Origin of the sequence: Ornithinimicrobium kibberense, assembly GCF_006519705.1 — a bacterium.
GTDB lineage: Bacteria > Actinomycetota > Actinomycetes > Actinomycetales > Dermatophilaceae > Ornithinicoccus > Ornithinicoccus kibberensis.
This window is the reverse complement of the sequence record NZ_VFXM01000004.1, coordinates 57,672-114,683: the sequence shown is the minus strand read 5'-3', so window position 1 is coordinate 114,683 and position 57,012 is coordinate 57,672. Positions and strand designations below refer to the sequence as shown.

Genomic DNA, 57,012 nt, shown 5'->3' with positions numbered 1-57,012 from the left:
CGACGTGGCCGTCTACCTGCGGCGCGGCCAGGACGTCCTGCCGCTGCTGGCCCCCGAGGCGCTGGCGCTGCCGGGCGGCCTGCGGGTCGCCGACGGGGCCGACCTCGACGTCCTGGGGCTGACGGTCGGCGACGAGGTGAGCGTGGGGCACGGCCAGGTGGTGGCGCGCGCCGGCGGGCTCGTCGTCCGCCGGACCTGGCGCCCGCAGCGGGTGCCGTCGGCCGACCTGTCCCCCGACGCCCGCGCCACCGCCCTGGCCGCGATCGCCGGCCGCACGCGCATCGAGGACGACCTCGGGCCCGTGCTGGCCGACCTGGCCACCGGGCTCGTCGCCGACCTCGGGCGCACGCCCGACGGGCAGCTCGTCGGTCACGGGACGCCGCGCCCCTCCCCCGTCCGCAGCCTCGTCGGGCTCGGCCCCGGCCTGACGCCCGCCGGCGACGACGTGCTCTGCGGGGTGCTGCTCGGCCTGCGCGCCACCGGCGACGAGCAGGCCCGTTCCGCCCTCGAGCGCGAGGTCACCCCCCTGCTGGGCCGCACCACCGCGCTGTCGGCCACCCTGCTGGGCCGCACCACCGCACTGTCGGCCACCCTGCTGCGCCACGCTGCAGCGGGGTATGCCGTCCCGCCCCTCGTCGCGCTCCTGCGCGCCTGGCACGCCGGGGCTGACGAGCACCGGCTGGCCGCCCTGGCCGTCGAGGTGGCCGCCGTCGGCCACACCTCCGGCGCCGCCCTCCTGCTGGGGCTGGCCACGGTGCTGGCCCCGCCGCATACCCCCCTGCCCATCCCAGACCCGGCCGCCGCACCGGCGGTCGGACCTCCGAGAGGAACGTCGTGACTGATTCGGTCGAGATCCGTCGTGGTGTCTACCACGACTCCGTGACCCTGATGCAGGTGTCCCAGCGGGTGCGCACGGCACCCGGCGTGCAGGACGCGCTCATCGGCATGGGCACCGAGCTCAACCTGGGGCTCATGCGCGACGTCGGCTTCGACGTCCCCGCCGAGGCCGGCCCGAACGACCTGGTCGTGGCCCTGCGCGGGGACGACGAGACCGCCGTCGCCGCAGGCCAGGACATGCTGACCGCCGTGCTGGCCGAGCTGCACGACCGCTCCCGCGCCCAGGGCTCGACCACCGAGGTCGCCCCGCGCACGGTCGGCTCGGCCGCCCGGCGCGGCTCGGCCGGGATCGCGCTGGTGAGCACGCCCGGGCAGTACGCCGCGCTGGACGCCCTCGACGCGGTGAACGCCGGCCTGTCCGTGATGCTCTTCAGCGACAACGTGCCCCTGGAGGAGGAGATCGCGCTCAAGGACGCCGCGGCCGCCCGCGACGTGCTCGTCATGGGCCCCGACTGCGGGACGGCCGTCGTCAACGGGGCCGCGCTCGGCTTCGCCAACGTCGTGCGACCCGGGCAGATCGGCATGGTCGCCGCCTCGGGCACCGGGGCCCAGCAGGTCATGTCGCTGCTCGACCTCGCCGGCGAGGGGATCAGCCACTGCCTCGGCCTCGGCGGACGCGACCTGTCGGCCGAGGTCGGCGGCCGGTCGGCCAAGCAGGCGCTGCGCGCGCTGGCCGCCGACGAGGCCACCGAGCACGTCGTCATCGTCTCCAAGCCGGCCGCCGAGGAGGTCGTCGGCGAGTTGGAGACGCTGGCCGACGAGCTGGGCGTGTCCGTCACCTGGGCCACGCTCGGGCGCGGCCGCCCGGACCTGACCGCGGCGACCGAGCAGACGCTGCGCGACGCGGGGGCGCAGGTGCCGGAGAGCTGGCCGTCGTGGGGGGCGGACGGGGAGGCCTCGGGCGCCTCGGGGTCGGCCGGCCACCTGCGCGGTCTCTTCTGCGGCGGGACCCTGGCCGACGAGGCGATGATCATTGCCGAGGACGTCCTCGGTCCGGTCGCCTCCAACATCCCGCTCGAGGGCGCCCCGCACGTGTCCGGGCACGACACCCTCACCGGCCACGCGGTCGTCGACTTCGGCGAGGACGAGATGACCCAGGGCCGGGCCCACCCGATGATCGACCCGTCGCTGCGGCTGGAGAGCATCCGGGCCCAGGGCGCCGACCCCACCTGCGGGGTCCTGCTCCTCGACCTCGTGCTCGGCCACGGCTCCCACCCCGACCCGGCGGGCGACCTGGCCGCCGCGGTCGGGCAGGCCCGCTCCGCGGCCGAGACCGACGGGCGGACGCTGCCGGTCGTCGTCTCCCTCGTCGGCACGGAGTCCGACCCGCAGGGGCTGCAGCGCTGCGCCGAGGCCCTCACCGCCGTCGGCGCCTCGATCTTCACGTCCAACGCCGCCGCCACCCGCGCGGCCCTGGCCCACCTCGGAGGTACCCGATGACCACCCCGCACGACACCCCGCTGCGCGGCCTGCTGCAGACCGAGCCCGCCGTCGTCACCGCCGGCGCCGAGCTGTTCGCCCAGGAGCTGCGCGACCAGGCCGTCCCCGTGAGAGAGGTCGAGTGGCGGCCCCCGATGGACGGCACCGCCGAGGCCCTCGCCACCGTCCTGGCCGACCCGCGGCTGGCCGAGGCCAACGCCCGGGCTCTGGAGCTGATCACCTCCGCCGAGGCCGAGCTGGTGCGGGTGGCCCCGGCCAGCGAGGTGCTGGACCTCAAGCCCGGCGAGTTCCTGCACAGCGGTCCGCCGCTGACCTGGGACCGCGCCTCCGGCCCGATGCGGGGCGCCCTCATCGGCGCGATGCTCTTCGAGGGGCTGGCCGCGACCCCCGAGGAGGCCGAGGAGAAGCTCGCCGGACCGGACATCACCCTCGCCCCGTGCCACAGCCGCGGCGCGGTCGGTCCGATGGCCGGGGTCATCTCCCCCTCCATGTGGCTCTTCGAGCTGCGGGACCCGGTGCACGGCAACGTCTCCCACTGCTCGCTCAACGAGGGCCTGGGCAAGGTGCTGCGCTACGGCGCCTACTCCGAGGAGGTCATCACCCGGCTGGAGTGGATGCGCGACGTGCTCGGGCCGGTGCTCGCCGAGGCCGTGGAGCGGCACGGGCCGGTCGACGTCAAGGCCTACCTGCCGCAGATGCTGCAGATGGGCGACGAGGGCCACAACCGCAACCGCAGCGCCACCCTGATGTTCCTGCGCGACCTGCTGCCGCACATCGTGGGCCAGGTCGGCGAGCGCAGCCAGGACGACGTCGCCGAGGTGTGCCGCTTCGTCGGCGCCAACGACCACTTCGCGCTCAACCTCGTCATGCCGGCCTGCAAGCTGGCGATGGCCGCGGCCAAGGACATCCCCGGCTCCTCGGTCGTGGTGACGATGGCCCGCAACGGCACCGACTTCGGCATCCAGCTGGCCGGCACCGGCGACGCCTGGTTCACCGCCCCGGCGGACACCCCCGAGGGGCTCTTCCTGGGGAGCTTCGGCCCGGAGGACGCCAACCCGGACATCGGCGACTCGGCGATCACCGAGACCGCCGGCATGGGCGGCTTCGTCATGGCCGCCGCCCCGGCGATCGTGCGACTGGTCGGCGGCGACGTCGACTTCGCCCTCACGACGACCCGCACGATGTACGAGATCACCCTCGGCGAGCACCCCTCGCTGCAGATCCCGATCCTGGAGTTCCGCGGCGCCCCCATCGGCATCGACGCCGTCGCGGTCGCCCGCACCGGTGTCCTGCCGCAGATCAACACCGGCATGGCCGGCAGGGTCGCCGGCACCGGCCAGGTCGGCGCCGGCCTGGTCAACCCCCCGGCCGACGTGTTCGTCCAGGCGCTCACCGCCCTGGCCGAGCAGGTCCCCGCCTCCGCCTGACCCGACCACGTCGCGCGCCGGGTCCTCTGTCCCGGCGCGCGACGGCATAAACCCACCCCCGTCGACGACGACGTCCCGAGAGGTCCTCCATGTCCACGACCAGCCCCGCCCCCGTCCGCTACGGGCTCGACGACCGGCCGCCGCTGAGACGGGCGATCCCGCTCGGCCTGCAGCACGTCATGGTGATGATGGCCAGCAACGTGACCATCCCGGTCATCCTGGCCACCGCCATCGGCGCCAGCCCCGAGGACACCGCCTTCCTCGTCCAGGTCGCGCTGCTCGTCGCCGGCATCTCCACGCTCGTGCAGACGCTGGGCATCGGCCCGGTCGGCGCGCGCCTGCCGATCGTGCAGGGCACCAGCTTCGGCTTCCTCGTCGTCTCGATCCCGCTGGCCCAGCAGTACGGTCTCGCGGCGGTCTTCGGCGGCGCGCTCTTCGCCGGCCTGGTCCAGGTGCTCTTCGGCGCGGTCTTCAGCCGGATCCGCCGGTTCTTCCCGCCGCTGGTGGCCGGCATCGTCGTGCTCGTCATCGGCATCGGCCTCATCCCCACCGGCATCCAGCTGTTCGCCGGCGGCGCCGGCTCGGAGGACCTGGGCTCGGTGCGCAACTTCGGGGTGGCCACGTTCGTGCTCGTCGCGATCCTCGTGCTCTACCGCTTCGGGCGCGGGTTCGTCGGCGCCGCGGCGGTGCTCATCGGCATCGTCGCGGGGTATGCCGTCGCCTCCGGCCTCGGGATGGTCGACTGGGGCCGGGTCGGCTCCGCGGCGTGGTTCTCGGTGCCGCAGCCGCTGCAGTTCGGGCTGGAGTTCCCCGCCGCCGCGCTCATCGCGATGGGGGCGATGGCCGTGGCCACCTCGATCGAGACCGTCGGCGACATCTCGGCCCTGACCAAGGCCGGCGACCAGCGGCAGCCGACGACGAAGGAGATGCGCGGCGGCCTCATGGGCGACGGTGTCGGCACGGCGATCGCGGCGCTGTTCAGCGCGCTGCCGAACACCTCGTTCTCGCAGAACGTCGGGCTCGTGGCGTTCACCGGCGTGATGAGCCGGTTCGTCGTGACGGTCGGGGCGATCTTCCTCGTGCTGTCCGGCTTCGTGCCCAAGCTGGCGATGGTCATCGCCGTCATCCCGGCCTCGGTCATCGGCGGCGCGGCGGTGGTGATGTTCGGGATGATCATCTCGGCCGGCATCAGCCTGCTGACCACGCGGCCGCTCACCCAGAACGACCTCATCATCATCGCCGTGTCGGTCGTCGTCGGGCAGGGCTTCGCCTGGCGGCCGGAGATCGCGGCCAACCTGCCGGAGAACGTCGCCGCGCTGATGACCTCCGGCATCGTGCCGGCCGCCGCGATCGCGATCGTGCTCTACTCGATGAAGCCCGCCGAGGAGCGGCTGCTCGACGTCGACATGCCGTTGGCCGGGCAGTTCGCCGAGGACCAGGAGGACGACCGATGAGCACCACCCCCCTGCACGAGCTCGGGCTCGTCGAGCTGCAACGGCGGCTGCACGCCCGCGAGGTGAGCGCCCGGGAGGTCGTCGAGGACCACCTGGCCCGGATCGAGGCCGTCAACCCGGTCGTCAACGCGGTCGTCACCCTCGAGGCCGAGCGGGCCCTGGCGGCGGCCGACGAGGCCGACCGCACGGCCGCCGGCGGGGGCGCGCTGGCGCCGCTGCACGGCATACCGATGACGCACAAGGACACCCTGGCCACCCGGGGGATCCGGACGACGATGGGCTCGCCGGTGCTGGCCGACCAGGTGCCCGAGCACACCGACCTCATCGTCCAGCGGCTGTGGGACGCCGGGGTGATCGCCACGGGCAAGAACAACGTGCCCGAGTTCGCCGCCGGGTCGCACACCTTCAACCCGATGTTCGGCGCGACCGGCAACCCCTACGACCCCGAGCGGTCGGTGGGCGGGTCCTCCGGCGGGGCCGCGGCGACGCTGGCGACCCGCATCCAGGCGCTGGCCGACGGGTCCGACATGGGCGGCTCCCTGCGCAACCCGGCCGCCTGGTGCAACGTGGTCGGGCTGCGGCCCAGCCCGGGGGTCGTGCCGATGGTGCCGGCGCCGAACCCGGACGCGACGCTGAGCCGCAACGGGCTGATGGCCCGCTCGGTCGACGACCTCGCGCTGGGGATGTCCGTCGTCGCCGGTCCGCACCCGGCGAGCTCGTTGCACAGCCCCGTGGCGCCGGAGGCGTTCGCGGCGCTGCTGGACGACGAGGGCCCGGCCGACCTGACCGGCGTGCGCGTCGGGGTGAGCGTCGACCTGGGCGTCGGCGTGCCCGTGGCCCCCGAGGTGCGGCGGGCCGTACTGGAGCAGGCCGAGGTGCTCGCCTCGCTGGGCGCCACCGTCGAGGAGTCGGCACCGCGGCTCGTCGACGCCGACGAGGTGTTCGACGTGACCCGGGCCTTCGACATGGCCACCGGGCTGCGGCGCATCGTGCTGGAGCACCTGGACGACGGCATGGTCAAGGACGACGTCATCTGGAACGTCCGGCGCGGTCTGGAGCTGAGCGCGGAGCAGCTGATGTCGGCCGCCGAGGCGCGGGGGCGGCTGGACGCCGCGGTGCGCGAGTGGTTCGACGGGTGGGACCTGCTGCTCACCCCGACGGTGCAGGTCATGCCGTTCCCGACCGAGAAGAGGTGGCCGCGGGAGATCGACGGGGTGGAGCTGGAGACCTACGTGGAGTGGATGCGCTCCTGCTCGGTCGTCTCGGCCACCCGGTGCCCGGCGGTGTCGGTGCCGGGCGGGTTCGTCGACGGGCTGCCGGTGGGGCTGCAGCTGGTCGGGGCGCCGTGGTCGGACGACCGGCTGCTGCGGCTGACGAGGGTCTACGAGCGGGCGACGAGGTTCGCCGAGCAGGCGCCCCGGCTGTGAGCTGAGCCGCCCGGACGCCGCCGGTCACAGGCACTGTCAGCCGGTTCTTGACCGGCGCGGCGACGTTTTCCCTGGTCGCGTCCCCGTCACCTGTCAAGAACCGGCCGAGAGTGGGGCGCGCCCGCGTCCGCCGGCTGTCGGCCCCGCGTCGAGCACCCTCCCGTGAGGTGTCATCCGGCCCACGCCCGGACCGGGACACGGCAGCGCCCCCGCACCGGACAGGTGCGGGGGCGCTGCTGGGCTCGAGCCCGTACTTAGCCGGGGGACCTCAGTCGGCCGGCGGCAGGTAGCCCGTCGGCTCCTCGCCCAGGTCGACGATCGCGGCCACGGGGCCACCACCCTCGGGCCCCTGGTGGGCGGCCGACACGGAGACGAACACGGCCGGATCGCCGGTCACGGCCGCGGTCACGCCGCCGACGGCCGCCTTGATCTGGCGGTGCCAGTGCACGTCGGAGTCGTCGAGCATGGCGTTGCGCCGGCCCAGGACCTTGCCGTCGCCGCTGGCCTCGCACTTGAGGAAGACGTTGACCAGCCGACCACCGATGTCGTCGCGGTGCGGGCGGTCGGGCAGCTCGAGCCCGGCGTCCTTGATCGCGTTCCAGATGCCGTCCTGGTCGAGCGCGTGCTCCATCACCGAGTGCCCGATGCGGTAGCGCCCGCCGACCCCCTTGGCGTTGCCGACGACGACCACCTGGGCCCGGTCCAGCTCGACGCCGGAGGAGCAGGACGCGACGGCGGAGTACTTGCTGCGGTCCTTCATGATGTCCGCGTCGGACAGGTCGGTGACCTCGCCCAGCGCCTTGGCGATGCCCAGGCCGGTCGTGCCGTTGGACACGTCCATCGAGGTCAGCGTGTCGTCGGTGAAGACGTCCTCGCCCCGGCTGTGCGCGTCGCGGATCGTGTCGATCGTCAGCAGCGGGGTCTTGGTCTGCACGTAGTGCACGTCCGCGGTGTCGGTGATCCCGGCCTTCTCCATGGCGACCTTCACCGCGTCGGCGACCTTGTCGACCATGCCCATGTGCCCGATCTCCTCGGGCAGGATCGGCTCGCTCATCGCCATGCCGACGGTCAGCCGCGGCTCGTCGGTGGCCTCGACGGAGGCCGGGTCGACGGTGGCGAAGATCGTCGCGTGGGGGCTGATGACGCCGTCGGTGCCGCCGGACCAGACGATCGGGATCTGCCTGACCTTCTCCTGGTCGACGCCGCGCGCCATGAGGGCCTCGCGGAACGCCCGGTCGGCGATGATGCGGGTGTAGTCGTTCACCCCGCCGTTGCCCTCGGTCTTGCCGATGATGGCCAGCACCCGGTCGGCCTGGAGCACGCCGTCGTCGAGCAGCCGGGTGAACTCGCTGGCGTCGCTGACGGAGTGGATCGGGACCTTGCGTACCTCGATGGGGTCGGGCATGCCGCACACCTTCCTCGTGAATGGTCGGAACGGGTGCCGCCGCGACCGCCGGGGACGCCTCGGGTGGACGACCTCGGGGTATGCAGCACCGCTGCACCCAGGCTAGGCGCGGGACGGCCGGACGCCTGTCGGCAAGAGTTGCCAGAAATCCGGGGGTAACCCGATGACACCTTGTGAGCGCGGTCACGTCGGCCGACCTGCTTGGGTGGGGACCAGACCCGGAACGAGCCGACGAAGGAAGCAGGGAGCGGCGATGACCGACCCGACCCAGGACCACCGCGACGCGCCCGAGGGGGCCGGCGCGACGGCATACCCCCAGGAGCGGCCGGGACCGCTGTCCGGCACGGTCGTCATCGACCTGACCCGCGCGCTGGCGGGGCCGCACGCGGGGATGATGATGGCCGACCTGGGGGCGCGGGTGATCAAGGTGGAGACGCCCGGGACCGGTGACGACACCCGTTCGTGGGGGCCGCCGTTCGTGCCGGGCTCAGACGGGGCGGACGTGGCGACGTACTTCCTGTCGTGCAACCGCAACAAGGAGTCGGTCGCCCTGGACCTGAAGTCCGACGACGGGCGGGCGGTGCTGACCGAGCTGGTGCGCCGGGCCGACGTGCTCATCGAGAACTTCCGTCCCGGCACGCTCGACCGGCTCGGGTTCGCCCCCGACCACCTGGCCGAGCTCAACCCGCGCCTGGTGGTGCTGTCGATCTCCGGGTTCGGCCACGACGGACCCGAGGGCGGGCGCGCCGGCTACGACCAGATCGCCCAGGGCGAGGCCGGGCTGATGTCGCTGACCGGCTCCGGCCCGGACGACCCGCAGCGGGTGGGCGTGCCGATCGGCGACCTGCTCTCGGGCATGTACGGCGCCTACGGGGTGCTGGCCGCCCTGCTGGAGCGGGAGCGGACCGGCCGCGGGCAGGTCGTGCGGACCTCGCTGCTGGCCTCGATCGTGGGGGTGCACGCCTTCCAGGGCACCCGGTGGACCGTGGCGCACGAGGTGCCGGCGGCGCAGGGCAACCACCACCCCTCGATCGCGCCGTACGGGCTGTTCCACTGCGCCGACGGGGCCGTGCAGGTCGCCTGCGGCAACGAGAGCCTGTGGCGGCGGCTGTGCACCGAGTTCGACCTCGATCCCGAGGCCGAGGGGATGCGGACCAACGGCGAACGGGTGGCCAACCGGCAGCGGGTGATCGAGGTGCTGGAGGAGGCCTTCGCGGACCTCCCCGGCGAGGAGCTGCTCGCGCGGCTGGCCGCGGCCGGCGTGCCCTCGGGCCGGGTGCGCACCCTGCAGGAGGTCTACGAGTGGGACCAGACCCGCTCCCAGGGGCTGCTCGTCGACGTCGACCACCCCACCCTCGGGCCGGTCCAGCTGCCCGGGCCGCCGCTGCGCTTCTTCGCCCCCGACGGCACCGAGACCACCCCCACCGAGCACGCCAGCCCGCCGCTGCTCGACGAGCACGGACCCGCCGTCCGCGCCTGGCTGCAGGAGGGCTGAGATGGCCCGGCTCAGCGCCCGCGACGTGCTCACCGCCGTCCTCGACGAGGGCAGCTTCGTCTCCTGGGACACCGAGCCGGAGCAACCGGACCTCGGGCCAGGGTATGCCGCCCAGCTGGCCCGGGCGCGCGAGCGCAGCGGGGTGGACGAGGCCGTGCTCACCGGCGAGGGCCGGCTGGACGGTCGCCGGGTGGCCGTGGCGGCCGGGGAGTTCTCCTTCCTGGCCGGGTCGATCGGGTCGGCCGCCAGCGAGCGCATCACCCGGGCGTTGGAGCGGGCCACGGCCGAGGGCCTGCCGATGCTCGCCTCGCCCTCCTCGGGGGGCACCCGGATGCAGGAGGGCACGCCCGCGTTCGTGCAGATGGTCAAGATCGGCCAGGCCGTCGCGGCGCACCGACGGGCCCGGCTGCCCTACCTGGTCTACCTGCGCGACCCCACGACCGGCGGCGTGCTCGCCTCGTGGGGCTCGCTGGGCCACCTGTCGATCGCCGAGCCGGGGGCGCTCATCGGCTTCCTCGGGCCGCGGGTGCGCGAGATCATCCACGGCGAGCCCTTCCCCGAGGGGGTCCAGGTCGCCGAGAACCTCGCCCGCCGCGGCGTCATCGACGGCGTCGTCCCGCTGGAGGGCCTGCGCCGGGTGGCCATCGACGCCCTGCGGGTGCTGGCCGGGGAGCAGGCGCCCACCGGCGAGCACGGCACCGAGCCCGACCTGGACGAGCTGTCCGCCCGGCCGGCCTGGACGTCGGTGCAGGCCACCCGGCGGGCCGACCGGCCCGGGCTGCGCGAGCTGCTGCACCACGGGGCCGAGGTCTTCATCCCGCTGCGGGGCACCGGCTCGGGCGAGTCGGACCTGACCGTCATCATGGGCCTGGCCCGGTTCCCCGGGTTCTCCTGCGTGCTCGTGGGCCAGGACCGCAAGGCCCAGCGGGAGGCCTACCTGGGCCCCGGGGCGCTCCGGGTGGCCCAGCGCGGCTTCCAGCTCGCCGAGGAGCTCGGCCTGCCGCTGCTCACCGTCATCGACACCCCCGGTGCCGACCTGTCCGTGGAGGCCGAGCACGGTGGGATGGCCGGGGAGATCGCCCGGTGCCTGGCCGCCCTGGCCACCGTCGAGGTCCCCGTCGTCTCCGTCGTCCTGGGCGAGGGCACCGGCGGCGGCGCGCTGGCGCTCATGCCGGCCGACCGGACCGTCTGCGCCGAGCACGGCTGGATCGCCCCGCTGCCGCCCGAGGGCGCCAGCGCCATCGTCCACCGCACCGGCGACCGCGCCCCCGAGATGGCCCAGCTGCACCGCATCCGCTCCGTGGACCTGCGCGCCACCGGCGTCGTCGACGAGATCGTCGCGGAGCACCCGGACGCGGCGCAGGAGCCGGCGGACTTCTGCCGCCGGATCGCCGGGGTGACCGGGGCCCACCTGCGGGAGCTGCTGGCGGTGCCGCAGGAGGAGCGGCTGCGGGCCCGGCACGAGCGCTACCGCTCGGTCTGAGCGGGGAGCTCAGCGCAGGTCGTCGAGCGTGTCCGCCTCGTCCGGACCCTTGTCGTCCCGGTAGCGCAGCACCCGCGCGAACCGCAGCGCGATCCCGCCGGGGTAGCGGCGCGAGGTCTGGACCGCGTCGTAGGCGATCTCGACCACCTGCTCGGGGCGCACGTGCACGACATACCCGTCGCGGTGGGTCTCCAGGGCAAGGAAGCGTTCGGTCTGCCACTCCAGCAGGGCGTCGGTCATGCCCTTGAAGGTCTTGCCGACCATGACCAGCTCGTCGGTGCCCGGGCGACGGGCGGCGAGGTGGATGTTGGAGAGCTTGCCGCTGCGGCGGCCGCTGCCCCACTCGACGCCGACGACGACGAGGTCGGCCGTCCGGCGGGGCTTGACCTTGACCCAGCCGGCGCCGCGACGCCCGGCCGCGTAGGGGGCGTCCGGGTCCTTGACGACGACCCCCTCGTGGCCGGCGGCGAGGACCTGCTCGAAGAAGGCGGTCGCCTCGTCCTCGGCGCTGGTGACGACCCGGGGCACGACGAGGTGGGGCGCGAGCTCGTCGAGGACCGACCAGCGGACGTGGGCCGGCTCGTCGACCAGGTCGCGGCCGTCGAGGTGGAGCACGTCGAAGAGGAAGGTCGTCACGGGTGTCCGTTGCGCGAGCGTCCCGGGGTCGGCGCTGCTGGCCGTCCGCGCGCTGGTGACCTGGAACGGGTGCGGCCGCCCGTCGGGGTCGAGGGCGATGACCTCGCCGTCGAGGACCGCCGTGTCCGCCGGCAGCCCCAGGATCGCGTCGACGACCTCGGGGAGCCGGTCGGTGATCTCGTCGAGGGAGCGGGTGAAGAGGCGCGCCGGCACCTCGGCGGCCCGGTCGAGGTGGACCTGCAGGCGGATGCCGTCGACCTTGGTGTCCACCGCGACAGGGGTGCCGGGGTCGCGCCGGTGGGTGAGCGCGGCGGGGACGTCGGGCTCGGAGCCGGCGAGCATCGGGCGCAGCGGCCGGCCGACCTCGAGGCGGATCTCGGCGAGAGCCTCCTCGCCGTGAAGGAGGGCAGCGGCGGCGACCGGGCCGGTGAAGCCCGCCAGCATGACGGCGCGGCGGACGAGGGTCTCGGGCACGTCGGCGGCCCGGGCCACCGCGGGCAGGAGGACCCCGTCGGAGGCTCCCTGGCGCAGCTCGCCGGTGATCAGCCCGACGAGCCAACGCTGCTCGTCGGCGGTGGCGCGGCCGAACAGCGCGGCGACCGCGGCCGAGCGGGCGGCCGCCGACCCGGGCCCGGCGAGGCCGGCCATCCGGGTGAGCAGCTCGTCGACCTCGAGGACCTTCAGGTCGGGCTCCTCGGCTGGGGCGGGCAGGTCGCGCAGCCCCCGGTAGCCGACGCCGACGGTGCGCTGCGGCAGGGTGCCGGCGAGGTAGTCGGCGGTGATGCGGACCAGGCGTTCGCGGTCGCCGGGCGGGAGGTCCTCGGACGCACGGTCGTCCTCGCGGTCGGTGACCCCCGCCGCCTCGCGCAGCGTCCGTGCGAGCTCGTCCACCTTGGCCAGCCGCGACCGGGTGGCGGCGACGGCGGCGGAGGTCTCGATCACCCGGGACAGCCGCATGGCAGCAGTGTGCCCCAGACCGGACGATCATGACCGAACGTTGACCAACTCCATACCCTGCCTTTGCCTGTTCCGCAGTAGCGTCGTGGCACGGCCTGACGCGGAGGCGGGTGGTGCACCACCCTTCATCCCCGCCCCTTCCCCGCGCATGGTCGGCACGGACGTCGCCGGGGCGTGGCACTCACCCAGGCTGCGGCCCCGTCGAGTCGGGGGACGGACGTCCGTGCGAGAGGGCGCGCCTCTTCGTCACGGGCGGGGCGCGCCCTCCTGGGGTGCCCTCGCTCGGGTCCGACGACGGCGTGACCGGCTCCGCACAAGGGAGCCCGTCCACGGCGCTGCGCTCAGTCCTTGCCGGCCGCCACCGAGTGCGTCTCGAGGAACTCCTCCAGGATCGTGGCCAGGCGCACGGGGGTCTCGTACATGGGGTAGTGGCCCGCGTTGCGCACGACGACCACGGTCGAGCTCGGGTGCAGCCGGGCCCAGGTCTGCCGCACGCCCTCCTCGGTCACGGCGGGGTCGTGCTCACCGACGACGGCGAGCGCCGGGACCCGGTCCACCGGCACGTCGGCCGCGTGGTCGGTGTCGGCCCACGCGGAGAGGTAGGCGGCGAAGGCCTCCTCGTCGCTGTGCCCGCGGCTGTGCCGCACGATGCGGTCGATCCACCAGGCGGAGAGCCGGTTGCCGGTGGTCAGGTCGACGATGGTCTCGCGGGCGGTGTCGTCGGCGGCGGCGCTCTCGAAGAGCTGGCGTCCATCCTCGTCGAACGGCGTCCCGGACGCAGGGACCGGGTTGATGCCGACGATCGCCTCCACCCGGTCGGGGGCCAGGGCCAGCACCCGCTGGATCGCGCTGCCGCCCATGGAGTGGCCGACGAGGGAGAACGTCTGCACGCCGAGGTCGTCGGCGAGCTCGAGGACGTCGGCCGCGATCTGGTCGATCGTGTAGGGGCCGCCGGACCCACGCCGTTCCCCGTAGCCGCGGTAGTCCATGAACTCGTAGCGGAAACGCTCGGTGTCCAGGGCGTCGAGGAAGCCCGGGCCCCAGCCCGTCGACGAGCCGAACCAGCCCGGCAGGCAGATGACGGTGCGCGGGCCGCGGCCCACTTCGTGTGCGGTGTCGACCGAGGTGTCTTCGTTGACGATCATGATCCGAAACTACGCTCCGTCGTCTCCGGGGGGACATCGGGGTGGGGTATGCCGTGCAGGCACCCGGGCACCCAGGCACCCAGGCACCCGGGCACCCGGGCACCACCCCCGTCATCTCGTGCGGTCAGGTGCTGGGCGGTGGCCCCCGTCGGCTCGCACGACGATCTCTGGCCCCTCACCGGGCCACAATCGGTCACGCCACCGGCGGCGACAGCGCCGCGTGCGCCGGGCAGTCCGGCCCGCAGGGTGTCAGCGTCCCCGTCCACCCCCGGGCGGCCAACGTCCGGGCCACGTCGACCGCCAGGTCGCATGGCGTCTGGTCCAGCTCCAGGTAGGTCATCCGCAGGGTCACCTCGCCCCGCGCCGCGGCCCGGCGGTCGCGCCGACGGTCGCCGTGGAACTGCTCCCCCGCGTGCCAGACCAGACCGTCGACCTCGAGGTTGACGCCGTACTGGCGGTTCTTGAGGTCCGTGCGCGTGCTGTCCTCCTCCCGCGCCTGTCGCTCGAAGGCCGGCAGCCCGTGGGGCTCCTGGACGCGGGTGACGTACCAGACCTCCGGGAGGCTCTCGGCCCCCTCGCCGATCTCGCCGAACGCCAGCCGCAGCTCTCGCCCCCATCGGTGCGCCCGACGCGCCGACAGCTCCTCGAGCAGGGCCGCCTGGGTCGCGGACCGGCGCTGGCAGGCCCGCGCGGCCAGGGCCACCGCGTCGTCGAGCGTGCCGTTCCGCCGGTCGGCCAGGTCGATGACCGTCTGGGCCAGCCGCGTCACGGGGAACCCGTCGACCGTTCTCGTCAGCAGTCGCCGCCGCCGGGTCACCTCCACCCCCTCGACGGGCGTGGGGTGCCGGCCCTCGGGCACGCCGACCGTGATGGTGGCCGGCTCGTGCGTGGTCAACCGCCAGACGTGGGCCGCTGCGTCCATCGCCAGGCAGGCTCCGTCGCCGCACCGCAGCAGGGCGGCCCATGCGCGCACCTGCCAGGTGATGGTGCCGGTGCTGGTCAGGTAGACACCCCGGTGCACCGGCTGCCAGTCCCCGCGGTGCAGCCGCCACCGGACCTGCTTAACGGTCATCCCCGCGGCCAGCGCCTGGGCCCGCGTGACGACCCCGTGCTGACGGCTGGCGACGGCTGGTCGGGGCAGCATGGCCCGATCCTGCCCAGAGTGCGGGTCTGGTGATCCCGGTCATCCACAGGGCGGGGCTCACCGGGGGGGTCGCTCGGCGGGCACCGAGCGGGGACCGGGCGGGGCTCACCGGGCGGGCTCAGCTCGGTCGACGACTCGTGGCCCCTCCCAGGGCCACAACCCGCCGCAGGAGCCCACCGGCCGGAGGACATCCCGCTCGCGCGACCACCTCTGGCCCCTCCCAGGGCCACAACCCGCCGTCCGACAGCACGGCCACACCGGCCGCCCCGACCACACCGGCCGCCCCGACCGCACGGGCCGACCCGTCAGGCCGGGGGCGCCGGACGCGTCAGGCCGGGGCGCCGCGCAGCCAGCGGGCCAGCTCCGTCAGGCCCTCCTCGCCCAGCACCTCGCCCGGCAGCAGCGGCACCTCGACCACCGGCAGGTCGGGCAGCTCGTCGGCCAGCTGGGCCAGGTAGCCCTCCTCCACGGCCCGCCGGGCGGCCAGCAGGTCGCCCGCGTCGGCGGGCGACCTCTTGTTGACCACGAGCGCGGCCACGTCCATGTGCGAACGGGTCAGCTGCTGGTGCAGCTCGACCGTCTCCAGCACCGGCAGCCGCTCGGCGGCGAGGACGATGACGAACGCGCTCCGGTCCGGGTCCTGCAGCAGCTCGCGCAGGGTCCGGAACCGCTCCTGCCGCCGGTCGAGCACCCGCCGGATCTCGGCGTCCCTCCTGGCCCGCCGGTCACCACCGCGGTCGCCCGGCTGCTCGCCGTAGCGCGGCACGAACCCCACCACGTCCGCGGCGGCCTGCTCGCCACGGTCGCCCTCCAGCCCCCGCAGCGCGGCGCCGAACCGGGCCGACCTCTCCTGGCGGCTCAGCAGCCCTTCGGTCCAGGCCTGCATGAGCTCCGGCAGGGCGATGAGCCGGGTCGTGTGCCCGCTGGGCGCGGTGTCGACGACGACCAGCTCGTCGCGGTCGCGCTGCTCCAGCACCTCCGCCAGCCGCTCGAGCACGGCCGCCTCGTGGGTCCCCGGCGCGTCGCGGGCCAGGTCGAGATGCTTGTCGACCTCCCCCTGCAGGTGCTCGGGCATGAGGCGGCGCATCGTCTGCCGCACGGCCGCCAGGTGCGCGTCGGTCGTCCTGCCCGGGTCGATCTCCAGGCCGCGCAGCAGCGGAGCCAGCTCGACCGGGTCGTCCCCGACCCGGCGTCCCCACAGGTGCCCCAGGTTGTGCGCGGGGTCGGTGGACACCACCAGGGTGGGCCGGCCCGACCGGGCGCTGTCCAGCGCGAGCGCCGACGCGACGGCCGTCTTGCCCACCCCTCCCTTGCCCCCGACGAAGAGGACGTCGCGGTGCGCGGTCAGGTCGGTCAGGGGCGAGGTCATGGGTCCTTCAGGGACGAGGGTCGTGGTCGGTCGGGGTCCTCGGCGGCGGGTCGGCCGGCGGGCTCAGCAGCAGGAGAAGTGGTCGAGCGGGGACCGGTCCATGCCCATCCGGCGGTGCCAGTCGTGGAACTGCTCGTAGACCACCGGCAGCAGCTCGACCGTGTAGTAGCTCGCCGGGTTGGGCACCCCGAGCGCCTCGGCCATGACGATGACCATGAACAGGTCGTCCTCGTCCTGGCGGGCCCGCGCGAAGGTCCGGCGGTACGGCCCGCTGTAGAAGTCGCGCAGCCCCGCGGCCACCTGCGCGAGGCGGCTGCGGGGCTGCGGCGACGTGGACGGCATACCCCCAGGGTATGCCGCGCGCGCTCAGTCGTGCGGCGGGTGGTCCCCGACGTGCTCGACCGGCTCGCGGCGGTTCAGCGCCGCCAGCTCGGCGTCGTCGTCGCCCTCGTAGTGACGGGCCTTCGTCATGGCCGTGACGGCCTCCACGATGACCCAGACGGCGGCCACGATGATGACGAGGTCCAGGATCAGCAGCAGCCAGTTCTGGGTGTCCCAGAAGGTGCCGAGCTGGATGACCGCGGCGTAGAGCGTGACCACCGCGACGAACCCCAGCGGGATCAGCGCCGGCAGCGCCGAGCGACCGCGACGCAGCAGCATGATCGCGATGATGGACAGGGTGAGCGCGGCCATCAGCTGGTTGGTCGTGCCGAACAGCGGCCAGATGAGCATGCCGCCCGAGCCGTCCGCACCCGCGCCGAAGGTCAGCGCGAGGGCCACGCCCACGGCGATGACCGTGGCGACGCCCTTGCCGAGCCGGGTGCCCATGATCTCGCCGATCTCCTGGACGACGAAGCGCTGGAGGCGCACGCCGGTGTCCATGGTCGTCGCGGCGAAGAGGATGGCGGTGGTCGCCAGGATGGTGGCGGACAGGGACTGGGGCAGCCCCAGGCCGCTCTCGACGATGGCGCCACCGCCGGAGACGAAGGCACCGACGCTGCCGGCGCCGAAGGCGTTGTAGACCTCTTCCCAGGCGGCCAGGGTGGCAAAGCCGGCGGTCGCGGCGATGATCGAGCCGAGCGCCAGCAGGCCCTCGCCGACCGCGCCGAAGTAGCCGACGAACCGGGCGTCGGTCTCCTTGTCCAACTGCTTGGAGCTGGTCCCCGAGGAGACCATGCCGTGGAAGCCGGAGATGGCGCCGCAGGCGATGGTGACGAACAGCAGCGGCACGATGCTCGGCGTGCCCTCGGGCACGTTGCCGTTGACGGCCGGGGCGACGACCTCGGGACGGGCGATGAGGACCGACCCGTAGAGGATGCCCAGGGCGATGAACAGCTGCAGCCCGTTGATGTAGTCACGCGGCTGGAGCAGCACCCACACCGGCAGCATCGAGGCGACACCGGCGTAGAGGAACAGCAGGATGATCCAGACCGAGTTGGACGGCAGGCCGAAGACCGTCTCCGGCAGGGCCAGCGGCACCTGGTCGCCGATCCAGATGAGGGTGTAGAGCGCGACGACACCGACGACCGAGACGACCGGCAGGCTCCACTTGAGCCGGTAGATGGCCTGGCCGACGAGGACCGCCACGATGAGCGCACCCCAGGTGGGGATGACGGCCGTCGGGGTGGCGACGAGCAGGTTGGCGATGACGACCGAGAAGGCCGCGTTGACCATGAGCAGCAGCAGGAAGATGACGACGAGGAAGAGGTTGCGAGCGCGGGCGCCGATGTAGCGCCCGGACAGCGCGCCGATCGACTGGCCCTTGTTGCGGATCGAGGCCCACAGGGCACCCAGGTCGTGCATGCCGGCGAAGAAGACGGTGCCGATGGTGACCCAGAGGAAGGCGGGCAGCCAGCCCCAGATGACGGCGATGGCCGGGCCGACGATGGGCGCGGCACCGGCGACGGAGGTGAAGTGGTGCCCCCACAGGACGTACTTGTTGGTGGGGACGTAGTCGACGCCGTCCTCCAACGTGTGGGCGGGCGTCGGGATCGAGTCGTCGAGGGCGTAGATCCTGGTCGCGAGGAACTTCGAGTAGAGGAAGTAGCCCGCCAGGATCATCGCCACACCGATGAGGGCGAGAACCAGGGAGTTCATGAGCGGCACCTTTGGGAGGCGGTACGGGACATCTCGCACGGTAGCCCTGCACTACCACCGTTCCGTCGTGCGGGTTCCCGGTCCGGCGGGAACGTTATCCACTTGTGACCCATGTGACAGATGGGGCAGCAGGGACGTCTAGCCCGACCCCACTGTCAGCGGCAGGGTGCACAATCGACCCCGTGCTGATCCGAGTCCTGCGCCGCCGGCTGCGGCCCTACCTCGGACTGGTCGTGGGGGTCCTGGTGCTGCAGCTGGTCGCCACCCTGGCCAGTCTGTGGCTGCCCGCGCTGAACGCCGACATCATCGACAACGGGGTGGCCCGGGGCGACACGGCATACATCTGGCGGGTCGGTGCGGTCATGCTCGCGGTCAGCGCCGTGCAGGTGGTCTCCCAGATCGGCGCGGTGTGGTGCGCCGCGCGGACCGCGATGGGGGTGGGGCGCGACCTGCGGGCGGGGGTCTTCGACACCGTGCTGTCGTTCTCCTCCCGGGAGCTGGGGCAGTTCGGCGCCCCGACGCTGATCACCCGCAGCACCAACGACGTGCAGCAGGTCCAGATGCTGACCTTCATGACGCTGGTCATGCTCGTGGCCGCCCCGATCACCGGGGTGGGCGGGGTGGTCATGGCCGTCCGGCAGGACGTCGGCCTGTCCTGGCTCATCGCCGTGGCCGTCCTGGTCCTGCTCGCGGGGATGGGCCTGGTCATCCGGCGGATGGTGCCGCTGTTCCGGGCCCAGCAGAAGCAGCTGGACGCCGTCAACCGGGTGATGCGCGAGCAGATCGGCGGCATCCGGGTGGTCCGGGCGTTCACCCGCGAGGAGGACGAGAAGGCACGCTTCCGGACGACCAACACCGAGCTGACCCGGATCGGGCTGCGGGTCGGGGACCTCATGGCGCTGATGTTCCCGTTCGTCATGCTCGTCATGAACCTCTCCAGCGTCGGCGTCGTGTGGTTCGGCGCCCAGCGGGTGGAGTCGGGGGCGATGCAGGTGGGCTCGCTGATCGCCTACATCAGCTATCTCATCCAGATCCTCATGTCGATCATGATGGCCACGATGGTCGCCACGATGATCCCGCGCGCCTCCGTGGCGGCCGAGCGGATCGGTGAGGTGCTGGACACCGCGACGAGCGTGGTCCGGCCCGACGACCCCGCGACGCCTCCGACCAGGCACGGGACGGTCGTCCTCGACGGCGTGTCCTTCACCTACCCCGGGGCCGAGGAGCCGGTGCTGCGGGACGTCACCTTCACCGCGCGCCCCGGCACGACCACCGCGATCGTCGGGGGCACGGGAGCGGGCAAGACGACGCTGCTGCGCCTCATCCCCCGCCTGGCCGACGTGACCGGCGGGGCCGTGCGGGTGGACGGCGTCGACGTGCGCGACCTGGCCCCCCACGACCTGTGGGCGCGGGTCGGCCTCGTGCCGCAGCGTCCCTACCTGTTCTCCGGCACGGTCGCCAGCAACCTGCGGTTCGGCGACCCGGACGCCACCGACGAGCAGGTCTGGGAGGCCCTGCGGGTGGCCCAGGCCGCCGACTTCGTGTCCACCTGGTCGGACGGTCTGGACCACCCGGTGGCCCAGGGCGGGACGAACGTCTCCGGCGGCCAGCGGCAGCGGCTGTGCATCGCCCGGGCGCTGGTCGCGCGGCCGGACATCTACCTCTTCGACGACAGCTTCTCGGCGCTCGACCTGTCCACCGACGCCCGTCTGCGGGCCGCCCTGCGTCCCATGACGCGGCAGGCCACCGTGGTCGTCGTCGCACAGCGCATCTCCACCGTCGTCGACGCCGACCAGATCGTCGTCCTGGACGCCGGCCGGGTCGTGGGCACCGGGACGCACGACGAGCTGCTCGCGACCTGCCCGACCTACGTGGAGATCGCCCGGTCCCAGGAACTGGCGGGGGCGGTGTCGTGAGCGAGGACCGGCGTCCCGAGGCCCGGCGGGGACCCCGCCCCGGAGGCCCGCACGGGATGGGCGCCCCCGTGGAGAAGCCGTCCGACTTCCGGGCCTCGGCGGCCCGGCTGGCCCGCCGCCTGGCCCCCTACCGGCTGCTCATCGGCCTGTCGGTCGTGCTCACCGTCGTCGGCGTCGTGCTCGGCACGCTGGGGCCACGGGTCCTGGGCCGGGCGACCGACCTGGTCTTCGGCGGCTGGCTCGGCTCCCGGCTGCCGCCCGGGGCCTCGGTCGAGGACGTCGCGGCCGGGCTGCGCGCCGACGGGCAGGAGACCTACGCCGACCTCGTGGAGGGCACGCCCCACCTCGTCCCCGGCCAGGGCATCGACTTCGACGCGCTCGCCCTCGTCATCGCCCAGGTGGTGGGCCTCTACCTGGCGGCCGCGCTGCTGACGTGGATCGCGGTCCGCCTGGTCAACCGGATCTCCATGTGGACCGTCCGCGACCTGCGGTCGGAGTCCGAGGACCAGCTGCACCGGCTGCCGCTGTCCTACTTCGACAGGCAGCCCCGCGGGGAGATCCTCTCCCGGGTCACCAACGACCTCGACAACCTGCAGCAGACGCTGCAGCAGACCTTCGGGCAGCTGCTGAGCGCCGCCGTCACGGTGGTCGCGATCCTGGGCATGATGCTGTGGATCTCCCCCGTGCTCACCCTCATCGCCCTGGGCACGATCCCGGTGTCCGTGGTCGTGACCATCCTCGTGGCGAAGCGCTCGCAGAAGCTGTTCAAGGCCCAGTGGAAGCACACCGGGACGCTCAACGGTCAGATCGAGGAGGCCTTCACCGGGCACGAGCTGGTCACCGTCTTCGGCCGGCGCGAGCAGGTCACCGCCCGTATGAGGGCCACCAACGAGGAGCTCTACGACGTCACCTGGCGGGCCCAGTTCATCAGCGGCATCATCATGCCGGCGATGTTCTTCGTGGGGAACCTCGGCTACGTGCTCGTCGCGGTCGTCGGCGGGCTGCGGGTGGCGACCGGCACCCTGTCGCTGGGCAGCGTGCAGGCGTTCATCCAGTACTCCCGCCAGTTCACCCAGCCGGTCACCCAGGTCGCCTCGATGGCCAACCTGCTGCAGTCCGGCGTCGCCTCGGCCGAGCGGGTCTTCGAACTGCTCGACGCCCCCACCGAGACGCCGGACCCGGTCGACGCCGCCCCGGTCAGCCCGCCGCGGGGCCGGATCGTCTTCGAGGACGTCGACTTCTCCTACGGCCAGGAGCCGCTCATCGAGCACCTCTCGCTCGTCGCCGAACCGGGGCAGACGGTGGCGATCGTGGGGCCGACGGGGGCCGGGAAGACGACGCTGGTCAACCTGGTCCTGCGGTTCTACGAGCTCGCCGGGGGCCGGATCACCCTCGACGGGCGGGACATCACCACGATGACCCGGCACGACCTGCGCGCCCGGATCGGGATGGTGCTTCAGGACGCCTGGGTCTTCGAGGGATCGATCCGCGACAACATCGCCTACGGACGGCCCGGGGCGACCGACGCGGAGGTGCAGGCCGCGGCGGAGGCGGCCTACGTCGACCGGTTCGTCCAGCACCTGCCCGACGGCTACGACACCGTCCTCGACGACGAGGGCTCCTCGATCAGCGTCGGCGAGAAGCAGCTGATCACCATCGCCCGGGCGTTCGTCTCCCAGCCCTCCCTGCTCATCCTGGACGAAGCCACCAGCTCGGTCGACACCCGCACCGAGCTGCTCGTCCAGGAGGCGATGGCCCGGCTGCGGACCGACCGCACCAGCTTCGTCATCGCCCACCGGCTCTCGACGATCCGTGACGCCGGCCTGATCCTCGTCATGGAGCACGGCCGCATCGTCGAGCAAGGCACCCACGAGGAGCTGCTGGCGGCCGAGGGGGCCTACGCCCGGCTGCACGCCGCGCAGTTCAGCGGGGCGGCGGTGGACGTGGACCAGGTCGACGAGGTGCGGGTCCCGGCCTCGTAGGTCAGCAGGCCCGGCGGGCGACCACCCCGTAGAACTGGCCCATCCGCCGGAACGGCTCCCGGCGTGAGAGGGCGATCTCGAGCCGCTCCCAGGACGCGTAGAACTCCGGGTCCTCCTTGGGCCCGTTGTCGAGCATGAGGTCGCCGACGGTCCGGCCGCCGAAGACGTCGACGACCTCCATCCCGGCGTCGGCCATCCAGCGCTCCAGCCGGGGCAGGGCGATCTTGGCGACCTCGGTCCCGAACGTCAGCGTCGGGGCCCTCGTGGCCGCCAGCTCGGCCAGCGCCGCGTCCGGCCCCTGCCGCAGGAAGGTGGTCAGCACCCGGTGGTCCGGGTTCGGCAGCACCACCGACAGCAGGCCGTCCGGCCGGAGCACGCGCACGAGCCGGCGCAGGTCCGCGGCCGGGTCGGGGCGGTACTGCAGCACGTAGTGGCACAGGACGGCGTCGACGGCCGGCCGGCCGCCCAGGTCGTCCAGCCCGCCGACCTCGGTCCGCAGGCCCCGCTCCCGGGCCAGCGCCAGCATCCCCTCGGCCGGGTCGAGCACGGTGACCCGGTGCCCCAGCCGCTGCAGGGGGGCGGCGTCCAGCCCGTCCGCGCCGCCGACGTCGAGCACGTCGAGCCGCGGCGCACCGGTCCCCACGTCCCCCAGGTGGGCGGCGAGCACGTCGCGGACGACGGCATACCTGACCCGGTTCCAGGGCTCGGCGGTGTAGGACCGCCAGTCCTGGAGGTGCTCATCGAAGGAGCTCACGGAGCCATCGTGGCAGGAGCCGGTCGCGGTGCCTCCTCGGGGACGCAGATCTGACCTCGGACGGCCGCCCGCAGGGTCAGCGCGAGCACGTAGAGCGCGAGGGCGGTGACGAGGGCGAGCAGGGCGCCGGCGACCAGGTCGTAGCCCCACCCGGGACGGGCCCCCGCCATGGCCGTCGTGGCGACCGCGGCGGCGGCGAGCGGGAAGGTGTAGGCCCAGTAGGGCAGCGCGAAGGGGATGCGGTGCAGCCGGCCGGCCTGCGCGACCAGGACCGCGACGAACGCCAGGACGGCGGCGTGGAGGACGCGGCCGAAGGGGTCGTCGACGCGGCCGGTGAGCACCTCCCAGGACAGCAGGGCCACGGCCGGCGGGGCGACGAAGATGGCCAGCGTGGGCAGCAGCCTGGCGGGCAGCGGCTCGGCGTGGATGAGCACGCGCTCCAGGACGAGGGGCAGCAGGGCCACCCAGAAGAGCACGCCGACCCCGAACGCCACCCAGGCCAGCTCGACCGAGCCGACGGACCCGGCCGCGAGCGGGGTGACGATGTTGCCGACGACGGGGATGAACCAGGCGGGCGTGATCTGGGAGGCGCCGATGTCCCCGCGCCCGGCCCACGCGGTGAGCACGAGCACGGTGGCCAGCAGGTGCCCGACGGCGCCGACCCACCACAGGACGGTGGCGAGGGTCGGGGCGATCTCGGCGTAGGCGGTGGCCAGGATGAGGACGGCGATGGTGATCGTGGGGGCGAAGGCCATCTTCACCGGGTGCCGCAGCTCGGCCCGGGCGGCCTGCGGGTGCCGCACCCACTTGGCGACGTAGGCCACGGCCACGACGACGAACGCGACGCTGGCCAGCGCGAGGAAGGTGAGGAAGGGCCATTCGGGCAGCTCCCACACGCGGGCCGCACGGCGCCAGGCCAGCGCGGTCCCCCCTCCTCCGCGATCCTCACCCGCCTCGGGGCCCCTGAGCCGTCAGAGACCCTGGAACCGGCAGGCTGACCGATCGTGGTCGTCAGGACGACCACGATCCTCCACGCTGCCGGGGGCGCCGGGCGGCCCACCCCTCACATCACGCGGCCGAGGCTCCGGCGCAGCGCCCACGTGCCGAGGGCGAGCACGACGGCGGCCATCCCGGCCAGCACCCCGACCTGCGGCAGCACGTCGACCAGGCCCCCGCCGCGGCGCTGGACCTCGGCGATCGCCTCGTAGGCCCAGGCGTGCGGCGTGAGGTAGGCGAACCGGCGCATCGTCTCGGGGAAGAACTCCAGCGGCACCATCGAGCCGCCCAGCGCCGCGAGCACCAGGCCCACGCCGACCGCGACCCCGCTGGCGACGCCCTCGCCGTCCATCAGCACGCCGATGAGCAGCGCCACCCCGGCCGCGACCAGGCCGAACACCGCGACCACGACGGAGACCACCGCGAGGTTGCCCCACTCGACGCCGAAGAGCAGCGAGCTGGCCGCCATGATGTAGACGCCCTGGAACACCGCCACGACGAACCGTCCGAGCGCCTGCCCGGCCACCACCTGCCGGGCGCTCACCGGGGCCGCCATCACCCGCCGCAGCGCCCCGCTGCGCCTCGCCTGGATGGTCGCACTGGCCGCCGTGAGGGTGTTGAGGAAGACGAAGAGCAGCAGCTGCCCGCCGGCGCCGATGTCGAAGCGGCCCATCGAGGCGAACTCCTGCATGACCGGGTCGGTGGAGCGGACGTCCACCGTCACGGGGTCCCGCTGCTCCTCCGCACGCTCCAGCACCGCCGCGACCTCGTCGGCGGAGGCTTCCGCCGCCCCGGCCAGCGCCTGCCGCCGGCCCAGCTCGACGACCGCCGAGTCGGCCGCGCCCCGGACCAGCTGGTCCAGCCCCGGGGGCGCCTCCTCGCCGGGGGCGACCATCTCCAGCTCCGCGGGCTCGGCGGAGCGCACGACCACCCCGACGTCGAGGGCCCCCTCCGTCACGGCGTCGGCCAGCTCCTCCTCGTCGGGGTATGCCGTGGCCTCCAGCCCGGCGGCGTCCAGCTGGTCGACGAGGACGGCGGCGAAGGTGGCCGCATTGGCTCCCTCGGCCCCGTCCACGACGCCGACCGAGCTGGCCGACTGCGAGGTGGCCTGCAGGCCCAGCACGACGACGAGGATCATCGGGAGCACGAGGACGAAGAACAGGTTGAACCGGTCGGCCAGGAAGCGCTTGAGCTCGTGGACGGCGATCGCGACGACGGCGCTCACAGCGGGTCCTTCCGGCCCGGGACGACCCGGGCGATCAGCAGCAGGGCGAGCGTGAAGCCGACCAGGGTCAGCAGGACCGGGCCGAGGTCGGCCAGGCCGCCGCCCCCTGCGGTGATGCTCAGCCCGCGGCCGAGCGCCGCGACCGGGTTGAGCGCGAGCACCTGGCCCAGGAGCCCCTCGTCGGGCACCCGGAAGAAGGTCCCGCCCACGACGCCGAGCGAGATGGCCACGACCGAGAGCATGAGGCTGGCCTGCTCGGCGGTGCCGGCCAGCTTGAGGATGAGCGCCATGACCGACGTCGCCGCGGCCACGACCGCCACGACGAGGACGAGGACCACCGGCCAGGACCCGAACGCCACGTTCTCGAGGAACAACGACCCGGCGACGAGCAGCACCGTCGTGGACGCCGTGCCGAGCAGGACCGCCACGACCGCCTTGGCCAGCGGCACCAGCCACGGCCGGATCGGGGCGGAGCGCACCCGCGCCAGCGTCCCCCACTCGCGTTCGGTGAGCATCGTCAGCACGGCGAAGCCGACGGTGAAGAAGAGGAACATCCCGGCCTGCCCGGCCACGATCCCGGCCGACAGCGACAGCTGACCGCCGGCGACGCCCCGGACCGTCCAGGCGGCCCCGCCCTCGGGAGCGGTCGCGGTCCCGTCGCCGCCCGCAGCGGCACCGTCGGGCGCCGACCCACCCCCCGACAGCTGGGCCGCGAGCGCCTCCAGCTGCTGCCCGTCCAGGCCCAGCTCGGCCCCGGCGGCGACGGCCGTAGCGTCGCGGCCCATCGCCTCGACGGTGCTGCTGACCACCCCGACCACCACCTGGCCGGCCAGGCCGGCGTCCTCGCCCACCTCGACGTCCACGGTGGCGCCGGTCCCGTCGGCGAGCGCGGCGGCATACCCCTGCGGCAGGGTGATCCCGACCTGGGCCTCGCCGGAGGTGACGGCGGCGGTGACCTCGTCGGCGGGGACCTCGAGCACGGTGACGTCGATCCCCGCCTCGGCCAGGCCCGCCAGCGTCTGCGGGACGGCGGCGGCCGCCTCGTCGCCCTCGGGCACCGAGACCGCCGCCGTGACCGGCTCCAGCTGCGGGTCGTCCACGCCCGAGAACGCCAGGCTGAAGACCGCCGACAGCGCCAGCGGGATGACGATGGCGAAGAGGACCATCGACCGGTCGCGCAGGTGCTGGCGCAGGTCGTGCGCGACGAGGACGAGGAGGGCGCGCACGCGCGTCAGTCCCTCAGCGCCCGGCCGGTGAGGTGCAGGAAGACCGACTCCAGGTCGGGGCGGGTGATCTGCACGTCGTGCAGGCTCATCCCGGCGTCGGTGGCTGCGGTGACGATGCCGGCGATCGCCGTCGGTGCCCCGCGCACGGTCAGCCGCAGGCCCTCGGCGTCACGGGTCACCCGCTGCACGGCGGGCAGGACCTCGACGGCGGCCTCGGCGACCTCCAGCGCGCCCCCGCCGGCCAGCACGACGACGTCGGCGTCCCCGACCAGTTCGACGAGCTCGTCGCGGGTGCCCTGGGCCTGGACGCGCCCCTCGTCCATGACGGCGATCCGGTCGCAGAGGCGCTCCGCCTCCTCCATGTAGTGCGTCGTGTAGAGCACGGCCATCCCCGCCTCGGTGAGCGTGGCGACCGACTCCAGGATCGCGTGGCGCGACTGCGGGTCCACCCCGACCGTGGGCTCGTCGAGGATGAGGAGCGTGGGCTCGTGCAGCAGGCCGATGCCGATGTTGAGCCGGCGCTTCATGCCGCCGGAGAAGGTCTTGCTCGGCTTCCTCGACCGGTCCTCGAGGCCGACCAGCTCGAGCACCTCCTCGACCCGGGTCTTCAGCCGGGTGCCGCGCAGCCCCTGGAGCCGGCCGAAGAAGCGCAGGTTGTCGCGGGCGGACAGCTCGGGGTAGATCGCCAGCTCCTGGGGCACCAGGCCCAGGTGGCCCTTGGCCCGGATCGGGTCGGCCGCCATATCGGTGCCGGCGACGTGGACGCTGCCGGCGTCGGGACGCAGGAGGCCCGCGATCATGAGGATCGTGGTCGTCTTGCCCGCGCCGTTGGGCCCGAGCAGCCCGAACGTCTCGCCGGGGTCGACCCGCAGCGAGACGCCGTCGACGGCCCGCAGGTCGCCGTAGACCCGGACGAGGCCGTCGACCTGCAGGACCGGGGCCGAGGTCCGGGTCTGGTCCGGGCGGACGGGGGCCGCGGTGCCCGGCGAGGAGGTGGTCATGACGCCACGCTATGCCCGACGGTCACGCCAGGACAGTGACGGACGTCCCGTCCTGGCCGTGCGACCCGTCACGGGGCGGTGGGCGCCCGCGACTAGGCTGGCGGCGTGGACCGCATCCCCTTCCTGATCGTGCCCGGCCGGTGAGGGCCGCGGCGACGCAGCTGGCCGAGCAGTTCGACCGGGCGGCCGACCGCTACGACCTGCTGACCCGGCTCAACCCCGGCTACCACCGGGCGCTGCGCGACGCGGCCAGGGGCCTGGTCGACCGGCTGCGGGGCGCCGGGACGTCCGGCCGGCCGCCCACCCTGTGGGACCTGGGCTGCGGGTCGGGGCTGTCCACCGAGGCCCTCCTGCAGGCCGCCGGCCAGGACGCCCGCGTCGTCGGGCTGGACGCCTCGGAGGGCATGCTGGCCCAGGCCCGCGCCAAGGACTGGCCGGACGGCGTCCGGTTCGTCCACGCCGTCGCCCAGGACCTGCCCGAGGTCGCCGCGCGCGAGCTGGACGGGCCCGCGGACGGCGCGTTCGCGGCATACCTGCTGCGCAACGTGCCCGAGGACCAGCGCGACGACGTGGTCCGCGCCATCGGCGAGCAGGTGCGCCCCGGGGGGTGGGTCGCGCTGCAGGACTACCACGTCAAGGGCGACCGGGTCGCCGGCGCCGTGTGGACCCTCGTCTGCTGGGGCGTCGTCATGCCGCTGGCGGTCGTGGTCCGCGGCAACCCGACGATCTACCGCTACCTGTGGCGCAGCGTCCTCGACAACGACAGCACCGCCGAGCTGACCGGCCGGCTGACCCGCGCCGGGTTCACCGACGTGGCCTGGTCCACCGCCGGCGGCTGGCAGCGCGGCATCCTGCACACCGTGCTCGCCCGCCGACCCGGCTGAGCCCGCCGACCCGACCCAGGGAGCCCCCCATGACCGACCGCACCCCTCCTGGCCGCGACCCGCACGCGGTCCACCACCCGGCCCCCGACGGCGCGCCCCGCCTGGACGACGACCGGCACGTGGTCGTCGTGGGCGGCGGCATCGCCGGGATCGCCGCCGCCGTCGTGCTCGCCGAGCGGGGCGCCCGGGTCACCCTCCTCGAGGCCTGCGAGCAGCTGGGCGGCCGGGTGCGCGCGTGGCCCACGGAGGACGGGCGGACGATGAGCCGCGGCTTCCACGCCTTCTTCCGGCAGTACTACACGCTCCGCGCCCTCCTGCGCCGCGCCGACCCCGGGCTGGACCACCTCGTCCCGGTGCCCGACTACCCGTTGCGCCGCGGCGACGGGCTGACCGACAGCTTCGCCAAGCTGCCCGCGACCCCGCCGGCCAACCTCGTCACCTTCGTGCTCCGCAGCCCCACCTTCCCGGTCTCGGCGCTGCCCTCGGTGCACATCCCCAGCGCGCTGGAGCTGGTCAACGTCTCCTACCCGGAGAGCCACGAGCGCTACGACGGGGAGTCCGCGCAGGACTTCCTCGACCGGCTGCGCTTCCCCGAGGGCGCCCGGCACCTGGCGCTGGAGGTCTTCGCCCGCTCGTTCTTCGCCCATCCCAGCGAGTTCGGCGCCGGCGAGCTGGTCGGGATGTTCCACAGCTACTTCACCGGCTCCTCCGAGGGCCTGCTCTTCGACGTGCCCGACGACGACTACGACACCGCCCTGTGGGCGCCGCTGGGGCGCTACCTGGCCGGGCTCGGGGTCGACGTGCGCACCGGCACCCGGGTGGAGGGGCTCGCGCCCGGCGAGGACGGGGTATGGCGCGTGCGCGCCGGCTCCGAGGAGCTCGCCGCCGACGCCGTCGTGCTGGCGACCGACCCGCGGGCGACCCGCGCCCTGGCCGCCGACCTGCCGGTGTCGTCGGACCGCACGCTCGGCCGGGCGCAGCAGGCATGGCACGGGCGGGTGGCGGACGGGCGCAACGCCCCGCCGTTCGTCGTCGTCCGGCTGTGGTTCGACGGGCTCGTCGCACCGTCGCGGGAGGCCTTCCTGGGCACGAGCGGCTACGACCTGCTCGACAACGTCACCGTGCTCGAGCGCTTCGAGCAGGGCGCGGCGGACTGGTCGGCCGAGCACGGCGGGTCGGTCGTCGAGCTGCACGGGTATGCCGTGGACCCCGCCCGCGACCCCGACGTCGCCGGGGAAGGACGCGGCGGGCTGGACGAGGACCGTGTCCGGGCCCGGCTGCTGGCCTCGCTGCACGAGGTCTACCCCGAGACCGCCGAGCTGGGCGTCGTCCACGAGGAGCTGCTCGTCGAGGACGACTGCGGCCTCGTCGGCACCGGCCCCTGGCGGCAGCGGCTGACCGTGGACACGCCCTACCCCGGGCTGGCCCTGGCCGGCGACGGCCTGCGGGTCGACTGGCCGATCGCGCTCATGGAGCGGGCGGCCGTGACCGGCGTGCTCGCCGCCAACCACCTCCTGCAGGGGTGGGGCGTGCGGGGCGAGGACGTGTGGACGGTGCCGCTGGAGGGGATCCTGCGCCGTCGGCCGCACCTGCCGGCGGCGCTGCGGAGGGGCGCGGCCCGGGTGCCCGGGCTCCGGCGCCGATGAGCCCCGACCGGCGCCGGGCCGTCAAGGCGGGCGAGGCGAGCACGCCGCGGGTCGAGCGCGAGGGTCACGTCTGGCGGATCCGGTCGCTGGAGGCCGCCCGCCAGGTGCTGAGGGCGCGGGAGGCCACGACCCAGGCGGGGTTCACCGCCGAGGCGATCCCCCAGGGCTACCTCGACCACCACCCGATCCTCGTCTCCGACGGGCCGCAGCACGACGACCAGCGCCGCAAGGTCGCCCGGTTCTTCGCGCCCAAGGTCGTCGGCGACCGCTACACCGACCTCATGGAGGAGTGCGCCGACCGGCTGCTGGACGAGGCGGAGGCGGCCGGCGGCTGCGTGCTCGACGAGCTGGCGCTGCTCTACACCGTCGAGGTGACCGCCGAGGTCGTCGGGCTGACCGAGTCGTCGGTGCCGCGGATGGCCCGGCGCCTCGAGTCCTTCTTCAACCAGCCGCCGTTCGACATCACCCGCGACGACCTGGGCCGGACCCCCCGGCAGTGGGCCAGGGCCGCCGTCAACGGGCTGGTGCCGGTCGCCCGGTTCTACCTCGCCGACGTCCGCCCCGCCCTGCGGGAGCGCCGCCGGCAGCGTCGGCCGGACGTCATCAGCCACCTGCTCGACGAGGGCTACTCCACCACCGGCGTGCTCGTGGAGTGCGTCACCTACGGCACCGCCGGCATGGTGACGACCCGGGAGTTCGTCGTCATGGCCGCCTGGCACCTGCTGCGGCACGACGCGCTGCGCGAGCGCTACCTCGTCGCCGGGCAGGAGGAACGGCTCGCCATCCTGCACGAGATCATCCGGCTCGAGCCGGTCGTCGGGCACTTCTACCGCCGGGTCCACCAGCCGATCGAGATCAGCGACGGGGAGGAGTCGTGGACGATCGGCGAGGGCGACCTCGTCGACGTCTGCGTGCGCCCCGCCAACGCCGACCCGGAGGTCGTGGACGAGGACCCGCTGGACCTGTGCCCGGGCCGGTCGCTGCCCGCCGGGGTCAACGACTACGTGCTCTCCTTCGGCGACGGCGCGCACAAGTGCCCCGGCCAGCCGCTGGCCGTCCTCGAGTCGGACGTGATCCTGCGCCGCCTGCTGGCCCGCTCCCCCCGGATCGTGGCCGAGCCCGAGCTGGGCTGGGACCACCTCATCGAGGGCTACTGGCTGCGGGGCATGCGGCTCGCCCTCGGCGAGGGGGACGGCCCGGTCAGACGTCGCGCCAGGCGATCGCCCGCGCGGTGGCTCGCAGCCCGTCGACGCCCTCGGGCGTGAGCGGGGCGTCGACGAGCACGTCCTCGGCCGCGGCCAGCTCCTCGGCGATCCGGTCCTCCAGCTCCTGCCGGATGCCGGCCTCGACGAGGGCCTCCTGCATGAGCCGGACGTCGTCCGGGCGGGCGTCCGTCGTGCCGACCCGCTCCATCGCGGCGGCCGCCTCCCCGGTGAGCCGCTCGGCGCCGAGCACCCAGATGAGCGTGGTCTTGCCCTCGCGCAGGTCGTCGCCGGAGGGCTTGCCGGTGACGTGGTGGTCGCCCCACACGCCGAGCACGTCGTCGCGCCAGGCGAACGCCCGGCCCAGGTGCCAGCCGTACGTGGCCAGCGCGGCCCGCTGCCCGGGGTCGGCCGAGGCGGCCAGGGCCCCCAGCTGCAGCGGCCGTTCGATCGTGTAGGAGCCCGACTTCAGCGCCGCGACCGCCTCTGCGTGCGGCAGGTCGGTGCGGCGGGCGGCGGCCCCGGTCAGGTCGGCCCGCTGGCCGACGATGAGCTCGAGGTTGAGCTCGTACCAGTAGTCGCGCATCTCGCTGGGCAGCGGGTGCACCATCCGGTCGGCCTCGCAGTGGGCCAGGTCGCCGAGCAGCACGGCGATGTTCTCGCCGAACCGCTCCGCCTCGCCGTGCCCGCCGCCCCGGCGGAAGGCCTCGGCGGCGACGACGTGCGCGGACGCCCGGCCCCGGCGCTCGGCCGACTGGTCCATGACGTCGTCGTGGACGAGGGCGAACAGGTGCAGGGTCTCCAGGGCGGCGGCCGCGCGGACGACGTGGTCGTGGCACCGGCTGCCGATCGCCCCGCCGGAGGCCACGAAGCCCCAGTGGCACATCTGCGGCCGGATCCGCTTGCCGCCGCCGGCCAGCAGGGCGTGCAGCCAGGTCGGCAGGTCGCCCACCTCGGCCCCGAGCAGGTCGGGCGGGCCTGCGGGGGCCAGCCTGCTCCATACCTGCTCCACCCAGGCGCTCTCCTCGCGCAGCAGCGCGTCCACCCGGTCCAGGGTCGCGGCGGCGCCGGTGCCGCCGGCCCGGTCGGGGGCCGGGCCGACCGGCAGGCGGGGGCGCTCGCCGTCCAGCTCGGGGACCTGGAGGGTCGACCAGGGGCTGTAGACCTGGGGCGTGGCGCGCATCGCCGTGACCAGGTCGGACCAGGCCACCCAGGCGTGCTCGCACACCTCGGCGGGGTCGGGCCGCACGTCGCCGACGACCCGGCCCACGAGGACGGGGCACAGCTCGTGCTCGACGATGCCGCTGGCGTCGACGGCGCGGTAGCGGAAGTCCGGGAGCACGAGCTGGAGGTCCTCGACCTGCAGGCCGAGCTCCTCGCCCAGGCGGCGGCGGACGGCGTCGCCCAGCGCCTCCCCGGGGCGGGGGTGGCCGCAGCAGGCGTTGGTCCACACGCCCGGCCAGGTGAGCTTGTCGAGGGCGCGGCGGGTGATGAGGACCCGGCCGCGGTCGTCGAAGAGGTAGAGCGAGAAGGCCCGGTGCAGCGGCGTGTCCGTGCCGTGCACCTGCGTCCGTGAGGCGGTGCCGATCTCCGTGCCGTCGTCGTCGACCAGCACGACCCGGTCGTAGTCGCGGTCCGTCGTCGTCGTGCTCACCGAGAAAGCATCCTCACCGTCGCCCTCCCCGGGCGACCGCCCGGGACTCGACTCTATCCGTTCGTCCAACCCTGACCCAGCAGGCCCAGCACCAGCTCGGCCCCGTCCCGCCCGGGGTCGCGCGTGGCCAGCGACGCGGCGACCCGGCGGGCCCCGGCCCGGTATGCCGTGCCCTCAGCCCGCGCGAGCCCGCGGGCCAGCGCCCGGGGCCGGGGGCGGGAGCCGCCGAGGTGAAGGCCGGCGCCGGCCCACTCGACGCGCCGGCCGATGTCGGCCTTCTCCTCGGTGCTGCCCACCTGCAGGACCGGGACGCCGTGGGCCAGGGCGAGCAGGACCCCGGTCCAGCCGCCGTTGGTGACGAAGACCCCGGCGTGCGGCAGCACCGCCGAGTAGGGGACGAACCGCTCCACGGCCACCGGGCCCCGGGCACCACCGGCCCCGTCGCCGTGCCGCGGGGGCCCTCCTGCCAGGCGGTCCGGCACCACGCCGGGGCCGCCGAGGCGGGCCGGGTCGCCCGAGCCGGTGGTCAGCACGCCCGCCCGGCAGGTGGCGCGCAGCGCGGCCAGGGTGGGGGCCAGCACCTCGGCCGGGTCGTCGCGCAGCGTGCCCTGGGTGGCCAGGACGACCGAGCCGTCGTGGCCGGCGACCACCTCGTCCCACCAGTCCGGCCGACGCCAACCGGTCGGCCCCGGCGGGCGCAGGGCCCCGACGAAGTGGACGTGGTCGGGCAGGTCGGCGCGGGGGTACTCCAGCTCGGGGGCGCCGCAGTGCAGGTGCAGCAGCGGCGACAGGCTCGCCTCCAGGACGGGGACGTCGCGGCGCGGCAGCCCCAGGGAGGCGCGGAGCGCGGCATACCCCTGCTGCGCCCGCGCCATGACCACGCGGCGGCTGGCGACCTGGACGACGGTGTTGCGCCACACCCACGGCTGGGGCGTGCGGTAGGGCAGGCCGGCGCCGAAGGGCGGGGTCAGCGCGTCCGGGAAGTGCAGGGGGCCGTCGCCGAAGCTGACCCACGGCACGCCGAGCCGTTCGGCGGCCAGCGCGCCGGCGTGGCCGAGGGAGTCGGTCAGCACGACGTCGGGGCGGACCTCCTCGACGAGGCGCACGACCGTGCGCACGCGGGTGGCGGCGTCGGCGACCAGCCAGGCGTAGCGCGCGGAGACGTCGCGGACGCGGCCCCCGGGCGGGCTGAACGCCGGGACGGGCCCGGTGTCGTGCACGGAGCCGTCGGGCGCGGCGACGGCCCGCGACCCGACCCAGGGGGTGGCGACCCCGTGGTGCACCTCGGCCCCGCGGGCGGTCAGGCCCTCGAGGAAGGGCACGGCGTTGAGCGTGTGCGCGTAGATCGGGCTGCTCAGCGCCAGCACTCTGGATCCCCTCACCCGACCATTGTCGGGGTCGGTCAGCCGTGCGTGCCGACCTGCGTCATCCGGCCGACGACCCGCACCGTCGTCGCGAGCCCGTCCTCGGCCGCCATCACGGCGGCGGCGGCGCGGGCGCGGGCGGCGTAGCGCGGCGCGGTGAGCGCCTCGTGCAGCCGGTCGACCACCGTGCGCGGGGTGGCCAGCACCGGACGCAGGGGTGCCGGCCCCAGACCGGCCCGGTGGACCTGCCGGGCGAAGTGGGCCTGGTCGCCCAGGTGCGGGACGACGACCTGGGGCAGCCCGGCGGCGGCCACGGCATGGGTGGTGCCCGCCCCGCCGTGGTGGGCGGCCGCCACGACGTGCGGCAGCAGCGCCCGGTGGTCGACCTCCCCGACCACGAACGCGCCGTCGCGCGGACCGGGCCGGGCCCCGGCCACCTGGACGACGGCCGGGCGCCCCAGCCGTCGGGCCACCCCGGCGAGCCGGTCGACGAGCTGGTCTGGCCGGTCGGCGGGCATGCTGCCGAGAGCGAGCAGCAGGCCGCCCGGGTGCCGGCGCAGGTGCTCCTCGAGGTCGGTCGGCAGCGACGTGACCGGTGCGGGGTCGGCCCACCAGCCCACCTGCTGCACGTCGGGGGCCGGGTCGGGGTCGAGCGCGGCGCTGGTCGCCAGGAGGGCGGGCGGCGCGCGGTATGCCGCGGGGGTGGCGGGAGCGTCAGGGGTGGCGGGCGCGGTGGGCGTCAGCCGGCGCGCGACCTCGTCGGCGAGCGCCGCGGACAGGCCGGTGGTCATCCGCCACAGCATCCGCTGCCGGGCCGACTCGAGAACGGAGGGGAGCAGCTCGGTGACGGTGTGGGACCAGGCCGAGGTGCCGGCGGGGTGGGGGGTGAGGGGGGCCATGAGCGCCAGCCGGGCCGGGACGCCCCGGGCCTGGAGCAGGGGGACCAGGCGGGCCGTGGGGAGGCCGGAGACGACGGCGTCGGCACCGGCGAGCAGCGGCGCGATGCCGTCGGCCAGGGTGGCGGCCCGGGCGGTGAGTGCCCGGCGCATCTGGAGGTACATCAGCCCGGGGTTGAGGTGCGCGAACCGCCGGACGGCCGGCGAGGGCGACCACATGGTCCGGTCGGCCGTCGGCCCGACGACGACCGGCTCGACCCCGGCCCACCGCATCCGGGCGGCGCCGTCCTCGAGGACGGCCGCGGTGACGGCATACCCCTCGGCGCGGAGCGCCTGCCCCAGGCGGGCGAACGGCTCGACGTCGCCACGAGTGCCCAGCGCCAGCAGGAGGACGTGCGGTGCCCGGTCGCCTCCGTGGGGACGGTGTCGATCGCGCTCTCTAGAGAATTCTAGGTCTATGGCGAGATTCCGTGATATCTCGTCAGAGACCGGACTCGGTGCCCAGCACGTCCCGCTCGGCGGGGATGGCGTCGGGGTCGTCGCCGCCGACGGGTGGCCCCGTGGTGCCGGCCGGGTCGTCGGCGCCGCCGAGGACGCCGCCGGGCTCGGGCGCCCCGTAGGCCGTCCCCTGCTCGGGCACCTCCTGGGCGATCCGCTGGTCGATCGTCTCCTCCTCCGGGTCGTCGTCGAACTCGGAGTGGATCGGCTGGCTGGTCGGCGGGCTCCACGGCACGTCGTCGGTGGACTCCGGCTGGTCGAGGTCGACCTGGGCGCGCTCCGCCTGCTCCTCGGTGCGGTCGACCGTGCCGAAGCCGTCGTCGTCGCGGTCGCGCTCGTGCTCGGGGGTGTGTTCGCTCATGGCCCCACGGTGCCCCCCGGCGGCCCCGGGGGCAAGCCGGAGCGGGGAGGGCCGGTCGGCTCAGGCCGTCCCGAGCAGCTCGGCCGGGCCGGCCTGCGCCTCGGCGAGCACCTCGGCCAGCCGGTCGGCCGCGGCGACCAGGTCCGGCGGCAGCACCGTGCCGGGCAGGTCGGCGCCGGCGAGCTCGGCGGCCCGTCCGCCGAGGGCCAGGACCGCGTCCCCGGCGATGAGGTCGAGGGCCACCCGGCTGGCCCGCAGGCGGGCCGGGTCGTCGCCGGAGACGACGACCACCTCGGGCCGGTGCACACGCAGGGCGCGGCGCAGGTCGTGCAGCGGCGTGCTGGCCCCGAAGAAGCGGACCCGCCACCCGCGCTCGCGCAGGAGCAGCCCGTAGGCCAGCAGCGGCAGGTCGTGCAGCTCCCGCGGCGGACAGGCGAGCCACGCCTGCGGCCCGTCGCCGGTCCCCCAGCCGTCGGCCATCCGGTCCAGGGCCGACCGGACGAGCTGGGTCGCCAGGTGCTCCTGGGCCACCGAGACCTCGCCCCGCTCCCAGCCGAGCCCGACCTGCCGCATGACGGGGACGACGAGGTCGCCGACCAGCCGGTCCAGCCCCAGCCGCTCCCGCTCCCGGCGCAGGACGTCCTGGGCCGCGTCGTCGTCGAGGCCCACCAGCGCGGCGAAGAGCTCGGTACGCGCGTCCGGGGTGGGCATCCGCCCATCGTCCCACGTCGCAGGGACGGTGCCGCCCTTGACACGGGGTGTGACCGGGGTCACCCTGACAGGATCATCTCGACGCAGGGGAGTGCCATGGGGATCGTCGCGGCCGACAGCGAGGTCGGCCTGCCCGTCGTGTCGCAGCTGCGCCGCTACCCGCAGCCCGCGGCCCGGCTGGCGCTGCGCGCACTCGGGCTGGCCAGCCTCGGTGCGCGGAACGGGGTCCGGATGCACCGCGTCCTCTACCCGACGACCGGGGTGGACGGTCGGCCGACGGTGGCCTCCGGGCTGGTCGCCACGCCGGAGGGGGTGCGGCCGCACGCGGTCGTCTCCTACCAGCACGCCACCCAGACCCACCGGCTGCACGTGCCCTCCGCGCCGCACAGGCTCGAGGGCGTGATGGCCTCGCTGGCCTTCGCCGGGGCGGGCTACGTCTTCGTCGCACCGGACTACCTGGGCATGGGCAGCTCCCCGGGGCCGCACCCCTACCTGCACGCCGAGACCGAGGGCCGGGCCGTCGTCGACCTGCTGGCCGTGCTGCCGCGCGTGCTCGCCGAGGTGGGGACGGCGGTGCCCGACCGGGTCGCGCTGCTGGGGTTCTCCCAGGGCGGGCACGCCTCGCTGGCTGCGCTGGGGGAGCTGACGCGGACGGCGCAGCCGTTCGAGGTGGCCGCGGTGGCGTCGGTGGCCGGGGCCCACCGGCTGGCCGAGACCGTCGGGCCGGCGGTCCTCTCGGGGCGTTCGGCCCACCACACGACCTATCTCGCGGCGCTGGCCACCTCCTACGCCCGGGTCTACGGGCAGCCGCTGGCCTCGATCGTCCGAGAGCGGTGGGCGCGGCGGCTGCCGATCCTGCTCGACGGGCGGCGCAGCTCGATGGAGGTGGAGCTGGCGCTGCCCCGCGACCCCGCCCACCTGCTCACCCGGGAGACGGTGGACGACCTGGTCGGTGCGGGCGAGGGCTGGTTCCCCCGGCGGCTGGCGGAGAACAGCGTCGGCGACGTGGCGACGACGGCACCCGTACGGTTCTACGTCGGCGGCCAGGACGTCGACGCCCCGGCCGAGGACGCCCACCGGGCCGCCGCGCTGGTGCGCACGCACGGCGGGCGGGCCCAGGTCGTCCACGTCGGCGCGGTCGACCACAAGGGCACCGCCCTGGTGGCGGTCGGCCTGACCCGGGAGTGGTTCGACGAGGTGCTGGCCGTCCCGGAGGCCCCGGCCGACGCCGTCACGACGGACGAGGCGGACGACGGGTCCGCCACCGAGAGGGCGCTGGCCGGGCGGCCCCGGCTGCGGTCGGTGCACCTGCCGACGGTGCACCTGCCGGCCGTCCCGCGTCCGGCCGTGCACCTGCCGACGGTCCACCTTCCGACCGTGCACCTGCCGCTCGACCGCCTCCGCCACAGCGCCTGAGGGCCGCCACCGGCCCGACCTGACGAGTTGTGGTCCCCACCAGGGCCTCAACCCGACGTACGAGACGCGGCCGCTGTCGTCCGTCATGCAGCGACCGGGTCCGGGACCTGGGAACGCCTGACCTTCGGGCATTCCCGCCCGGGCTGCCGTCCCCGGTGGCGGCGGACGAACCCCGGTGTCAGAAGCTGAAGGTCGTGGCACCGTCCCCGATCCACTCCCACAGCTGGACCGAGCCGGCCTTGACGGCGTTGGGCAGGAACGCCCCGGGGTCGAGCTTCTTGGCGTCCACGCAGACGCCGCAGACGATCATCTGGCCGCCCGCCGCGGCGTAGCGGCCCAGCAGCGTGCTCAGCGGGGGGCATCCGTCGCAGGCGACCGCGGTGGCCACGCCCTCGACGGCGAGGCGGGCGGCCTCCTTGGTGAGGAACATCATCGTCGGGCGGCCGGCCTCCGCGGCGCCGACGGCGACGAGGAAGGCCACGGTCACCCGCTCGGGGTCCTCCAGGCCGGTGGTGAGGCTGATGGCTGCCTTGTTCATGACGGGTCCTTTCCCTGGTGCCCGCCGCCGTGGCGGGACACCTCGACGCTAGGGACCGGCGTGGGTGCCCCGCATCGGTGCCGACGCGCAACCGCGCGGGGCGGCAAGAGGCGGGTATGGGGTGGCACGCGCAGCGGCCGCGCTACCCCCGGGACAGCCAGCGGGTGACGGCGGCGGTCCGGGCGTTCGGGCCACCGACGCCGAGCTTGAGGTAGACGTTCTGCAGGTGACGCTCGACCGTGCGGACGGAGAGCACGAGACGCCCGGCGATGCCCTGGTTGTCCAGCCCCTGCGCCGCGAGCCCGAGCACCTCGCGCTCGCGGGCGGACAGGGCGTCGCAGCCACCGACGGGAGAGTTCTCGTGCCGGTCCTGCGCCAGGAAGGCCGTCACCTCGCGCAGGAAGACCGGCCACGCCGGCTCGTCCTCGAGCAGGATGTGGTTGCGGCTCTCGAGTGCGACGAGGCGGGCGCCGGGGATGCCGGCGGCGAGCTGGCGCCCGTGGGCGAAGTCGTTCATCCGTTCCGAGCGGGAGTGAACGACCAGGGTCGGCACGTCCACCAGCGGCAGCAGGGCGGAGGCGTCCGCCTGCCCACGCTGGCGCCGGGACTCCTGCACGGTCCGGGCAGAGGCGGCCCGCTGGTGCAGGTCGTCCATCCAGACCATCTGCTCCTCGGTGGCGTCCGGGATCATCATCTGGGTGAACACCCGCCGGAAGACCGGGTCCCTGCGGTCCCAGCCGGCCCTGATCATCGACTGGAACGCCTCCTCCAGCAGCAGGTCGTCCTCTGTGACGTGCTGGGCCGCACCGGAGTACGTGCTGGCGCACACCAGGCGGGTGACCCGGCCGGGGTGCTCCACGACATACCTGATCGAGACGGGCCCACCCTGAGCCATGGCCATGAGTGCGAACCGCTCCAGGCCGGCGTGCTCGACGACGGCCTCCAGGTCCTCCAGGCGCCGGTCGAACCCGAAGTCGGTGACCTCGCGGTCGGACAGTCCGTGGCCCCGCTCGTCGTAGCGCACGACGGTGGCCACCCGGCCCAGCTCGACGAGGTAGTGACGCCACACCGGACTGCTCCAGTCGAACTCCAGGTGGGAGAGCCAGCAGCTGTTGAGGACCAGCGGCGGGCCGGAGCCGTGCACGGCATACGCGATCGTCACCCCGTCCGCGGACCGGGCGAACCTGACCTGCTGCGACGCTGCCCCCGGCGGGTCCGCCGACATGCTCGCAGCGTAGACCCGCGGGGGCGCGTCTGAACAGGCTCAGCCCAGGCGGGCCCCCCGCCACAGGTCGATGCCGGAGTCGACCGCGTGCCGGTCGATGAGGGCCAGCTCGTCCTCGTCGAAGCTGATCCGGTCGAGGGCGCCGACGTTCTGCTCCAGCTGCTCAGGGCTGCTGGCGCCGATGAGCACCGAGCTCATCCGCTCGTCGCGCAGCGTCCACGCCAGCGCCATCTGGGCCAGCGTCTGGCCGCGCCCGGAGGCGATCTCGTCCAGCGCACGGAGGTGCTCGACGGTCTCGTCGGTGATGAGGTCGGTCGACAGGCTCTTGCCCTGGGTGGCGCGGGACCCCTCGGGGATGCCATGCAGGTACTTGTCGGTGAGCATGCCCTGGGCCAGCGGGGAGAAGGCGATGCAGCCGGCGCCGACCTCGTCGAGGGTGTCGAGCAGGGCGTCCTCCTCGGTCCAGCGGTTGAGCATCGAGTAGGACGGCTGGTGGATGAGCAGCGGGGTGCCCAGGTCCTCGAGGATGGCGGCCGCGCGGCGGGTGTCCTCGCTGGAGTAGCTGGAGATGCCGACGTAGAGCGCCTTGCCCGACCGCACGATCGCGTCGAGCGCCCCCATCGTCTCCTCCAGCGGCGTCTCCGGGTCGGGGCGGTGGTGGTAGAAGATGTCGACGTAGTCCAGCCCGGTCCGGCGCAACGACTGGTCGAGGCTGGCGACGAGGTACTTGCGCGAACCGCCGATCTGCCCGTAGGGGCCGGGCCACATGTCCCAGCCCGCCTTGGTCGAGATGACCAGCTCGTCGCGCAGCCCGGCGAAGCTGCGGCGCAGGTGACGGCCGACGTTCTCCTCCGTCGCCCCGTAGGGAGGCCCGTAGTTGTTGGCCAGGTCGAGGTGGGTGATGCCCAGGTCGAAGGCCTTCCGCAGCAACTGCTCCTGGCGCTCGAAGGTCACGTCGTCGCCGAAGTTGTGCCAGAGGCCCAGGCTGACCGCGGGCAGCTGGAGGCCGGAGCGGCCCACCCGGCGGTAGTGCATCGTGTCGTAACGGGTCGGGTCGGGCGTGTACGTCATGGCCCCAGTGTCGCGCAGCCACCCGAGCCCTTGACAACATACAACTGATTGGTTGTATGTTGTTCCCATGAACGGGACGAGCGAGGACCGGGCGGACGCCCTGTTCCACGCGCTCGCCGACCGGACGCGGCGCGACATCCTGCGTCGCGTGCTGGCCGGCGAGCACTCCGTCTCCGCCCTGGCGGCGAGCTACGACATGAGCTTCGCCGCGGTCCAGAAGCACGTCACCGTGCTGGAGCGCGCCGGCCTGCTCACCAAGCGTCGCCGTGGCCGCGAGCAGCTGGCCAGCGGCGACGTGGAGGCGGTCCGGTCGGTCGCCTCGATGCTCACCGAGCTCGAGGGGATTTGGCGGGGCCGCATCGACCGCATCGACGCACTGCTCGAGGAGAACTGACATGCCCGTCACCGACGTCACCCAGGACATCGACACCCGCACGCTGACCATCACCGCCGAGTTCGCCGCCCCCGTGGAGAGGGTCTGGCAGGTGTACGCCGACCCGCGCCAGCTGGAGAAGGTGTGGGGCCCGCCGACCCACCCGGCGACCTTCGTCGAGCACGAGCTGACGCCCGGCGCCCGCTGCACGTACTACATGACCGCCCCCGACGGGCAGCGCTACGGCGGGTGGTGGCAGATTACCGAGGTCGACGCCCCGCACCGGCTCACCTTCGACGACGGCTTCGCCGACGCCGAGCTGAACCCGGTCGACACGGCCCCGGTCTCGCACAACGTCTACACCTTCGAGGAGGTCGACGGCGGCACCCGGGCGGTGTACGTCTCGACCTACGAGTCCGCGGAGGCCCTGCAGCAGGTCCTCGACATGGGCGTCGTCGAGGGGTCGCGGCTGGCGATCAACCAGATCGACGGCCTGCTGGCGGCCTGAGCCGACGCCACCCGGCCCCGCCTCCACACCCGGGGCCGGCACGACGAAGCCCCCGGACCTGGAGGACCGGGGGCTTCGTGCTGGTGCGCGAGGGGGGAGTTGAACCCCCACGCCCTTTCGGGCACACGGACCTGAACCGTGCGCGTCTGCCTATTCCGCCACTCGCGCGAGTGCCGAGCAACAGTAGCACGCAGGCGGAGGCGCCCAGAAATTCGTGGCAGCCGCGATCCCCCGGAGTCGCACCACCCGTCCTGCCGGTCGGCGTAGTAGGGTCAAGGAGCCGCACCCCAGGAGGAACCATGGACCGTCCCCAGCGTTCCCTCGTCGCCGCCCTGTCGGCCGCCGTCGTCCTCGCGGGGTGCGGCTCGGCCGGGGGTGGTCCTGAGGACACGACCCCCACCGCGGTGGCGGGCGTCACCACGCCGGGCCCCGACGGCGGCGACGACACCGGTTCGCCGGATCCCGGCACGACTGGAGGCGATGGGGCAGACGCCGCCACGACGACGACGGCCGATACCGCGGCCGACAGCACCTCGGCCGCGGACTACCCCACCTACCCCGAGGACTACGCCCAGGCCCTTGTCGAGGCATGGGCGGACGGCGACTCGGCCCGGGTCGCGGAGCTGACCGTCGACGAGGTCGGGCTGGCCATGGGCACCTGGACCACCGATGCGGCGTGGGGAACGACCCGGGTGGACTCCCTCGACGGCCACGGTGACGTCGGACTGCGCCGGTGGGCCGTCTACTACGAGCATCCGTCGGGCGCCTCGATGACGGTGACCGTCGACGGGGACGAGCTGGGCGGGCAGGACGCCGTCGTCGGGCTGGATTACTACCTGGGGGGTGCGGCCGCGGACGCCTTCGAGCGCACGGACAGCCCCGTCAACGACTACGTCGACACCTTCCACCGGGGGATCGTCGCCCGGGACGCAGCGGTGCTGGAGCGCCTGGGCACCGACCGGGCCACGCAGGAGGCCCTGGTCCACGACCCCGCCGTGGACGAGAGTTCCGTCATCACCGACCACGGCTTCCTGTCCTTCGAGGACGAGCCCCTGCACATGCTCTACCACGTCACCGGCCCCCAGGACGCCAGCCCCGATCTCACCCGGATGCTGGACCTGGACCCACGGACCGCGACCGACGGGGGCGACGACGGCGTCCTGCGGCTCAACGTCCTGACCGACTGGCGCTGGACCTGACCCGGCCGCCTGCCGCGCCCCTCGAACAGGCCACCGACCCGCAGGTCCAGCCCGTCCCCAGACCTGGACAGTACGATCGCACGGGCGGCGTCTGCCGCCGCGACCGACCGTACCGACCAGACGAGGAGAGGCCGTGGGAGTCTTCGACCGGCTCGAGCGGGGGCTCGAGCGCGCCGTCAAGCAGCCCTTCGCCCGGGTCTTCAAGGCCGAGGTCCAGCCCGTGGAGATCGCCTCGGCCATGCGCGGGGCGATGGACGACCGCGCCGCCGTGCTGGGACCGGGCCGCACCATGGTCCCCAACGTCTTCACCATCGAGCTGGCCGAGTCCGACCACGAGCGCCTCAGCTCCTACGAGCGGGCGCTGACCGACGAGCTGGTCGCCGCCGCGGAGGACCACGCGGACGCCCAGCGCTACGTCGCCCCCGGCCCCTTCGAGGTCCGTCTCGTCGCCGGCGAGGACCTGGAGACCGGCATCTTCCGCGTGCGCCCCGCCGCCAAGGACGGGCGGGCCGGCGCCCGCGGCGAGGACCGCGGACGGTCCGCCCCCTCCCCCGACCAGGGGTATGCCGCCGCGTCCGCCGGTCCGTCAACAGCACCCCGGCGACCTGGGGGCGAGGGCCGCGACGACGCTCGTGACGCCGGCCGCGACGAGAGCCGCGACGAGGGCCGCACCGCCCAGTTCAGCCACGAGCCGGCGCCGGCCCCCAGCCGCCCGGCCCGGCCCCGGCGGCCGCGCCCCTCGCTCGAGGTGGACGGACGCCGCATACCCCTCACCGCGGCGGTGACGACCCTGGGGCGGGACCAGACCACCGCCGACGTGGTGCTCGACGACCCCGGTGTCTCCCGGCGGCACGCGGAGGTGCGGATCACCCACGACGGACCCCACCTGCAGGTGGTGCTGCGCGACCTCGGCTCGACCAACGGCACCTACCTCAACGGCGACCAGGTCGGCTCCGAGGAGCTGCGCGACGGCGACCGGATGACCATGGGCCGCTCGACCGTGGTCTTCCGGCTGGAGGGGTGAATGGGTGAGCTGACCCTCAACCTCGTCCGCCTCGGGGTCATCGTGCTGCTGTGGGCGTTCGTCTTCTCGGTCGTCGGCGCCCTGCGCAGCGACCTCTACGGCACGCGGGTGCTCTCCCGCACCGCCGGGCGGCCTGCCCGCAAGGAGTCGCGCGGCGAGCGCCGGCAGCGCCGCAAGGAGACCCCCACGCACGTGGTCGTCACCGAGGGCAGCCTGCGCGGGACCTCCGTGCCGCTGCACGAGTCCGGGCTGCTCGTGGGGCGCAACCCGGAGTGCTCCCTGGTGCTGACCGACGACTACGCCTCCGGGCGCCATCTGCGCGTCTACCCTGGCGCCGACGCGTGGTACGCCGACGACCTGGGCTCGACCAACGGCACCCTTGTCGACGGCGAGCGGATCACGACCGGCGCCCGGCTGGAGCCCGGCTCGCAGATCCGGATCGGCCAGACCGTCCTCGAGCTGCGGCGCTGACCCCCGGTCCCCATGGTCGCCTTCCGCTACGCCGCCCGCAGCAACCTCGGGCTCGGCAGCAAGTCCCGCAACGAGGACTCCGCCTACGCCAGGCCCGAGCTGCTGGTGCTGTGCGACGGCATGGGCGGGCACGCGGCCGGGGACGTGGCCTCCTCCCTCGTCGTCGGCGAGCTGGTGCACCTCGACGGTGAGTCGCACGGGGCCGACGACGCCCTCGACATCCTCGAGCGGGCGATCGAGGAGGCCAACGGGCGGCTGGCCGACGTCATGGACGTCTACCCCGACTCCGACGGCATGGGCACCACCTGCATCGCGATGATGCGCGTGGGCACCAAGCTCGCCGTGGCCAACATCGGCGACTCGCGGGCCTACCTGCTGCGCAAGGGCCGGCTGACCCGGATCACCAAGGACCACTCGTTCGTCCAGAAGCTGCTCGACGAGGGGCGGATCAGCAAGGACGAGGCCCGCCACCACCCGCAGCGGTCGCTGGTCACCCGGGTGCTCACCGGCCGCGAGGAGGACGCCCCCGACCTGTCGCTGCGCGAGCTGCACACCGGCGACCGGCTGCTGCTGTGCAGCGACGGCCTCTCGGACTACGTCGCGGAGGACACGATCGCCGAGCTGCTCGGCCAGACCGACCGGACGCCCGGCCAGGTGGCCGACCAGCTCGTCCAGGTGGCCCTGCGCGCGGCGGCCCGCGACAACGTCACCGTCGTGGTCGCCGACGTCGTCCACGCCGGGGCCGGCACGACCAAGCCGCAGGTCGTCGGCGCCGCCAGCGAGCGCCGCGGCGCCCAGGTCATCAGCCAGCTCACGCCGGCCGAGAAGGCGGCCATGCTCAGCCGGGAGGCCTCGGGGGCGCCGGCGGAGTCGCCGGTCCTGGCGGAGGAGGAGCCGGCCGGGCCGTGGGTGCGCTGGCTGCGCCGGGCGCTGGTGGCCACCGCCGCCCTGCTCGTCGTCGGCTTCGTCGGCTGGGGCGCGTGGACGTGGAGCCAGCAGCAGTACTTCGTCGGCGAGGAGGCCGGCCGCGTGACGATCTTCCGCGGCGTATCCCAGGACCTGGGCCCGCTGGACCTCAGCCACACCGAGGAGCGCACCGACCTGGCGGTCGAGGCCCTGCCGACCTTCTACCAGGACCAGGTCCGCCGCACCCTGTCCGCCGACGACCGGGCGGGCGCGGACACGATCGTGGCCGAGCTGCGGGCCCTGGCCGGTGCGGACTGCGTGCCGGTCGTCACTCTGCCCGACGGGTCGGTGACCACCGAGGTGCCCGACGACGCCGTGGCGGTGACGGTCGCCCCGGGCACGCTGCATACCGCCCCCCTGGGCCGGCGGCTGGACACCGGCGTGGGCCTGGGCAGCGGGATCGTCGCGCCGGACACGGCCGCCACCACCGACGACGCACGGCCGACCGTGCAGGTGCTGTGGCCGGAGGGATGCCCGTGAGCGCCACCGCCCCCACGCCGTCGACCGTCACCAGCCTGCGCGTGCGCAGCGGCCGGACCGTCGAGCTCCTGCTGACCCTGTTCGCGCTGGTCGTCGTCGGACTGGCCTACGTCAACGTCCAGCTGGCGACCGTCGGCGAGGTCCCGCAGCTGGTCTGGTGGCACCTGGGCACCTACGCCGGCATCGTGCTGGCCCTGCACCTCGTGCTCCGCTGGCGGGCGCGGTATGCCGACCCGCTCCTGCTCCCGCTGGCGACCCTCCTCAACGGGCTGGGGCTGGTGATGATCCACCGGATCGACGTCGGCACCGGCTCGGAGGTGGCCGCCCGGCAGCTGGTGTGGACCGGCCTGGCCGTGCTCGCCGCGGCCGCCACCCTCGTGGCCGTGCGCGACCACCGGCTGCTGCGGCGCTACACCTACCTGGCCATGGCCGCCGGCTTCCTGCTCCTGCTGCTGCCGATGCTGCCGGTCGTGGGCCAGGAGATCAACGGCTCGCGGCTGTGGGTGCGCCTGGGTCCGCTGAGCCTGCAGCCCGGCGAGCTGGCCAAGATCATGCTGACGATCTTCTTCGCCGGCTACCTGGTGAGCACGCGGGACGCGCTCTCCCTCGTGGGCCGGCGCTTCCTCGGCCTGCAGCTGCCGCGGGCCCGGGACCTGGGCCCGATCCTGGTGGCCTGGGGCCTGTCGGTAATGATCCTCGTCCTGCAGCGCGACCTGGGCTCCTCGCTGCTGTTCTTCGGGCTGTTCGTGGCGATGCTCTACGTGGCGACCGAGCGGATCAGCTGGATCGTCATCGGGATGAGCCTGTTCGTCGGCGGCGCGTTCCTGGCCTGGCAGGTCTTCGGCCACGTGCAGGCGCGGGTGACGCTGTGGCTCGACCCCTTCGCCCCCGGCCAGTCCGACCAGGTGGCCAAGGGGCTGATGGGGCTGGGGCACGGGGGGATCTTCGGCACCGGCCTGGGGGAGGGCTATCCCTACATCACCTACTTCGCCAACAGCGACTACATCGTCGCGGCGTTCGGCGAGGAGCTGGGCATGGTGGGCCTGTTCGCGCTGCTGACCCTCTACGCGCTGCTCGCCGAGCGCGGGCTGCGCACGGCCATCGGCGCCCGCGAGGGGTTCGGCAAGCTGCTCGCCGCGGGCCTGTCGTTCACCCTGGCCCTGCAGGTCTTCGTCGTCGTCGGCGGGATCACCCGGGTCATCCCCCTCACCGGGCTGACCACGCCGTTCCTGTCCGCCGGCGGGTCCTCGCTGCTGGCCAACTGGATCATCGTCGCCCTGCTCATGCGGGTCAGCGACCACGCCCGCCGCCCCGTCTCCGAGCGCCGCCAGGACCCGACGAAGGACCTGACCCATCCCCGCGGGGAGGTCCGCACCCGATGAACACCCCCATCCGCCGCCTGGCCTACGTCGTCCTGGCCATGTTCACCGCGCTCCTGCTCGCCTCGACCTGGATCCAGTTCGTCCAGGCCGACGACCTGCGCGAGCGGCCGAACAACCGCCGCACCCTCATCGACACCTACAGCCGCGAGCGCGGGGCGATCCTCGTCGACGGCGACGCCGTGGCGCGGTCGGTGGCCACCGACGACGACCTGGAGTGGGAGCGCCGCTACGACCAGGCCACCCGCTACGCGCACGTCACCGGCTACTGGTCCTTCATCTACGGCGCGGGCCTGGGGCTGGAGCGGGCCCGCAACGGCGTGCTCGCGGGCACCGACGACAGCCTCTTCTACCAGCGGCTGGTCGACGTCGTCACCGGTCGCCCGCCGCAGGGCGCCTCCCTGGAGCTGACGATCGACCCCCAGGTGCAGGCGGCCGCCGCCGAGGCGCTCGGCGACCGGCGTGGCGCCGCGGTGGCCATCGACCCCGCGACCGGGGCGATCCTGGCGATGGTGAGCCGGCCCGCCTTCGACCCCAACGCGCTGTCCAGCCACCAGCTCAACGCGGTCGAGCAGGCCTACGAGGAGCTCTCGCAGGACCCGTCCCGGCCGCTGGTCAACCGGGCGCTCGCCGGCGACCTCTACCCCCCGGGCTCGACCTTCAAGCTGGTCGTGGCGGCGGCCGCGCTCGAGAGCGGGGAGTTCACCCCCGACAGCGAGCTGGAGGGCGGGCTGACCTACACCCTGCCGGGGACGACGACCGACCTGCCCAACTTCGGCGGCGCGGCCTGCCACCCGGAGGGCACCCCCAGCCTGGCCCGGTCGGTGCAGGTCTCCTGCAACACCTCCTTCGCCTGGCTGGCCGGCGAGCTCGGCGCCGACGCCCTGCGCGAGCAGGCCGAGGAGTTCGGCTTCGGGCAGACGCTGCAGGTCCCCATGACCGCCACGCCCTCGACATACCCCGAGGACCCCGACGACGCGCAGACGGCGCTGACCGGGATCGGGCAGCACGAGGTGCGGGTCACGCCGCTGCAGGTGGCGATGATCTCCGCGGGGATCGCCAACGACGGCGTGGTGATGGAGCCCTACCTCGTCGACACCGTCCGCAACCGCGACCTGGAGGTGGCCGAGCAGACCGACCCGCGGGCGCTGTCCCGGGCCGTCTCCGGCGCCACCGCCCAGGAGCTGACCGACATGATGGTCTCCGTCGTCGAGCAGGGGTCGGGCCAGCTGGCCGCCGTGCCCGGGGTGTCCGTGGCCGGCAAGACCGGCACGGCGGAGTTCGGCGACAGCGGCGCCGCGCACGCATGGTTCACCGGGTTCGCGCCGGCCGACGACCCGCAGATCGCCGTCGCCGTCGTCGTGGAGTCGGCGACCGACAACTGGACGGGCGAGACCGGCGGCCGGGTGGCCGCACCCATCGCCCAGGCCATGCTCGAGGCAGGAGTGAGCCCATGACCGACCCCACCCGGCCGACGCCCCCACCGTCGGGGCCCGAGACGCGCGTCCTCGGCGGACGCTACGAGATCGGCGACCTGGTCGGCCGCGGCGGCATGGCCGACGTCCACGTGGGCCACGACCTGCGCCTCGGCCGCACCGTGGCCATCAAGATCCTGCGCACGGACCTGGCCCGGGACTCCTCCTTCCTCGCCCGCTTCCGCCGCGAGGCCCAGGCCGCCGCGGGCCTGAACCACCCCTCGATCGTCGGCGTCTTCGACTCCGGCGAGGAGACGGTGCACGAGGCGGGCGGCGGTGCCGCCGTCCACGTGCCCTACATCGTCATGGAGTTCGTCGAGGGCCGCACGCTGCGCGAGCTGATCAACGAGCACCGGGTGCTGGACCCCGACGAGGCCGCGCGGATCACCGCGGCGGTGCTGGCCGCGATGGAGTACGCCCACGACCGCGGGCTGGTCCACCGCGACATCAAGCCGGCCAACGTCATGGTCACCGAGGCCGGGGCGGTCAAGGTCATGGACTTCGGCATCGCCCGGGCCCTCGCCGACACCGCCGCCACGATGACCCAGACGCAGGCGGTCATGGGCACGGCGCGCTACCTGTCCCCCGAGCAGGCCCAGGGCCTGGACGTCGACGGCCGGTCCGACCTCTACTCCGTGGGCTGCCTGCTCTACGAGCTGCTGGCGGGCCGGACGCCGTTCCAGGGCGACCCCGTCTCGCTGGTCTACCAGCACCTCGGCGAGGCACCCAAGGCCCCGTCCACCCACGAGCGCAGCCTGCCCCAGGCCCTGGACGCGATCACCCTGCACGCCCTCGAGAAGGACCGGGACGAGCGCTACCAGACGGCCGGGGAGTTCCGCGCCGACCTCAACCGCGCGCGGGCCGACGAGCCCATCTCCTCGGGGGCGCAGGCCAGCTACGCCCGTGCTCTTGGGATCGCCGGGGCCGGGGCCGCCGCGGCCGCCCGCGCCCGGCGGGGCGACCCCGGCTCCGGCGACGAAGACACGCAGGTCGTCCGCCCCGCCGAGGGGGACGACACCCGGCGGTGGGGAGCCGGGGCTGCGGGCGCCGCCGCCGGGGCGGGTATGGCGTCCGCGTCCGCCTCGGGGGGTGGCGCCGCGGGCGGTCCTCCCCGCGACGGGGGCGACGCCACGGACCCGGGCCGGTGGGACCGCGCGTCGAGCGCCTACGCCTCGGACGACGACCGCTACGAACGCACCGACGAGATGCCGGTCCGCGAGCGGCGCCACCGCGGCGCCGCCCTCCTGCTCGGCATCCTCGCGCTATTGGCCGTGGCCGGGATGTCCTGGGTGCTGTGGCAGGTCGTGGGACCCGGGTCCGAGGAGGAGCCGGTCCTGGTCACGGTCGTCGACACCGTCGGGATGACCGAGCCGGAGGCCCGGACCACGCTCACGGGGCTGGGCTTCACGGTGGACTCCGAGGAGCGCAACAGCGACGCCCCCGTCGACGAGGTCATCGAGCAGGACCCGCCCAGCGGCCAGCTCGAGGAAGGCTCGGAGGTGCTCATCGTGGTCTCGGCAGGGCCGGAGGCCATCGAGGTCCCCGACCTGCTCGACATGGAGGAGCAGGCGGCCCGCGACCTGCTCGAGCGGGAGGGGTTCACCAACGTCCGCGCGGAGGCCGAGGAGGTCCACGACCCCGACGTCGAGGAGGGCCACGTCGTCAGCACCGAGCCGGAGCCCGGTGACGAGGTCGAGCCCGACCGCGAGATCGTGCTGACGGTCGCCAGCGGCCAGGTCGAGGTGCCCGACGTCGTCGGTCTGTCCAGCGACGAGGCGGCGGTGGCCCTCAACCGGCAGAACCTGGCCTACACCTTCGAGAACCGCCGGACGGCCGAGGCCGACCCAGGGACGGTCCTGGAGCAGTCCGTCGACGAGGGCGAGCTCGTCGACCAGGGCGAGGAGATCGTGCTGGTCGTGGCCGCCGAGCCCGTCCTCGTGGAGACCCAGACCGTCGAGCGGACCGTCACCTCCGAGCCCACGCCGGAGCCGGAGCCCGAGCCGACGGACGGCCCGACGGACGAGCCCGATCCGAACACGCCCGCGCCGACGGACACCGAGCCCACCACCGACCCGCCGACCGACGAGCCGGGCCCGCCGGTCGAGCCGACCGACCCGCCGGACGGGGCCGGACCGCCGTTCGTGCCGCCGGGGCAGCGGGACTGAGGGCCGTCTCCTGCCGTGCGCGGACGTTCTCGGGCGTGCGCGACGTCAGTCGTTGCGGGTGCTGTCGATCTCCTCGACCTCGCCGGGCAGCTCCACCGGGGTGGCGTACTGGGGTCGCAGGCTGCCGGCGTAGGCGGGCATCTCCATGCTCCCCAGCTCGGTCACGGCATACCCCAGCCCGATGAGCTCGGCCCAGTCGCGGTAGGTGCTGACCGTCGGGTCCTCCTCCAGCGCCGCCAGCATGGCGTCGGGGTCGCCGACGGCGGTGACGGTGTAGGGCGGGGAGTAGACCCTGCCCTGCAGGTAGAGGGTGTTGCCGACGCACTGGACCGAGCTGGTGGCGATGACCCGCTGGTCCTGCACCATCATCGCCTCGGCCCCGCCGGCCCACAGGGCGTTGATGACTCCCTGGAGGTCCTGCTGGTGGACCACGACGTCGTCGACCGAGTAGCCCTCGGGCAGCGTGTCGAGGCTGTAGCCCGCGTCGTCCAGGGTGACCTGCACGGCCGGGCCTTCGACGGGACCGAGGCCGACGGCCGGGGCCAGCGTGTCGGCGGCCCGGTTGAGCTGACGGGTCTGGCTCGTGTCGACGGCCGCCTGGAGCACGGAGACCTCCTCGCGCAGCTCCTCGGCCCGCTCGGTCAGCTCACGCACCTGCGAGTCGCGGGCGGTGATGAGGCTCGGCAGGTCGTTGACGCTGCCGACGGGGGGTCGCTCGCGGGCGAGCGAGGCGCTCGTGCCGAAGAGGAGCCCGGCGAGCAGGAACATGACGGTGACGCCGACGGTCCTGGTCGGACGCCGGGCCGTGACCGGCCGGTCCCCCGGCTCCCCGCTCGCGCTGCTCATCCCCACCAGCGTATCCGCGTATCCTGACCGTCACCCGAACCGACGAAGGAGACCCCGTGCCCGAGTCCCGAGGCCGAGAGGGCGCCAGGGAGCGCGCCCGCCGGGCCAGCGAGCTCAACACCCAGAGCAAGGCCCCCGCGTCGAACCCGCCCTGGTTCGTCCCGCTCATGAGCGGGCTGATGATCGTCGGCGTGCTGTGGGTGGCCACCTTCTACGTCACGTCCGGGATGTGGCCGATCGCCGCGATCGGCTACTGGAACCTCGCCATCGGCATGGGCCTGATCATGGCGGGCTTCGTCATGGCCACCCGCTGGCGCTGACGGCCCGGTCCAGCAGCCGGCGACGGCCCAGCGCCGCGCCGAGTTATCCACAGGCTGTCCACACACTGGGGATGAATCACACCGTTGTCATTCATTTCTGTGGATAACTCGCGCGGGCCTGTGCATGGGCCGCCGCCCCGCCGCCCCGCTGACCGGCCGACCCGACCGGCTGACCCGACCGACCACCTCGCGCGACCGATCGTGGCGCCAGGGGCCTGAAGTCGCCCGGCGACCCGACGGATCCCCATGGCGCTGCTCGCCGGCGTGCCCCCTGCGGAACGCTCTCAGCCGGTCAGCGTGAACGCCCCGGCGCCGAGCACCTGGACGATGCGGAAGACCCCGAGGCCCAGCAGCACGGCGGCCAGGCCGACGAGTCCGGGCCAGAACATCGCGCGGCGGCGCACGGCCTCCTTGTCCCGCCCGGGTGCCGAGGTCAGCAGCAGCAGGCCGCCCAGCGCCGCCCCGGTGACCGCACCCCCGATGTGCGCCTCCCAGGCGATGCCGCTGACGAAGAACGGCAGCGCGAGGTTGATCCCGATCATCACCAGGAGCGCGGTGGGGACCTGGCCCTGCCGCACCAGCAGCACGACATACAGGAGCAGCAGTCCGAAGATCGCCCCGGACGCCCCCACCACCTGCACGAACCATCCCGGCTCGAGCGGGCTGAGCAGCAGCACGCCGATGGACCCGCCCACGGCGCTGAGCAGGTAGACCAGCAGGAAGCGGACCCGGCCCAGCGCGCCTTCGAGGGTGGGCCCGAAGGCGTACAGGATGTACATGTTGAACAGGATGTGCAGCAGCGAGGTCGGCGAGTGCACGAAGGCGGAGGTGATGAACCGCCACGGCTCGCTGCCGGCGAGCACGCCGACGAAGGACAGGTCGCGGGTCAGCCCGGGCACGAGGCGCTGCCCGAGGTACACCGCGACGCACAGGCCGAGGATCGTCCAGGTGACGACGGGCGGGCCGTCGGCGACGCGGGCGCCGAACCGGGTGCGCGCCGTGGGGGTGGTGCGCGCACCCTCCTTGACGCAGTCGACGCACTGGATGCCGACGGCGGCCGGCCGCTGGCAGTCGGGGCACGTGGGGCGCCCGCACCGCTGGCAGCTGACGTAGGAGACCCGGTCCGGATGGCGTGGGCACGTGGGCGGGTCCGCCGCCCCACCGGACCCAGGGGTATGCGGCCCCGCGCCGTCACCGGGGCCGGTGGCCGGTCGGGGGTCCGCGGGGTCGGGGCCCGGTGGAGGCGGGGAGCTCACGTGCCGCGGGGTCGGGTCAGCGCTCGACGCTGACGCGCTCGATGACGACGGGCTCGACCGGCTTGTCGTTGCGGCCGGTCTCGACGGCGGCGATGGCGTCCACGACGTCGCGCGAGGGCTGGTCGGCGACCTCGCCGAAGATCGTGTGCTTGCCCTGCAGCCAGGTGGTGGAGTCGACGGTGATGAAGAACTGCGACCCGTTGGTCCCCTTGCCCATGCGCTTGCCGGCGTTGGCCATGGCGAGCATGTAGGGCTGGTTGAAGTTGTGGTCGGGGCTGATCTCGTCGTCGAAGGTGTAGCCCGGTCCGCCGATGCCCTCGCCCATGGGGCAGCCGCCCTGGATCATGAAGTTGGGGATGATCCGGTGGAAGGTCAGGCCGTCGTAGAACGGCTGCGGGCTGGTGCGCCCGGCGTCGTCCTTGTACTCCTTCTCACCCGTGGCCAGTCCGACGAAGTTGGCGACCGTCTTCGGCGCGGCGTTCTCGAAGAGGGTCAGGTTGATGTCGCCGTGGTTGGTGTGCAGCGTGACGTTCATGGCGGACAGTCTCGCACGAGGCTCCGACGCCCCCGGTCCCGTGGCGACCCACCCCCGGTGGAGTTGTGTCCGGCGACGGTGCAGGATGGGAGGCAGACAACCGAAGGAGGAGCAGTCGTGTTCTTCAAGACCGACGCCGAGCGTGCGTCCGCCCAGGCCGCCAAGGCCCGATCCGACGCCGGGGAGGCTGGCAGCATCGCCGCCACGGGGGCCCGCAACCTCGGTGCCGCCGTGCTGGCGACCCTGGCGGAGGCGACCGCCCCCAAGGACGACAGCAAGGGCCGCAAGCACGCCCAGAAGGCCCGCGCCAAGGCGCTCAAGGCCGCCACCCACGACCGCGAGGCGGCCGCCAAGGCCGCCTCCAGGGCCGCCGAGCACGGCCGCAAGGCCACGGACCTGGGGCTGGCCGCCGCCGACCGCTCGACGAGCAAGCTGACCAAGGACGCCCGCAAGCGGGCCGAGAAGGCGAGCAAGGTCGCCGGCAAGAAGGCCAAGAAGGCGAACAAGAAGGCGGAGAAGTCCGCCGGGCGTCTGGCCGCGCTGGCCGGCACCGCCGCCGTCGGGGCCCGGTCCGGGGCCAGCCACCTCGCCGAGGAGACCCGCGAGCGCGGCAGCCACCTGGCCGACAGCGCACGGGAGCGCGCCGGGCACCTCGCCGAGCGCACCGCCCCGCTCACCGCGGACGCCAAGGAGAAGGCCGGGGCCAGCGCCGCCATGCTGGCCGCCCTCGCCGCCGCCGCCCGGGAGAGGGCCGAGGAGACCCGGAACCGCGCGGTCCTGGGGATGGACCACGGCATCGACGTCGCCGTCCCCCGCGCGCAGGAGGGGGTCGCCGCCGTCGGACCGCGCGTCGACCACCTGCGCGACGTGATCAACGAGGAGCTGCTGCCCAAGATCCAGGCCATGCTGGGCGACGTCCAGGCGGGCAAGGACCGGGTGCTGACCCAGGAGGAGGGGCTGGCCGCCGCCGTCACCGGATCGCCCAAGAAGCGCAAGAAGAAGGGCGGCGTGCTCATCGCCCTGGGTCTGCTGGCCGCCGCCGGTGCCGCCCTGGCCTGGTGGCTCGGCGAGCAGGAGAAGGCTCCCGCCAAGGACCCGTGGGCCTCGCAGGCCGGCGGCGCCGACCCGTGGGCGAGCCGCACCCCCACCAGCTCCGGCACGACGCCCGAGGTGGCGGGTGCCTACGCCCCCGCCACGTCGACCACCGGCACCGCCGACGTGTCGGGCAGCGCCACCAGCCCCAGCTCGCAGAGCTTCGGGGTCGGCAGCGCCGCCGGGGCGGGAGCTGCCGGCACGGCCGCCGCCACCACCGGAACCACCGGGACCACCTCCGACAGCGGGTCCTACGAGCAGCCGCGCATGCTCGACTCGGAGGAGATCGACGAGCTCGCCAGCGACGAGCCGACGACCGCCGACGAGCAGGCGCCCGGCGAGTCCCCGACCGAGGAGATCGCGTCCGCCCGTGCGCACCACGGCGAGCCGGTCGCCCACGAGAGCGGGACCGCTTCGGACTCCGACGACGACTCGGTCGGCCACGAGGAGGCCGAGGCTCGCGACGAGGCTGACAGCGCCACCTGGTCGGGCGCCATCGACCGGTCCGACCCGGACGACCGTGCCGGCCTCGGCACCGGCCCCGACGTGGACGCCGACCCGGCCCAGCCGCCGCTCGACCGCCCCGAGGCCGAGCGCCGCTACGACGACCGGTCCACCGGCATCTGACGAGCGGCCTGCCGGACGACCGGCACCAGCGCCACGACCGAGGGCGTCCTCCATCAGGAGGGCGCCCTCGGTCGTCGCATGACCGCTTCCGGCCCTCCCCGGGGCCACAGCCCGTCACGCCGCACCTCGACACCGGCCCCCCCATGTGCCCGCCGAGGACGACCGACACGCGCGCGCCAGCCAAGGCGGTCACGGCAACCTGGTGCCCGACCCTGCGACACACCGGGCGATGGCGGAGTGACGGGTGTGGTGCGAACCTACGCTGGGTCCGACCGCCGCAGCTCGGGGAACAGGTCCTGCCGTCCGGAGGCAGCGACCGCCCCGCCCCGTGGTCGTGAGGAGGTGCGCGGCCGATGTCCCTGCCCGCACACCTGCCCGACGAGACCGAGGTCGCGCCGGCACCCCCCGCTCCGCGCGGTCCCGAGGCGCTGCGCTCCCAGCCGGCGCGCACGGCATACCCCTCCACGCGGACCAGGACCGGCTCCGGGCGCACGAGCAGCGCCAAGGGGCGCGGCCGCAGCGGCCGGCGCCGCGGGCCCGAGGGCGTCTCGCCCCGGCCCGGGTACATCCCCGGGCTGGACGGCCTGCGCGCGATCGCCATCGTCTCGGTGCTGCTGTTCCACTTCCTGCCGACGACCCTGCCCGGGGGCTACCTCGGCGTCGACGTCTTCTTCGTCGTCTCCGGCTTCCTCATCACCACGCTGCTGCTGCGCGACGTCGCCCGGCGCGGCAGGCTGGACCTGCTGAACTTCTGGAAGCGCCGCGCCCGACGCCTCCTGCCCGCCCTCGTCCTCGTCGTCCTCGTCAGCGTCACCGCCGCCCGCATGGTCGGCGGCGACCTGCTCGTGGGCATCGGCCGCCAGGCGCTCGGGGCGCTGACGTTCACGACCAACTGGCTGGAGATCGGCGCGGGGGCCAGCTACTTCCACAGCACCTCGCCGATCCTGTTCATCAACTTCTGGTCGCTGGCCGTGGAGGAGCAGTTCTACCTGCTCTGGCCGCTCGTGCTGGCGGTCGGGCTGGCGCTGACCCGGACGACCCGGCAGCGGCTCTACCTCGTCGGCGGGGTGGGGCTGGCGTCGACGATCGCCATGGCGGTCATGTGGTCGCCCAGCGAGGACGCCACCCGCGTCTACTACGGCACCGACACCCACCTCATGGGGCTCATGGCCGGGGCCGCCCTGGCGATCGCGTGGGCCGACCCGACCCACCGGGCCGGGCTGCGCAGCGCGGTATGGCGTCGCTGGCGGTGGGCGGCCGTGCTCGGGGCCCTGGTCGTGCTGGGGGCGCAGCTGCGGTGGATGGACGAGGGCTCGGCGCTGACGTTCCGGGGCGGCTTCCTCCTCGCCTCGTT

48 protein-coding genes and 1 tRNA gene (2 of these 49 running past the window's edge) are annotated in these 57,012 nt (G+C 74.2%); 25 read left to right on the top strand and 24 right to left on the bottom strand.

Going from position 1 to position 57,012, the window contains the following annotated elements; genetic code table 11:
* The 5 genes from FJR00_RS04465 to FJR00_RS04445 all read left to right on the top strand — a co-directional run.
* Positions 1-838, top strand: the 3' portion of a protein-coding gene (locus tag FJR00_RS04465) for an oxamate carbamoyltransferase subunit AllH family protein (protein WP_141337637.1). It extends 152 nt beyond the left edge of the window; only the last 838 of its 990 coding nucleotides appear in the window; the start codon falls outside the window, past its left edge; the stop codon is at positions 836-838.
* Complete coding sequence (locus FJR00_RS04460; protein WP_238330296.1) at positions 835-2,337, top strand: FdrA family protein; 1,503 nt, start codon at positions 835-837, stop codon at positions 2,335-2,337. The genes FJR00_RS04465 and FJR00_RS04460 overlap by 4 nt, the downstream gene beginning before the upstream one ends.
* Positions 2,334-3,764 (top strand): YlbE family protein, encoded by a 1,431-nt coding sequence (locus FJR00_RS04455; RefSeq protein ID WP_141337636.1) that lies wholly within the window; start codon positions 2,334-2,336, stop codon positions 3,762-3,764. The genes FJR00_RS04460 and FJR00_RS04455 overlap by 4 nt, the downstream gene beginning before the upstream one ends.
* An 89-nt stretch (positions 3,765-3,853) precedes the next feature.
* The gene (locus tag FJR00_RS04450; RefSeq protein ID WP_141337635.1) at positions 3,854-5,218 is read left to right on the top strand and encodes a uracil-xanthine permease family protein; all 1,365 of its coding nucleotides are present in this window, start codon (positions 3,854-3,856) and stop codon (positions 5,216-5,218) included.
* Positions 5,215-6,645 carry an amidase gene (locus FJR00_RS04445; protein WP_141337634.1) on the top strand — a complete coding sequence of 477 codons (1,431 nt, stop codon included), beginning with the start codon at positions 5,215-5,217 and terminating at the stop codon, positions 6,643-6,645. Before FJR00_RS04450 ends, FJR00_RS04445 begins: the two co-directional genes overlap by 4 nt.
* Before the next feature lie 268 nt (positions 6,646-6,913).
* On the opposite strand, the gene bar is transcribed toward FJR00_RS04445, so the two are convergent.
* Complete coding sequence (gene bar, locus FJR00_RS04440; RefSeq protein WP_141337633.1) at positions 6,914-8,050, bottom strand: barbiturase; 1,137 nt, start codon at positions 8,048-8,050, stop codon at positions 6,914-6,916.
* A gap of 253 nt (positions 8,051-8,303) precedes the next feature.
* Between bar and FJR00_RS04435 the strand changes: the two genes are divergently transcribed.
* Complete coding sequence (locus FJR00_RS04435; protein WP_141337632.1) at positions 8,304-9,545, top strand: CaiB/BaiF CoA transferase family protein; 1,242 nt, start codon at positions 8,304-8,306, stop codon at positions 9,543-9,545.
* A 1-nt stretch (position 9,546) separates the two neighbouring features.
* Positions 9,547-11,028: a carboxyl transferase domain-containing protein gene (locus FJR00_RS04430; RefSeq protein WP_141337631.1), complete on the top strand. Its 1,482-nt coding sequence runs from the start codon at positions 9,547-9,549 to the stop codon at positions 11,026-11,028.
* A gap of 9 nt (positions 11,029-11,037) precedes the next feature.
* Here the strand turns inward: FJR00_RS04430 and FJR00_RS04425 are convergent, their stop codons facing one another.
* From FJR00_RS04425 to FJR00_RS04400, 6 genes are all read right to left on the bottom strand, one after another.
* The gene (locus FJR00_RS04425; protein ID WP_141337630.1) at positions 11,038-12,621 is read right to left on the bottom strand and encodes an ATP-dependent DNA ligase; all 1,584 of its coding nucleotides are present in this window, start codon (positions 12,619-12,621) and stop codon (positions 11,038-11,040) included.
* A gap of 341 nt (positions 12,622-12,962) precedes the next feature.
* Entirely contained in the window at positions 12,963-13,766 is an 804-nt protein-coding gene (locus tag FJR00_RS04420; RefSeq protein WP_141337629.1) for an alpha/beta fold hydrolase, read from the bottom strand.
* Positions 13,767-13,959: 193 nt separating this feature from the next.
* Positions 13,960-14,910, bottom strand: a complete 951-nt coding sequence (locus tag FJR00_RS04415) for a type IV toxin-antitoxin system AbiEi family antitoxin domain-containing protein (RefSeq protein ID WP_141337628.1) — start codon at positions 14,908-14,910, stop codon at positions 13,960-13,962.
* 328 nt (positions 14,911-15,238) lie between these two features.
* Complete coding sequence (locus tag FJR00_RS04410) at positions 15,239-16,279, bottom strand: ArsA family ATPase (protein WP_141337627.1); 1,041 nt, start codon at positions 16,277-16,279, stop codon at positions 15,239-15,241.
* Between the two features lie 63 nt (positions 16,280-16,342).
* The gene (locus tag FJR00_RS04405; RefSeq protein ID WP_141337626.1) at positions 16,343-16,621 is read right to left on the bottom strand and encodes a cory-CC-star protein; all 279 of its coding nucleotides are present in this window, start codon (positions 16,619-16,621) and stop codon (positions 16,343-16,345) included.
* Between the two features lie 24 nt (positions 16,622-16,645).
* A complete protein-coding gene (locus FJR00_RS04400) occupies positions 16,646-18,376 on the bottom strand; it encodes a carbon starvation CstA family protein (RefSeq protein ID WP_141337625.1) in 1,731 nt (576 codons plus the stop codon).
* 182 nt (positions 18,377-18,558) lie between these two features.
* On the opposite strand from FJR00_RS04400, the gene FJR00_RS04395 reads away from it, so the two are divergent.
* Together FJR00_RS04395 and FJR00_RS04390 are read left to right on the top strand one after the other, a co-directional pair.
* Positions 18,559-20,292 (top strand): ABC transporter ATP-binding protein, encoded by a 1,734-nt coding sequence (locus FJR00_RS04395; RefSeq protein WP_141337624.1) that lies wholly within the window; start codon positions 18,559-18,561, stop codon positions 20,290-20,292.
* 56 nt (positions 20,293-20,348) lie between these two features.
* A complete protein-coding gene (locus FJR00_RS04390; protein ID WP_141337740.1) occupies positions 20,349-22,274 on the top strand; it encodes an ABC transporter ATP-binding protein in 1,926 nt (641 codons plus the stop codon).
* 1 nt (position 22,275) lies between these two features.
* On the opposite strand, the gene FJR00_RS04385 is transcribed toward FJR00_RS04390, so the two are convergent.
* From FJR00_RS04385 to FJR00_RS04365, 5 genes are all read right to left on the bottom strand, one after another.
* Positions 22,276-23,028 (bottom strand): class I SAM-dependent methyltransferase, encoded by a 753-nt coding sequence (locus FJR00_RS04385; RefSeq protein ID WP_181409488.1) that lies wholly within the window; start codon positions 23,026-23,028, stop codon positions 22,276-22,278.
* Entirely contained in the window at positions 23,025-23,948 is a 924-nt protein-coding gene (locus FJR00_RS04380; RefSeq protein ID WP_141337622.1) for an SLAC1 anion channel family protein, read from the bottom strand. Before FJR00_RS04380 ends, FJR00_RS04385 begins: the two co-directional genes overlap by 4 nt.
* A 143-nt stretch (positions 23,949-24,091) precedes the next feature.
* Entirely contained in the window at positions 24,092-25,249 is a 1,158-nt protein-coding gene (locus FJR00_RS04375; protein WP_141337621.1) for an ABC transporter permease, read from the bottom strand.
* Positions 25,246-26,475 (bottom strand): ABC transporter permease, encoded by a 1,230-nt coding sequence (locus FJR00_RS04370; protein WP_141337620.1) that lies wholly within the window; start codon positions 26,473-26,475, stop codon positions 25,246-25,248. The genes FJR00_RS04375 and FJR00_RS04370 overlap by 4 nt, the downstream gene beginning before the upstream one ends.
* Positions 26,476-26,480: 5 nt before the next feature.
* A complete protein-coding gene (locus FJR00_RS04365; protein WP_141337619.1) occupies positions 26,481-27,476 on the bottom strand; it encodes an ABC transporter ATP-binding protein in 996 nt (331 codons plus the stop codon).
* Between the two features lie 140 nt (positions 27,477-27,616).
* On the opposite strand from FJR00_RS04365, the gene FJR00_RS04360 reads away from it, so the two are divergent.
* The 3 genes from FJR00_RS04360 to FJR00_RS04350 are packed head-to-tail and all read left to right on the top strand — an operon-like array spanning position 27,617 to position 31,271.
* On the top strand, positions 27,617-28,360 hold the full coding sequence (locus FJR00_RS04360) for a methyltransferase domain-containing protein (protein WP_202876590.1): 744 nt from the start codon (positions 27,617-27,619) through the stop codon (positions 28,358-28,360).
* Between the two features lie 29 nt (positions 28,361-28,389).
* Positions 28,390-30,006, top strand: coding sequence for an FAD-dependent oxidoreductase (locus FJR00_RS04355; protein ID WP_141337617.1), 1,617 nt, complete (start codon positions 28,390-28,392; stop codon positions 30,004-30,006).
* Positions 30,003-31,271 carry a cytochrome P450 gene (locus FJR00_RS04350; RefSeq protein ID WP_141337616.1) on the top strand — a complete coding sequence of 423 codons (1,269 nt, stop codon included), beginning with the start codon at positions 30,003-30,005 and terminating at the stop codon, positions 31,269-31,271. The genes FJR00_RS04355 and FJR00_RS04350 overlap by 4 nt, the downstream gene beginning before the upstream one ends.
* Here the strand turns inward: FJR00_RS04350 and idi are convergent.
* From idi to FJR00_RS04325, 5 genes are all read right to left on the bottom strand, one after another.
* Positions 31,207-32,862: an isopentenyl-diphosphate Delta-isomerase gene (gene idi / locus FJR00_RS16590; RefSeq protein ID WP_141337615.1), complete on the bottom strand. Its 1,656-nt coding sequence runs from the start codon at positions 32,860-32,862 to the stop codon at positions 31,207-31,209. The genes FJR00_RS04350 and idi overlap by 65 nt on opposite strands.
* A gap of 53 nt (positions 32,863-32,915) precedes the next feature.
* Complete coding sequence (locus tag FJR00_RS04340; RefSeq protein ID WP_141337614.1) at positions 32,916-34,244, bottom strand: glycosyltransferase; 1,329 nt, start codon at positions 34,242-34,244, stop codon at positions 32,916-32,918.
* A gap of 20 nt (positions 34,245-34,264) precedes the next feature.
* Positions 34,265-35,395: a glycosyltransferase gene (locus tag FJR00_RS04335; protein WP_181409486.1), complete on the bottom strand. Its 1,131-nt coding sequence runs from the start codon at positions 35,393-35,395 to the stop codon at positions 34,265-34,267.
* 208 nt (positions 35,396-35,603) lie between these two features.
* Positions 35,604-35,981, bottom strand: a complete 378-nt coding sequence (locus tag FJR00_RS04330) for a hypothetical protein (RefSeq protein ID WP_075957233.1) — start codon at positions 35,979-35,981, stop codon at positions 35,604-35,606.
* A gap of 60 nt (positions 35,982-36,041) precedes the next feature.
* Positions 36,042-36,692, bottom strand: coding sequence for a cobalamin B12-binding domain-containing protein (locus FJR00_RS04325; RefSeq protein ID WP_141337613.1), 651 nt, complete (start codon positions 36,690-36,692; stop codon positions 36,042-36,044).
* Positions 36,693-36,788: 96 nt separating this feature from the next.
* On the opposite strand from FJR00_RS04325, the gene FJR00_RS04320 reads away from it, so the two are divergent.
* On the top strand, positions 36,789-38,108 hold the full coding sequence (locus FJR00_RS04320; RefSeq protein WP_141337612.1) for an alpha/beta hydrolase family protein: 1,320 nt from the start codon (positions 36,789-36,791) through the stop codon (positions 38,106-38,108).
* Between the two features lie 178 nt (positions 38,109-38,286).
* Here the strand turns inward: FJR00_RS04320 and FJR00_RS04315 are convergent, their stop codons facing one another.
* From FJR00_RS04315 to mgrA, 3 genes are all read right to left on the bottom strand, one after another.
* Positions 38,287-38,646 (bottom strand): DsrE family protein, encoded by a 360-nt coding sequence (locus FJR00_RS04315; RefSeq protein ID WP_141337611.1) that lies wholly within the window; start codon positions 38,644-38,646, stop codon positions 38,287-38,289.
* Positions 38,647-38,788: 142 nt separating this feature from the next.
* A complete protein-coding gene (locus tag FJR00_RS04310) occupies positions 38,789-39,871 on the bottom strand; it encodes an alpha/beta fold hydrolase (protein WP_141337610.1) in 1,083 nt (360 codons plus the stop codon).
* Positions 39,872-39,910: 39 nt separating this feature from the next.
* Positions 39,911-40,942 (bottom strand): L-glyceraldehyde 3-phosphate reductase, encoded by a 1,032-nt coding sequence (gene mgrA / locus FJR00_RS04305; protein WP_141337609.1) that lies wholly within the window; start codon positions 40,940-40,942, stop codon positions 39,911-39,913.
* Between the two features lie 67 nt (positions 40,943-41,009).
* Between mgrA and FJR00_RS04300 the strand changes: the two genes are divergently transcribed.
* On the top strand, positions 41,010-41,336 hold the full coding sequence (locus FJR00_RS04300; RefSeq protein ID WP_141337608.1) for an ArsR/SmtB family transcription factor: 327 nt from the start codon (positions 41,010-41,012) through the stop codon (positions 41,334-41,336).
* Position 41,337: 1 nt separating this feature from the next.
* Positions 41,338-41,823, top strand: a complete 486-nt coding sequence (locus FJR00_RS04295) for an SRPBCC family protein (protein WP_141337607.1) — start codon at positions 41,338-41,340, stop codon at positions 41,821-41,823.
* Positions 41,824-41,904: 81 nt separating this feature from the next.
* Here FJR00_RS04295 and FJR00_RS04290 read toward each other — a convergent pair.
* A tRNA-Leu gene (locus FJR00_RS04290) sits at positions 41,905-41,991 on the bottom strand.
* 131 nt (positions 41,992-42,122) lie between these two features.
* Between FJR00_RS04290 and FJR00_RS04285 the strand changes: the two genes are divergently transcribed.
* From FJR00_RS04285 to pknB, 7 genes are all read left to right on the top strand, one after another.
* The gene (locus FJR00_RS04285; RefSeq protein ID WP_141337606.1) at positions 42,123-43,022 is read left to right on the top strand and encodes a hypothetical protein; all 900 of its coding nucleotides are present in this window, start codon (positions 42,123-42,125) and stop codon (positions 43,020-43,022) included.
* A 133-nt stretch (positions 43,023-43,155) separates the two neighbouring features.
* Positions 43,156-44,046: an FhaA domain-containing protein gene (locus FJR00_RS04280; RefSeq protein ID WP_141337605.1), complete on the top strand. Its 891-nt coding sequence runs from the start codon at positions 43,156-43,158 to the stop codon at positions 44,044-44,046.
* A complete protein-coding gene (locus tag FJR00_RS04275; protein WP_141337604.1) occupies positions 44,047-44,517 on the top strand; it encodes an FHA domain-containing protein FhaB/FipA in 471 nt (156 codons plus the stop codon). It abuts the gene before it with no gap.
* 12 nt (positions 44,518-44,529) lie between these two features.
* Positions 44,530-45,963: a PP2C family protein-serine/threonine phosphatase gene (locus FJR00_RS04270; protein ID WP_141337603.1), complete on the top strand. Its 1,434-nt coding sequence runs from the start codon at positions 44,530-44,532 to the stop codon at positions 45,961-45,963.
* Complete coding sequence (locus FJR00_RS04265; protein WP_141337602.1) at positions 45,954-47,345, top strand: FtsW/RodA/SpoVE family cell cycle protein; 1,392 nt, start codon at positions 45,954-45,956, stop codon at positions 47,343-47,345. Before FJR00_RS04270 ends, FJR00_RS04265 begins: the two co-directional genes overlap by 10 nt.
* The gene (locus FJR00_RS04260; protein WP_141337601.1) at positions 47,342-48,799 is read left to right on the top strand and encodes a peptidoglycan D,D-transpeptidase FtsI family protein; all 1,458 of its coding nucleotides are present in this window, start codon (positions 47,342-47,344) and stop codon (positions 48,797-48,799) included. Before FJR00_RS04265 ends, FJR00_RS04260 begins: the two co-directional genes overlap by 4 nt.
* The gene (pknB, locus tag FJR00_RS04255) at positions 48,796-50,982 is read left to right on the top strand and encodes a Stk1 family PASTA domain-containing Ser/Thr kinase (protein WP_141337600.1); all 2,187 of its coding nucleotides are present in this window, start codon (positions 48,796-48,798) and stop codon (positions 50,980-50,982) included. The genes FJR00_RS04260 and pknB overlap by 4 nt, the downstream gene beginning before the upstream one ends.
* Before the next feature lie 45 nt (positions 50,983-51,027).
* Here pknB and FJR00_RS04250 read toward each other — a convergent pair whose 3' ends face one another.
* Positions 51,028-51,828 carry a DUF881 domain-containing protein gene (locus FJR00_RS04250; RefSeq protein WP_238330295.1) on the bottom strand — a complete coding sequence of 267 codons (801 nt, stop codon included), beginning with the start codon at positions 51,826-51,828 and terminating at the stop codon, positions 51,028-51,030.
* Between the two features lie 56 nt (positions 51,829-51,884).
* Between FJR00_RS04250 and FJR00_RS04245 the strand changes: the two genes are divergently transcribed.
* The gene (locus FJR00_RS04245) at positions 51,885-52,148 is read left to right on the top strand and encodes a cell division protein CrgA (RefSeq protein WP_141337599.1); all 264 of its coding nucleotides are present in this window, start codon (positions 51,885-51,887) and stop codon (positions 52,146-52,148) included.
* Between the two features lie 284 nt (positions 52,149-52,432).
* Here FJR00_RS04245 and FJR00_RS04240 read toward each other — a convergent pair whose 3' ends face one another.
* Together FJR00_RS04240 and FJR00_RS04235 are read right to left on the bottom strand one after the other, a co-directional pair.
* Complete coding sequence (locus FJR00_RS04240; protein ID WP_141337598.1) at positions 52,433-53,404, bottom strand: rhomboid family intramembrane serine protease; 972 nt, start codon at positions 53,402-53,404, stop codon at positions 52,433-52,435.
* A 16-nt stretch (positions 53,405-53,420) separates the two neighbouring features.
* Positions 53,421-53,939 (bottom strand): peptidylprolyl isomerase, encoded by a 519-nt coding sequence (locus FJR00_RS04235; RefSeq protein ID WP_141337597.1) that lies wholly within the window; start codon positions 53,937-53,939, stop codon positions 53,421-53,423.
* A 117-nt stretch (positions 53,940-54,056) separates the two neighbouring features.
* On the opposite strand from FJR00_RS04235, the gene FJR00_RS04230 reads away from it, so the two are divergent.
* Both FJR00_RS04230 and FJR00_RS04225 read left to right on the top strand, forming a co-directional pair.
* Positions 54,057-55,658: a hypothetical protein gene (locus FJR00_RS04230; protein WP_141337596.1), complete on the top strand. Its 1,602-nt coding sequence runs from the start codon at positions 54,057-54,059 to the stop codon at positions 55,656-55,658.
* Positions 55,659-56,011: 353 nt separating this feature from the next.
* Positions 56,012-57,012, top strand: partial view of an acyltransferase family protein gene (locus tag FJR00_RS04225; RefSeq protein WP_141337595.1) — the start only. 1,297 nt of this gene lie beyond the right edge of the window; 1,001 of the gene's 2,298 nt are visible here — the first part of the coding sequence; the start codon lies at positions 56,012-56,014; the stop codon falls past the right edge of the window.

Bases quoted from the DNA above. Each gene is read 5' to 3' on its own strand.
- FJR00_RS04455 (WP_141337636.1), top strand. From the start codon at position 2,334: ATGACCACCCCGCACGACACCCCGCTGCGCGGCCTGCTGCAGACCGAG.
- FJR00_RS04450 (WP_141337635.1), top strand. From the start codon at position 3,854: ATGTCCACGACCAGCCCCGCCCCCGTCCGCTACGGGCTCGACGACCGG.
- FJR00_RS04445 (WP_141337634.1), top strand. From the start codon at position 5,215: ATGAGCACCACCCCCCTGCACGAGCTCGGGCTCGTCGAGCTGCAACGG.
- bar (WP_141337633.1), bottom strand. From the start codon at position 8,050: ATGCCCGACCCCATCGAGGTACGCAAGGTCCCGATCCACTCCGTCAGC.
- FJR00_RS04435 (WP_141337632.1), top strand. From the start codon at position 8,304: ATGACCGACCCGACCCAGGACCACCGCGACGCGCCCGAGGGGGCCGGC.
- FJR00_RS04430 (WP_141337631.1), top strand. From the start codon at position 9,547: ATGGCCCGGCTCAGCGCCCGCGACGTGCTCACCGCCGTCCTCGACGAG.
- FJR00_RS04425 (WP_141337630.1), bottom strand. From the start codon at position 12,621: ATGCGGCTGTCCCGGGTGATCGAGACCTCCGCCGCCGTCGCCGCCACC.
- FJR00_RS04420 (WP_141337629.1), bottom strand. From the start codon at position 13,766: ATGATCGTCAACGAAGACACCTCGGTCGACACCGCACACGAAGTGGGC.
- FJR00_RS04415 (WP_141337628.1), bottom strand. From the start codon at position 14,910: ATGCTGCCCCGACCAGCCGTCGCCAGCCGTCAGCACGGGGTCGTCACG.
- FJR00_RS04410 (WP_141337627.1), bottom strand. From the start codon at position 16,279: ATGACCTCGCCCCTGACCGACCTGACCGCGCACCGCGACGTCCTCTTC.
- FJR00_RS04405 (WP_141337626.1), bottom strand. From the start codon at position 16,621: ATGCCGTCCACGTCGCCGCAGCCCCGCAGCCGCCTCGCGCAGGTGGCC.
- FJR00_RS04400 (WP_141337625.1), bottom strand. From the start codon at position 18,376: ATGAACTCCCTGGTTCTCGCCCTCATCGGTGTGGCGATGATCCTGGCG.
- FJR00_RS04390 (WP_141337740.1), top strand. From the start codon at position 20,349: ATGGGCGCCCCCGTGGAGAAGCCGTCCGACTTCCGGGCCTCGGCGGCC.
- FJR00_RS04365 (WP_141337619.1), bottom strand. From the start codon at position 27,476: ATGACCACCTCCTCGCCGGGCACCGCGGCCCCCGTCCGCCCGGACCAG.
- FJR00_RS04355 (WP_141337617.1), top strand. From the start codon at position 28,390: ATGACCGACCGCACCCCTCCTGGCCGCGACCCGCACGCGGTCCACCAC.
- FJR00_RS04350 (WP_141337616.1), top strand. From the start codon at position 30,003: ATGAGCCCCGACCGGCGCCGGGCCGTCAAGGCGGGCGAGGCGAGCACG.
- FJR00_RS04335 (WP_181409486.1), bottom strand. From the start codon at position 35,395: ATGCGGTGGGCCGGGGTCGAGCCGGTCGTCGTCGGGCCGACGGCCGAC.
- FJR00_RS04330 (WP_075957233.1), bottom strand. From the start codon at position 35,981: ATGAGCGAACACACCCCCGAGCACGAGCGCGACCGCGACGACGACGGC.
- FJR00_RS04325 (WP_141337613.1), bottom strand. From the start codon at position 36,692: ATGCCCACCCCGGACGCGCGTACCGAGCTCTTCGCCGCGCTGGTGGGC.
- FJR00_RS04320 (WP_141337612.1), top strand. From the start codon at position 36,789: ATGGGGATCGTCGCGGCCGACAGCGAGGTCGGCCTGCCCGTCGTGTCG.
- FJR00_RS04315 (WP_141337611.1), bottom strand. From the start codon at position 38,646: ATGAACAAGGCAGCCATCAGCCTCACCACCGGCCTGGAGGACCCCGAG.
- FJR00_RS04310 (WP_141337610.1), bottom strand. From the start codon at position 39,871: ATGTCGGCGGACCCGCCGGGGGCAGCGTCGCAGCAGGTCAGGTTCGCC.
- mgrA (WP_141337609.1), bottom strand. From the start codon at position 40,942: ATGACGTACACGCCCGACCCGACCCGTTACGACACGATGCACTACCGC.
- FJR00_RS04300 (WP_141337608.1), top strand. From the start codon at position 41,010: ATGAACGGGACGAGCGAGGACCGGGCGGACGCCCTGTTCCACGCGCTC.
- FJR00_RS04295 (WP_141337607.1), top strand. From the start codon at position 41,338: ATGCCCGTCACCGACGTCACCCAGGACATCGACACCCGCACGCTGACC.
- FJR00_RS04285 (WP_141337606.1), top strand. From the start codon at position 42,123: ATGGACCGTCCCCAGCGTTCCCTCGTCGCCGCCCTGTCGGCCGCCGTC.
- FJR00_RS04275 (WP_141337604.1), top strand. From the start codon at position 44,047: ATGGGTGAGCTGACCCTCAACCTCGTCCGCCTCGGGGTCATCGTGCTG.
- FJR00_RS04270 (WP_141337603.1), top strand. From the start codon at position 44,530: ATGGTCGCCTTCCGCTACGCCGCCCGCAGCAACCTCGGGCTCGGCAGC.
- FJR00_RS04265 (WP_141337602.1), top strand. From the start codon at position 45,954: ATGCCCGTGAGCGCCACCGCCCCCACGCCGTCGACCGTCACCAGCCTG.
- FJR00_RS04260 (WP_141337601.1), top strand. From the start codon at position 47,342: ATGAACACCCCCATCCGCCGCCTGGCCTACGTCGTCCTGGCCATGTTC.
- pknB (WP_141337600.1), top strand. From the start codon at position 48,796: ATGACCGACCCCACCCGGCCGACGCCCCCACCGTCGGGGCCCGAGACG.
- FJR00_RS04250 (WP_238330295.1), bottom strand. From the start codon at position 51,828: ATGAGCAGCGCGAGCGGGGAGCCGGGGGACCGGCCGGTCACGGCCCGG.
- FJR00_RS04235 (WP_141337597.1), bottom strand. From the start codon at position 53,939: ATGAACGTCACGCTGCACACCAACCACGGCGACATCAACCTGACCCTC.